This is a genomic window from Sagittula sp. (assembly GCF_052825245.1).
This window is the reverse complement of the sequence record NZ_JBRBWD010000036.1, coordinates 55,089-112,181: the sequence shown is the minus strand read 5'-3', so window position 1 is coordinate 112,181 and position 57,093 is coordinate 55,089. Positions and strand designations below refer to the sequence as shown.

At 67.8% G+C, this 57,093-nt stretch carries 52 protein-coding genes and 1 tRNA gene (2 of these 53 running past the window's edge); 38 read left to right on the top strand and 15 right to left on the bottom strand.

Features of this window, described 5'->3' with window-relative positions; translation table 11 throughout:
• Positions 1-339 carry the 3' portion of a phosphatase PAP2 family protein gene (locus tag ACU0DV_RS16185; protein WP_446242161.1) on the top strand. Its footprint begins 606 nt before the window's first position, so only the last 339 of its 945 coding nucleotides appear in the window; its start codon lies off the left edge, out of view; the stop codon is at positions 337-339.
• Positions 340-435: 96 nt separating this feature from the next.
• Here ACU0DV_RS16185 and ACU0DV_RS16180 read toward each other — a convergent pair whose 3' ends face one another.
• A complete protein-coding gene (locus ACU0DV_RS16180) occupies positions 436-2,505 on the bottom strand; it encodes a S8 family serine peptidase (protein ID WP_446242160.1) in 2,070 nt (689 codons plus the stop codon).
• A gap of 260 nt (positions 2,506-2,765) precedes the next feature.
• Here ACU0DV_RS16180 and ACU0DV_RS16175 point away from each other — a divergent pair, with 260 nt between their 5' ends.
• Positions 2,766-4,271 carry a bromoperoxidase gene (locus ACU0DV_RS16175; RefSeq protein WP_446242159.1) on the top strand — a complete coding sequence of 502 codons (1,506 nt, stop codon included), beginning with the start codon at positions 2,766-2,768 and terminating at the stop codon, positions 4,269-4,271.
• Here ACU0DV_RS16175 and ACU0DV_RS16170 read toward each other — a convergent pair.
• Positions 4,268-4,969, bottom strand: coding sequence for a DUF1194 domain-containing protein (locus tag ACU0DV_RS16170; protein ID WP_446242158.1), 702 nt, complete (start codon positions 4,967-4,969; stop codon positions 4,268-4,270). The genes ACU0DV_RS16175 and ACU0DV_RS16170 overlap by 4 nt on opposite strands.
• 128 nt (positions 4,970-5,097) lie before the next feature.
• Here ACU0DV_RS16170 and ACU0DV_RS16165 point away from each other — a divergent pair, with 128 nt between their 5' ends.
• Positions 5,098-5,496 (top strand): c-type cytochrome, encoded by a 399-nt coding sequence (locus ACU0DV_RS16165; protein WP_446242157.1) that lies wholly within the window; start codon positions 5,098-5,100, stop codon positions 5,494-5,496.
• 1 nt (position 5,497) lies between these two features.
• On the opposite strand, the gene ACU0DV_RS16160 is transcribed toward ACU0DV_RS16165, so the two are convergent.
• The gene (locus ACU0DV_RS16160; RefSeq protein WP_370311378.1) at positions 5,498-6,181 is read right to left on the bottom strand and encodes a hypothetical protein; all 684 of its coding nucleotides are present in this window, start codon (positions 6,179-6,181) and stop codon (positions 5,498-5,500) included.
• A 344-nt stretch (positions 6,182-6,525) separates the two neighbouring features.
• Here ACU0DV_RS16160 and ACU0DV_RS16155 point away from each other — a divergent pair, with 344 nt between their 5' ends.
• Positions 6,526-16,089 (top strand): Ig-like domain-containing protein, encoded by a 9,564-nt coding sequence (locus ACU0DV_RS16155; RefSeq protein WP_446242156.1) that lies wholly within the window; start codon positions 6,526-6,528, stop codon positions 16,087-16,089.
• 398 nt (positions 16,090-16,487) lie between these two features.
• On the opposite strand, the gene ACU0DV_RS16150 is transcribed toward ACU0DV_RS16155, so the two are convergent.
• Positions 16,488-16,563 (bottom strand) — tRNA-Lys (locus ACU0DV_RS16150).
• Positions 16,564-17,029: 466 nt separating this feature from the next.
• On the opposite strand from ACU0DV_RS16150, the gene dapF reads away from it, so the two are divergent.
• The 4 genes from dapF to ACU0DV_RS16130 all read left to right on the top strand — a co-directional run bounded on the left by dapF (position 17,030) and on the right by ACU0DV_RS16130 (position 20,822).
• On the top strand, positions 17,030-17,869 hold the full coding sequence (gene dapF, locus ACU0DV_RS16145) for a diaminopimelate epimerase (RefSeq protein ID WP_446242155.1): 840 nt from the start codon (positions 17,030-17,032) through the stop codon (positions 17,867-17,869).
• Positions 17,866-19,131: a tRNA (N(6)-L-threonylcarbamoyladenosine(37)-C(2))-methylthiotransferase MtaB gene (mtaB, locus tag ACU0DV_RS16140; RefSeq protein ID WP_100928194.1), complete on the top strand. Its 1,266-nt coding sequence runs from the start codon at positions 17,866-17,868 to the stop codon at positions 19,129-19,131. The genes dapF and mtaB overlap by 4 nt, the downstream gene beginning before the upstream one ends.
• Positions 19,132-19,243: 112 nt before the next feature.
• Positions 19,244-19,867 carry an FMN-binding negative transcriptional regulator gene (locus ACU0DV_RS16135; protein ID WP_446242154.1) on the top strand — a complete coding sequence of 208 codons (624 nt, stop codon included), beginning with the start codon at positions 19,244-19,246 and terminating at the stop codon, positions 19,865-19,867.
• 232 nt (positions 19,868-20,099) lie between these two features.
• Entirely contained in the window at positions 20,100-20,822 is a 723-nt protein-coding gene (locus ACU0DV_RS16130) for a CDP-alcohol phosphatidyltransferase family protein (protein ID WP_198521839.1), read from the top strand.
• A 226-nt stretch (positions 20,823-21,048) separates the two neighbouring features.
• Here the strand turns inward: ACU0DV_RS16130 and xylA are convergent, their stop codons facing one another.
• The 3 genes from xylA to ACU0DV_RS16115 all read right to left on the bottom strand — a co-directional run bounded on the left by xylA (position 21,049) and on the right by ACU0DV_RS16115 (position 24,337).
• On the bottom strand, positions 21,049-22,356 hold the full coding sequence (gene xylA, locus ACU0DV_RS16125; RefSeq protein ID WP_446242153.1) for a xylose isomerase: 1,308 nt from the start codon (positions 22,354-22,356) through the stop codon (positions 21,049-21,051).
• A 26-nt stretch (positions 22,357-22,382) separates the two neighbouring features.
• The gene (gene xylB, locus ACU0DV_RS16120) at positions 22,383-23,834 is read right to left on the bottom strand and encodes a xylulokinase (protein ID WP_446242152.1); all 1,452 of its coding nucleotides are present in this window, start codon (positions 23,832-23,834) and stop codon (positions 22,383-22,385) included.
• A 257-nt stretch (positions 23,835-24,091) separates the two neighbouring features.
• A complete protein-coding gene (locus ACU0DV_RS16115; protein WP_283982013.1) occupies positions 24,092-24,337 on the bottom strand; it encodes an accessory factor UbiK family protein in 246 nt (81 codons plus the stop codon).
• Between the two features lie 97 nt (positions 24,338-24,434).
• Here ACU0DV_RS16115 and lgt point away from each other — a divergent pair, with 97 nt between their 5' ends.
• The 5 genes from lgt (at position 24,435) to ACU0DV_RS16090 (ending at position 28,738) form a co-directional block, all read left to right on the top strand.
• A complete protein-coding gene (gene lgt / locus ACU0DV_RS16110) occupies positions 24,435-25,343 on the top strand; it encodes a prolipoprotein diacylglyceryl transferase (RefSeq protein ID WP_283982012.1) in 909 nt (302 codons plus the stop codon).
• Entirely contained in the window at positions 25,340-26,410 is a 1,071-nt protein-coding gene (locus ACU0DV_RS16105) for a class I SAM-dependent methyltransferase (RefSeq protein WP_446242151.1), read from the top strand. The genes lgt and ACU0DV_RS16105 overlap by 4 nt, the downstream gene beginning before the upstream one ends.
• Before the next feature lie 82 nt (positions 26,411-26,492).
• A complete protein-coding gene (pgeF, locus tag ACU0DV_RS16100; RefSeq protein ID WP_446242150.1) occupies positions 26,493-27,248 on the top strand; it encodes a peptidoglycan editing factor PgeF in 756 nt (251 codons plus the stop codon).
• 163 nt (positions 27,249-27,411) lie between these two features.
• Positions 27,412-27,555, top strand: a complete 144-nt coding sequence (locus ACU0DV_RS16095) for a hypothetical protein (protein WP_198521840.1) — start codon at positions 27,412-27,414, stop codon at positions 27,553-27,555.
• A gap of 502 nt (positions 27,556-28,057) precedes the next feature.
• Entirely contained in the window at positions 28,058-28,738 is a 681-nt protein-coding gene (locus ACU0DV_RS16090; protein ID WP_446242149.1) for a Hint domain-containing protein, read from the top strand.
• Positions 28,739-28,846: 108 nt separating this feature from the next.
• On the opposite strand, the gene ACU0DV_RS16085 is transcribed toward ACU0DV_RS16090, so the two are convergent.
• Entirely contained in the window at positions 28,847-29,347 is a 501-nt protein-coding gene (locus ACU0DV_RS16085; RefSeq protein WP_100928203.1) for an Lrp/AsnC family transcriptional regulator, read from the bottom strand.
• 171 nt (positions 29,348-29,518) lie between these two features.
• On the opposite strand from ACU0DV_RS16085, the gene trxB reads away from it, so the two are divergent.
• From trxB to ACU0DV_RS16055, 6 genes are all read left to right on the top strand, one after another.
• Complete coding sequence (gene trxB, locus ACU0DV_RS16080) at positions 29,519-30,532, top strand: thioredoxin-disulfide reductase (protein WP_100928204.1); 1,014 nt, start codon at positions 29,519-29,521, stop codon at positions 30,530-30,532.
• Entirely contained in the window at positions 30,532-30,870 is a 339-nt protein-coding gene (locus tag ACU0DV_RS16075) for a ribonuclease E inhibitor RraB (protein ID WP_100928205.1), read from the top strand. Before trxB ends, ACU0DV_RS16075 begins: the two co-directional genes overlap by 1 nt.
• Before the next feature lie 89 nt (positions 30,871-30,959).
• A complete protein-coding gene (locus ACU0DV_RS16070; RefSeq protein WP_446242148.1) occupies positions 30,960-31,511 on the top strand; it encodes a VOC family protein in 552 nt (183 codons plus the stop codon).
• 145 nt (positions 31,512-31,656) lie between these two features.
• Complete coding sequence (locus tag ACU0DV_RS16065; RefSeq protein WP_446242147.1) at positions 31,657-33,735, top strand: bifunctional sulfate adenylyltransferase/adenylylsulfate kinase; 2,079 nt, start codon at positions 31,657-31,659, stop codon at positions 33,733-33,735.
• 236 nt (positions 33,736-33,971) lie between these two features.
• Positions 33,972-35,234, top strand: a complete 1,263-nt coding sequence (locus tag ACU0DV_RS16060) for an autotransporter domain-containing protein (protein WP_446242146.1) — start codon at positions 33,972-33,974, stop codon at positions 35,232-35,234.
• A 7-nt stretch (positions 35,235-35,241) separates the two neighbouring features.
• Positions 35,242-35,991 (top strand): hypothetical protein, encoded by a 750-nt coding sequence (locus ACU0DV_RS16055; protein WP_446242145.1) that lies wholly within the window; start codon positions 35,242-35,244, stop codon positions 35,989-35,991.
• On the opposite strand, the gene ACU0DV_RS16050 is transcribed toward ACU0DV_RS16055, so the two are convergent.
• The 3 genes from ACU0DV_RS16050 to ACU0DV_RS16040 form a co-directional block, all read right to left on the bottom strand.
• On the bottom strand, positions 35,979-37,199 hold the full coding sequence (locus tag ACU0DV_RS16050; protein ID WP_446242144.1) for a peptidoglycan-binding domain-containing protein: 1,221 nt from the start codon (positions 37,197-37,199) through the stop codon (positions 35,979-35,981). The two genes, ACU0DV_RS16055 and ACU0DV_RS16050, sit on opposite strands and share 13 nt — an antisense overlap.
• A 239-nt stretch (positions 37,200-37,438) precedes the next feature.
• Positions 37,439-37,669, bottom strand: a complete 231-nt coding sequence (locus ACU0DV_RS16045; protein WP_283982004.1) for a DUF1150 domain-containing protein — start codon at positions 37,667-37,669, stop codon at positions 37,439-37,441.
• A 4-nt stretch (positions 37,670-37,673) separates the two neighbouring features.
• Positions 37,674-38,084 (bottom strand): Hsp20 family protein, encoded by a 411-nt coding sequence (locus ACU0DV_RS16040; protein WP_100928212.1) that lies wholly within the window; start codon positions 38,082-38,084, stop codon positions 37,674-37,676.
• Between the two features lie 167 nt (positions 38,085-38,251).
• On the opposite strand from ACU0DV_RS16040, the gene ACU0DV_RS16035 reads away from it, so the two are divergent.
• From ACU0DV_RS16035 to ACU0DV_RS16025, 3 genes are all read left to right on the top strand, one after another.
• Positions 38,252-38,476: a YdcH family protein gene (locus tag ACU0DV_RS16035; RefSeq protein WP_100928213.1), complete on the top strand. Its 225-nt coding sequence runs from the start codon at positions 38,252-38,254 to the stop codon at positions 38,474-38,476.
• Positions 38,477-38,555: 79 nt separating this feature from the next.
• Entirely contained in the window at positions 38,556-39,041 is a 486-nt protein-coding gene (gene purE, locus ACU0DV_RS16030; protein ID WP_100928214.1) for a 5-(carboxyamino)imidazole ribonucleotide mutase, read from the top strand.
• 140 nt (positions 39,042-39,181) lie between these two features.
• Positions 39,182-40,249, top strand: a complete 1,068-nt coding sequence (locus ACU0DV_RS16025; protein ID WP_446242143.1) for a 5-(carboxyamino)imidazole ribonucleotide synthase — start codon at positions 39,182-39,184, stop codon at positions 40,247-40,249.
• Positions 40,250-40,401: 152 nt separating this feature from the next.
• Here ACU0DV_RS16025 and ACU0DV_RS16020 read toward each other — a convergent pair whose 3' ends face one another.
• Positions 40,402-41,100: an HAD family hydrolase gene (locus tag ACU0DV_RS16020; protein WP_100928216.1), complete on the bottom strand. Its 699-nt coding sequence runs from the start codon at positions 41,098-41,100 to the stop codon at positions 40,402-40,404.
• A gap of 120 nt (positions 41,101-41,220) precedes the next feature.
• On the opposite strand from ACU0DV_RS16020, the gene clpS reads away from it, so the two are divergent.
• From clpS to ACU0DV_RS15995, 5 genes are all read left to right on the top strand, one after another.
• Complete coding sequence (gene clpS / locus ACU0DV_RS16015; protein ID WP_157136587.1) at positions 41,221-41,544, top strand: ATP-dependent Clp protease adapter ClpS; 324 nt, start codon at positions 41,221-41,223, stop codon at positions 41,542-41,544.
• Positions 41,545-41,614: 70 nt separating this feature from the next.
• Entirely contained in the window at positions 41,615-42,622 is a 1,008-nt protein-coding gene (locus ACU0DV_RS16010; protein ID WP_446241072.1) for a class I SAM-dependent methyltransferase, read from the top strand.
• 26 nt (positions 42,623-42,648) lie between these two features.
• The gene (locus tag ACU0DV_RS16005) at positions 42,649-43,446 is read left to right on the top strand and encodes an SDR family NAD(P)-dependent oxidoreductase (protein WP_100928218.1); all 798 of its coding nucleotides are present in this window, start codon (positions 42,649-42,651) and stop codon (positions 43,444-43,446) included.
• A gap of 100 nt (positions 43,447-43,546) precedes the next feature.
• Entirely contained in the window at positions 43,547-44,428 is an 882-nt protein-coding gene (gene hemF, locus ACU0DV_RS16000; protein WP_446241073.1) for an oxygen-dependent coproporphyrinogen oxidase, read from the top strand.
• A gap of 171 nt (positions 44,429-44,599) precedes the next feature.
• A complete protein-coding gene (locus tag ACU0DV_RS15995; protein ID WP_157814938.1) occupies positions 44,600-45,067 on the top strand; it encodes an SRPBCC family protein in 468 nt (155 codons plus the stop codon).
• A gap of 93 nt (positions 45,068-45,160) precedes the next feature.
• On the opposite strand, the gene ACU0DV_RS15990 is transcribed toward ACU0DV_RS15995, so the two are convergent.
• Together ACU0DV_RS15990 and ACU0DV_RS15985 are read right to left on the bottom strand one after the other, a co-directional pair.
• Positions 45,161-45,706, bottom strand: coding sequence for a pseudouridine synthase (locus ACU0DV_RS15990; protein WP_283981999.1), 546 nt, complete (start codon positions 45,704-45,706; stop codon positions 45,161-45,163).
• A complete protein-coding gene (locus ACU0DV_RS15985) occupies positions 45,706-46,155 on the bottom strand; it encodes a nucleoside deaminase (RefSeq protein WP_446241074.1) in 450 nt (149 codons plus the stop codon). The genes ACU0DV_RS15990 and ACU0DV_RS15985 overlap by 1 nt, the downstream gene beginning before the upstream one ends.
• Before the next feature lie 74 nt (positions 46,156-46,229).
• Here ACU0DV_RS15985 and ACU0DV_RS15980 point away from each other — a divergent pair, with 74 nt between their 5' ends.
• The 7 genes from ACU0DV_RS15980 (at position 46,230) to ACU0DV_RS15950 (ending at position 53,004) form a co-directional block, all read left to right on the top strand.
• A complete protein-coding gene (locus ACU0DV_RS15980; RefSeq protein WP_446241075.1) occupies positions 46,230-47,300 on the top strand; it encodes a pseudouridine synthase in 1,071 nt (356 codons plus the stop codon).
• 84 nt (positions 47,301-47,384) lie between these two features.
• Positions 47,385-47,582: a hypothetical protein gene (locus tag ACU0DV_RS15975; protein ID WP_100928224.1), complete on the top strand. Its 198-nt coding sequence runs from the start codon at positions 47,385-47,387 to the stop codon at positions 47,580-47,582.
• Positions 47,582-48,421, top strand: coding sequence for a hypothetical protein (locus tag ACU0DV_RS15970; RefSeq protein WP_283981996.1), 840 nt, complete (start codon positions 47,582-47,584; stop codon positions 48,419-48,421). The genes ACU0DV_RS15975 and ACU0DV_RS15970 overlap by 1 nt, the downstream gene beginning before the upstream one ends.
• Positions 48,422-48,668: 247 nt before the next feature.
• The gene (locus ACU0DV_RS15965) at positions 48,669-49,583 is read left to right on the top strand and encodes a 5-bromo-4-chloroindolyl phosphate hydrolysis family protein (RefSeq protein WP_370313242.1); all 915 of its coding nucleotides are present in this window, start codon (positions 48,669-48,671) and stop codon (positions 49,581-49,583) included.
• A gap of 24 nt (positions 49,584-49,607) precedes the next feature.
• A complete protein-coding gene (locus ACU0DV_RS15960) occupies positions 49,608-50,804 on the top strand; it encodes a toxic anion resistance protein (protein WP_100928227.1) in 1,197 nt (398 codons plus the stop codon).
• 2 nt (positions 50,805-50,806) lie between these two features.
• Complete coding sequence (locus tag ACU0DV_RS15955) at positions 50,807-51,835, top strand: DUF2927 domain-containing protein (protein WP_254698365.1); 1,029 nt, start codon at positions 50,807-50,809, stop codon at positions 51,833-51,835.
• A 47-nt stretch (positions 51,836-51,882) separates the two neighbouring features.
• A complete protein-coding gene (locus tag ACU0DV_RS15950; RefSeq protein ID WP_446241076.1) occupies positions 51,883-53,004 on the top strand; it encodes an SPFH domain-containing protein in 1,122 nt (373 codons plus the stop codon).
• Between the two features lie 238 nt (positions 53,005-53,242).
• On the opposite strand, the gene ACU0DV_RS15945 is transcribed toward ACU0DV_RS15950, so the two are convergent.
• Positions 53,243-53,788: a hypothetical protein gene (locus tag ACU0DV_RS15945; protein WP_283981992.1), complete on the bottom strand. Its 546-nt coding sequence runs from the start codon at positions 53,786-53,788 to the stop codon at positions 53,243-53,245.
• Between the two features lie 156 nt (positions 53,789-53,944).
• On the opposite strand from ACU0DV_RS15945, the gene ACU0DV_RS15940 reads away from it, so the two are divergent.
• The 4 genes from ACU0DV_RS15940 to dtd form a co-directional block, all read left to right on the top strand.
• On the top strand, positions 53,945-54,424 hold the full coding sequence (locus tag ACU0DV_RS15940; protein ID WP_283981991.1) for a cytochrome b: 480 nt from the start codon (positions 53,945-53,947) through the stop codon (positions 54,422-54,424).
• Positions 54,425-54,755: 331 nt separating this feature from the next.
• Positions 54,756-55,892, top strand: coding sequence for a primosomal protein N' (replication factor Y) - superfamily II helicase (locus tag ACU0DV_RS15935; protein ID WP_446241077.1), 1,137 nt, complete (start codon positions 54,756-54,758; stop codon positions 55,890-55,892).
• Between the two features lie 258 nt (positions 55,893-56,150).
• Positions 56,151-57,050 (top strand): carbohydrate kinase family protein, encoded by a 900-nt coding sequence (locus tag ACU0DV_RS15930; RefSeq protein WP_446241078.1) that lies wholly within the window; start codon positions 56,151-56,153, stop codon positions 57,048-57,050.
• Positions 57,047-57,093: the start of a D-aminoacyl-tRNA deacylase gene (dtd, locus tag ACU0DV_RS15925; RefSeq protein WP_446241079.1), read on the top strand. The gene runs 397 nt beyond the window's last position; only the first 47 of its 444 coding nucleotides appear in the window; its start codon is at positions 57,047-57,049; its stop codon lies off the right edge, out of view. Before ACU0DV_RS15930 ends, dtd begins: the two co-directional genes overlap by 4 nt.

The window sequence follows — 57,093 nt, the reverse complement described above, 5'->3', positions numbered from 1 at the left end:
GTGCAGCAGATCGCGGACGGCAACGAGCTTTACCGCCATGCCGAACGCATCGCGATGAACCGCACCGTGGCGGGTGTGCACTTCCCCACCGACAGCATGGCCGGCGCCGTCCTTGGCGTGACCCTGGCCGAAGCGCTGGTCCGGCTTCTCGACGGCGAGACCGAGGTCAAGGCGCGCACCTTCCACGGCGATGCCTATGCCGGCGACTTCACCCTGAAGGCGCTGACCGACGCGCTGGCCGGCAACACGATCATCGAGACGACATCCGTCACCTTGACCGCGGACATCATCCCGGCGTGGCTGCGCCGCATGTGGGCCGACGCCAAAGAGGAATGGTAAGGGTTTAACCAGTACCCGGCGCACGCCGGACGTTGTCGGTGGGCCGGGGTGCTGCAAGGCGCCCCGGTGTTTCTTTGTGCGCCAGTCCGCTTTTCGTCAGACCGGCAGATCGGCCCCCGGCCCGCTGCCCTGCGCCACGACGATATAGGCCCCGAGCCGCGACCTGCGGACCTCATCGACCTCGAACAGATCGAGGGCAGCCGGGTCCAGGTCGTCGGTCTGCGTGGTTGCCGGGTTCTGCGCGTTGGCCGCAATCAGCCCGGCCGAAAGCCCCAGCGCCCGCGTCAGGCGACCAGCAGCGGCGCTTGTCCCCCCCAGCCGCCGGGCGGAGCTGGACAGCGTGCCGCTCCCCCGTGTGCCGCCGGAGAAGGCGCCATGATCCACGAGCGTTGAAACCGTTGGGGTCGCCACCGTCCACTCCGACCCTTGAGCACTGTAGAACGCCGGGGCGAAGTTCGCATGGGTCGGCACCGGGTGACGAGGTGTCCAGACCGCCGCACCGCAGGAGAACACCTGACGCGCCGCGGTGGTGACCAGCGCATTGTGACAGCCGGACGGCGTCACCGGACAGTCGTCCTGCGGCTGGGTGTAGGAGGCCGCCGTTTTGCTCCATCCGTAGGCGCCTGTGTGATCGAAATAGGCCTGCCGCCCGCGCATGAGGCTGCCGCCAAGGGCGTCGTCGCGCTGGATCTGGCAGAGAACGCAGACCTCCGCGTCGCCGTCCTGACGCACGTCGATGGTCCATGCGCCGGGCTGGGCCACCTCCTCGCGGGGTTTGCGCTGCTTGGTAGGGGCAAGGGCCAGCGTGTAATGCGCCGCCTCCACCCCGTCCGCCCCGGCAGGGCGCTCCGGCACGTGATACAGCCGCGCGATGGACGTGCCCTTGTCCTCCAGCGACACGATCTCTCCGGGCTGCAACTTGAGAAACCCTGTGGTGGTCCCGTCCGGCGCGGTCACCGACAGGGCGAGATCGCCGGTGGTGGCGTTGCGCGGATGGAATTCAACGAAGCTCGCGGTCATGTCGTCGGGCTGGACGCGGACCACGGCCTGCGCCTCCGCGCCCTGCTGAAGGTCGAAGCCACACAGCAGGCCACCGCGGTAACTGTTGCCGAAGGACCAGACGATGCGCACCGGCTGGCCGGTGACTTCTTCCCAGACGCGCGCCTCACGCGCTAGTTGCCGTTCGACGAAGCGGGTGCCGTTCTTCGGCCCGGCGGTGATGCCCAAGGACAGGTTAACGATGACCGGCGCTGCGGCGTCGATCTCTGCCGCGCGGCGCAGGATCCACCGCAGCCCCTGCACCATGTAGCTTTCGAACCACATGCCAGAGGTGTCGTCGATGGTCTCGGACGGCAGTTGCACCGCGATCAGCGGCCAGTCCCGGACGGGATCGTGCTCATCCAGCGGATCGGCCCCGGCGGCGAGGTCCAGCACATGCGTCCCGTGACTGGTCTGCGCCCCGAGCGCCGGACGCGTCCGCACCCCACCCAGCGCCCTGTTGAGCCGGGCATAGGTCGCGTCCTCCGGCAAGGGCAGCAGGGCGTCGATGTCCGCCGCGTTCAGCACCTGTCCCGACAGGACCCCACCCTCCGTGCTGCGGCTTTCCAGCGCCTGCAGCCAGACCGCGTGAAAGCGGGTGCGGGCGGTGCCGTCCGGCACGAACTTGCGGAACCGGGCGTTCAGGAACCCGACGCCGTCGTCGATGATCGCCACGATCGGGGTGCCCGGGGGGATGGCCTCTGCAGCCGTCGCGGGCGCGGACGCCACCGCGGCGGGCGCCTCCTCCAGCCGGACCGGGACGCCGGTGTCCAGCACATCGAACAAGGAAGCGTGTTCGCTGTCGGGCGTGCCGACCTTGCGGTACAGCGCGTATTCGTCCGGCAGGGTCGCGTGAGTCGCGGGGTCGTCGATGCGGGCCTGCAGGGCTTGCGTCTCGTGCGGGTCCATCAGCAGGACCGTGCTGGCCGCCAGAGCGTCGACCAGCGCCTGGCGCGCGGCCAGCGGATCGGTCCCGGTTTGCAGCGCGACGAAGATCGGCTCGTACTCCGCGCCGCTGTCCGGACGCTCCGGCGGCAGGGCGTCCAGACGTTTGCCCAGCAGGCGCGACCAGTCGAGATAAGCGTCGCGAAAGGTGTGCGGCCGCGGTACGCTCCAGGTAAAACCCATCGAAATTCCCCCCTGTGTGCCTTTGCGTAAATCAAAGGCGGTTTCCGTGGGCCGGTCAAGCAAGCCGCTGGAATGCCAAGGTGAATTGCGCAGAATTCACGCCCTCCGATGCGTGAATTACCGACCCCTGAACCGCAATTAATCACGCATTCACGCGCAAATTGCGGAGCACTCACGGTACGATCACGCACGCTGCGCATGCTTGGGTCAACGCATCGTCAACAGCGCCTATAGAGCGCCGGGACCATCCGGGGGAAGATATGACACGTACCCAGACGCCAGACCAGACAAGGGCCCGAAAGCGCGCCCCGACGCTGGCCACCACGACACTGAAGGTGATCGACGGCGGAGGTGCCCGGATCGGCCCCCGTCACCAAGCCATCGTGCCGGAGGCGCCGCGCCTCTGCGTCTCGGAACTGGCCGCCGACATGGCCGAGATCTTTGCCCTCTCGCTCTTGCGGAAGCGCGGGCTGGCGGACCTGGATGATCCCCATTGCGCGGTCTGGATCGACGGCGCCACGCATTTCACGCTGCACGAACTGCTCTGCGATCTGCGCAGCCTCGCATGGTTCGACCAGACCCGCAGCCTGCCGGAAATCGCAGGCGACGCCGAGGCCGAGCAGCGGCGCGCCCTGCGCTGGAACGCCGACGGGCAGCTTACCCTCAGGACGCTGTTCAACTGCGGTGTCGCGCTGCGCGGCACGCAGACCCGCGTGTCGCGCTTCTGGAGCGGGGACCACGCCGGGACCGTAACCGACCCGGTGCGCCGCCCGCCTGCGCCCGATGCGCCGATGTCGGTGTGGCTCGACTGGTGCGGACGGCACAGCGGCGCAACGCTTCAAACGCCGCCTGAACGCGAAGGCGCCATTGATCCCGGCACGCTCGAGGACATGTCCGGCGGCCTGCACGAGACGCCCGCGGGCCGCCCCTTCTACAACGCCGCGCTCAAGGCGCTGGCCCATCGCGCCGCGCTCGACGGCGGGCTGGCGCTGTCGGAACCGATGTGGCGCGGTCCCCGCCTGCTGGCGCTCATGGCCGAGGCCGAGACCCGCGCCCGCCGTGCCGCGCTGGACCTCCTGATGTCCCGCAGCCGCCTGGCCCGGCCTGCCGTGACTGCCGCACGAATGACCGTCTGGCTGGCGCGCGAGGAGCGAGGGAATGAACCGACGAACGCGCTCTACCGTGCCGCCGCCGACGAACTGGCGGAATGCGCGCCGAACCTTCTTTACTGGGTCAGCCGCGACAACGGCACGCTGCGCGGCTGCCAGAGGTTCGACACCTCGCTTTTCCTGCCGCTGGCGGAACCGGAGCGGCAGGCGGTGCCGCCCTCCGACTGCGCCAGCCATGTCGTCGTGGCCGGTGCCATGGCGACCCTGTTGAAGGCGGTGTTCGACACGTCGCGGCGCGCGCAGATCCAGATGGTCGGCACCACGGGACCGGCGCAGGCGCTGGGGGAAGAGGCGGACCGCATGGCCTCCAACATCGCGCTGGCCCGCATCGTGTCGGGCGGCTGGCATCCTGCCGAGAACATCCAGCAGTTGCGGCTGGGTCAGGCCATCGCGTTGCAGGTGCTGCGCGAGACGCTGGAGACCGACAACCGCAGCGCCACGCTCGACCTTACCGATTTCGACGACCGCCCGCTGCGGATCGAGGCCCACCCCCGGCACTTCGGGCGGGGCTTTGCGCAGTTGCGGGCCAATGGCGCAGCGGTGCCCTGGCCGCAGGAGGCCGCGCCGCCCGCCGCGCACCTGACCGCCGTCGTCTAGCGCGCGGCCAGCTCGCGTGGCGCGGGCACGGTGCCCGAGATCTCGAGGATCAGCTTGCGCTTCACGGCCTCGGCAAAGCTGTCGCGGCTCTCTGCCGTCACCACGAAGGCACCGGGGCCGCCTATGATCCGCTCTTCATAAAGCGCCTCAAGCCCGCCCTGCGCGCGCCCGGGATCATCCGACCGCAGGATCGGCAGGGCGTTGATCGTCACGCCCGCCGCCAGCACGGTATCGCGGGCCTCCTCGATGGAGGGCCCCGACCAGTTGTTCGCGCTGTCGCCCGAGAAGTCGATCACTTGCCGCCAGCCTTCATGTGCGTTGGTGTCCATCAGCCGCAGCGCATCCAGCAGCGCAGCCCCGATGGCGTTGCGGCCGTAGGCCTGGCGCGGCTTGCCGGTCAACTCGTCCGCAAAGGCCTGCGCCGTCTCCGGCCCGTCGATCAGCATCCAGTCGGCCACGACGGCGGTATTCGCCGCCCATTCCACATAGGTGACCGCGATGCTGCCGTAGGCGGTGCCGCCGATGGCCGCCAGCACTTCCGGGTCGGTGATGGCTTGCGCGTAGCCCTGCCGCTGGAAGGCGATCTCGCGCGAGTCGATGCTGCCGGAGGCGTCCGCCAACAACACCAGTTCGAGGTCGGTATCCTGCGCCTGCGCCACGCTGGCGCTGAGCAGAAAGGCCAAAACACGTGCCAGCATCCGAAGTCCCCCACATATGATCCGGAAAAGGCTAGCACGGCGGCCGCACAGCTCCAGCCTTGATGCGTGTCAAGGCACGCAGAGGTGATCCGCGCCATCGTAGCCAGAGGGAGACCAAGGAGACCGCCATGACCCGCCTCGCCATTCTGCTCTGCAGCCTCGCGCTGCCCGCTTTCGCACAGGATGCGGAGGTCGGGCGCGACCTCTTCACCCGACACTGCGCCACCTGCCACGGCCTCGAAGGACAGGGCGACGGGCCGATGGCGGGCGTTATGATGATCAAGCCGGTCAACCTGACCGAACTCGCCGCGCAGAACGGCGGGACCTTTCCGATGGAGAGGGTGGTCAAGCGGATCGACGGGCGCGATCCGCTGGTCAGCCACGGCTCTCCCATGCCGGTCTACGGAGACTTTTTCGAAGGGGTCTTCGACGTACCGATCAAGACCCCGGCCGGACAGCCCGTTCTGACTTCGCGCCCGGTCGTGGACCTCGTGGCCTTCATCACGCAAATCCAGCGGCAGGAATGAGTCAGCGGCAGATGCCCTCGGTCTCCACGTCCTTCCACGGCACCCGCACGCGCGGTGTCGTGATGACGCGGTCCAGCCGGTCGATGGGCATCTCGGCGGCGATCAGGCTGCGCAGGCGGGCGGTGCGCGGCGCCTCCGGGTCCAGCAGACGGCAACAGACGTATTCCTCCACGATGCTGCCCTGCTGTTCGTAGCCGTAGTCGAGAAAGCGCGTCGTGTTGTCCGGATCGAAGAGGTAGGGGTCCTTGGATGCGACGTGCTCGTTCAGGGCCTTCAGCGGCGTGTAGCCGGTGCGCTTCCGGTTCTGCCACTGCCAGACATGGGTCGCCTCGTGAGCGAACAGCATGGCGTCCAGCAGGTCGACCTCCTCTGGCCAGCCCTCCAGAAAATCGGGGCGGTAGATGTCGTCGCGGATCATCACCTTGTTGAAAAGCACCGTGGCCGCGGGCGCGACGGTGACCTCGGTGGTTTCCGAAAGCGGCGGCCAGATGCGTTCCTGGCACGTCGTGCGCGGCCGGACCGGGATCCGGTAGGTCATCGCACCGGCGAAATGACCATCGACCAGCCGGATCTTCGAAGTGTCGAGGTCCGGGCCGTGGATGGCAGCCAGGTACTCGGCCTCCGACGGGGTCAGGGGCCGGCCACAGGCCGCGAGGAGAAGAAGGAACAGCAGGGCAAGGCGCATGGCCGGAGGATGGCGCGACGACGGGCGGATTGGCAAGCGGTGTCGGAACGGCCACGCAAAAAAGAGCCAACCGTCTGGCGGCCGCGAATCCCATTCGATCCATCGACCGTTTCCAATTGGCCTCGCAACGGAAAACAGGGCAATTCACACGGTTCAGATGTGGGGCCGAATTGCCCGCAATCTGTGATTGTCAATCCGTGACGCAATCATCGCATAAAGCCCAATTACCGCATTCATAGACAAGTTCAAAACTTGCGCGAATTGACCGAAATCGGGCAGAACTTTGTGCAATTTATGTCTCAGTGCCCCGTTTTTCCGTGGGCCGTTTTGAGGAAATTTTTCTCTTGCCCACGATTTCCCAGTCGCAGATCGACGAGCTTCGCACCAGCGCGTCGACCGCCCTCTCCGCCCTGAACACAGCCTATGCCACGCAGGCCCTGGCCGAAACGCTCCCCCTGATCGGGACCAGCCTCGGCGGGTCCGTGAACGACGCGACGCAGGTGGTCGGCGACGTCCGCACCGCCCTTCTGAACGCCCTGTCGGCGTTGTCGGGGGCGGCCTCTTACACCGCTGCGGAACTGGAAATCGAGGTCGCCAACGCCCTGTCTTCGCTCGGCCTGTCCGGCGTCGTGGTCAGCGCCAGCGTCGGCACCAACAGCGTCACGCTGACACTGGGCGCCAGCGGCGAGGAAACCGCGCACCTCGGCCTTGCGGGCGACCTCGCCCTGCCCGGCCTGGGCCTGTCGCTTTCGGGCACCGCAGAGGTCGCCGCAGCCGCCGCGCTGAACCTGACGCTCGGGGTGGATGCGGCGGGCTTCTTCATCGAAACCGCCGGCTCGGGAGTGGACCTGTCGCTGGGGACGACCTCGGTCGATTTCGCGGCGACCGCCAATATCGGCGTCCTGAATTACATCGTCGCCGATGCCGGGTCCGATCTCGACCTCGACTTTGCCATCGACCTGATCGACCCGAATGGCGACGGCATGCTGCGCCTGTCGGAGCTGTCGCAGGATTTCCTGAACGTCCTGCTGACCGGCGACGCCGATATCTCCCTTTCGCTCGCCGCCGATTTCGGCACCGGCGCCCTGCCCTCCGTCTCTACCGTACTGGATGTGGACTGGCAGTTCGTCAACGCCACCGTGACGCCGGGCGATCAGAACATCAGCTTCGGCAACCTGCCGACCGTCGTCCTGAGGGACGTGACGCTGGACCTTGGGACCTTCCTCGAAAACGTCATGCTGCCGATCTTCGACGCGATCGAGCCGCTGATCGAGCCCGTGGGCAAGGCGCTTGAGGTCATCACCGCCGACATCCCTTTCCTGAAGTACTTTCCCGACTGGCACGAGACGCTGGACCTGACCGGCGACGGCACGGTCAACCTCCTGGATCTCGTCAAGCTGGCGGCGCCGAACTTCGACCTGCGTCCGCTCGAGGACTTCATCGAGCTGGCGGAAGACGTGGTCAAATGGGCGGAGTACCTGTCCTCCGTCAACCTCGGCGAGGCGGGGCTCAACTTTGGCGATTACGCGCTGGAGACCGGGCAGGACGTGCGCGCGCTTGCGTTCAAGCTGGCGGATTCGGACCTCGACCTGCAGGGGCTGGCGGACAACCTGTCGGACGTGGTCGCCAACGTGTCCGGCAGCGACTGGGGCGCCGCCGGGGCGGATGGCACGACGCCGAAGGACATGCTGCAGGAGATGATCGAGGGCACCAGCTTTGCCCTGCCGATCCTGCAGGATCCGGGCCAGGCGCTGTCCCTGCTGCTGGGCGGCGACGCCGACCTCGTGGAGATCTACTTCCCCACGGTCGACTTCGAGGTGGGCGGCGACAGCCTGGTCAACCTGCCGATCTTCCCGGGCATCACGGTCAACATCGGCGGGTCCATCGGCGCCGCCTTCGACCTCGCCTTCGGCTACAGCACACGCGGACTGGCCGCCCCCGGCGCATCCGTTCTGGATGCACTCAACGGGCTCTACATCATCGACGGCGCCGGGCCGGAGGCCTCCGTCTCTGCCACCATCGACCTCGGCGCCTCGCTCGACGCCTATATCGCCAGCATCTACGGCGGCGGCAACATCACCGGAACGATCAACCTCGACATCGCGGATGGCATCCAGAGCGAACGGGGAAGGCTGTACTACGACGAGTTCCTGACAGCGATCACCTCCAACCCGTTCAGCGCCTTCGACGCCTCCGGGTCGATCACCGCCGGGCTGTCGCTGGCCGCGAAGGTGCTGGGCGGCGACCTTTTCCGGCTGGAGACACCGCAGTTCACCCTGGCGGACTTCAACTTTTCCGGGCGCGCGGCGCTGGCGACCTCCACTTCCACTCTGGGGCTGGGCGCACTGTCGGGTGGCACGCTGACCCTGAACACCGGCGCGCTCGCGGGCAACCGGCTGGTCGGCGACGCCGCGGATGGCGCAGAGGTGGTCTATGTCAGCTCTGCCGGCGGCAGCGACGTCACCGTCTCGATCAACGGCTATGCAGAGACCTACGGCGGCGTCACGCTGCTGCTGGCGGCCGGAGGGGCGGAGAGCGACCAGCTTGTGCTGGCCGAGACGCTGACCGTCGCCGCGCAGCTTTCGGGCGATGCCGGCCAAGACATGCTCGCGGGTGGCGCCGGGGACGACACGCTGGAAGGCGGCGACGGCAACGATACGCTCTTCGGACGCGACGGCGACGACAACCTCTCCGGCGGGATCGGCGACGACCTGTTCTATGGCGGCGACGGCGCCGACACCATCGTCGGCGGCGACGGGGAGGACATGGTGACCTATGTCCTGTCCTCCGCCGGGGTGAACGTGAACCTCGGCACGGGGAACGGCACCGGCGGCAGCGCCGAGGGCGACAGCCTGTCCCAGATCGAGGTGCTTCAGGGCTCCAACCACCGCGACACGCTGACCGGCAGCGCCGGGAACGAAATGCTGATCGGCCTGCTGGGCGACGATTCCGTCGCGGGCGCCGGGGGCGACGACGTGCTTCTGGGATCGGAGGGTGCCGACACGCTGGACGGCGGCACCGGCGCAGACACCATGGTCGGCGCGATGGGCGATGACGTGTACTTCGTCGACGATACCGGCGACGTGGTGGACGAGAACCGCTACGGCGAGATCGGCAACGGGACGGTCAGTGCCGCGGCGGGCGGCGTGGACGAAGTGCGCGCGGCGATCAGCTGGTCCATCGCCACCGGCAGCCAATACCAGATCGAGAACCTGACCCTGATCGGCAGCGCCATCTCCGGCACGGGCAACGACAACGCCAACGTGCTGACCGCGAACCAGTCGGCATTGCCCGGCGGATCGCTCTACGGCGGGGCAGGCGACGACACGCTGAACGGCTCGGCCGCGGGCGAGTGGCTGGACGGCCAGTCCGGTGCCGACAGCATGATCGGTCTCGGCGGCGACGATACCTACGTGGTCGACAATCTGGTCGACGAGATCGTCGAGACCGCCGGGAACGGCGCCGATGCGGTGATCTCCAAGCTCTCGACCTTCGCGCTCGACGCGTGGCACGACATCGAGACGCTCTATGTCGACGCCTCGGTGACCGACGGCGACCTGACCGGCAACGCGCTGGACCAGACGCTGGTTGGCGCGCATGGCGACGACACGCTCGAAGGCAAGGGCGGGGCGGATGCCTACTTCGGCGGCGCCGGACGCGACCGGGCCAGCTATCGCAGCGCGGCCTCGGCGGTGCTGATCGACCTGACAGAGGCCACCCAGTCCGGCGGCGATGCCGAGGGCGACACCTATGTCAGCATCGAAGAGATCGAAGGTTCCGCCCACGGCGACACGCTGATCGGCGACGGCACCGACAACGAACTCTACGGGCTAGGCGGCGGTGACACGCTGCTGGGCGCGGCGGGCGGCGACACGCTCTGGGGCGGCACCGGCAACGACAGCCTCGACGGCGGGGCGGACGCGGACACGCTGGTCGGCGGCGATGGCGACGACACCTACGTGGTGGACCACGCCGCAGAGCAGGTGACCGAGATCGGCACCGGCACCGACCTTGTCGAGGCCTGGGTGGACTGGTCGCTCGACACCTCGAGCCAGCAGAACATCGAGGACCTGACCCTCTTCGGCACAGCCCGCACCGCGACCGGCAACGCGCTCGACAACACCCTTACCGGCACGGCGGGCAACGACCGGCTGAACGGCCTCGCCGGAGAGGACACGATGATCGGCGGCGGCGGAGACGACACCTACGTCGTCGACAACGCACTGGATTCGATCGCGGACAGCGACGGCCACGACCTGATCGAACTGCTCTCTGCCGGGACGGGAAGCTTCGACATGTCGGTGCAGGCCGTGGCCGTCGAGGACCTGACCGTCACCGACAACGCCCGCGCCATGGCGATCACCGGCAACGCGCTGGACAACCGGATCACCGGCAACACCTACGGCGACACCATCAGCGGCGGAGACGGCAACGACACGATCATCGCGGGTGCGGGCGGACGCGCCGTGATGAACGGCGACGACGGCGACGACGATTTGCGGCTGTCGCTCGCCTCGCTGGGGTCGAACTACATCCACGGTGACCTCGGCACCGCCGACATCATGCGGATGGACTGGTCCGACGCGACCGGAACCATCACCTACACGAGCAACTCCGGCGGCACCTATTATCGCACGCACGTCGACAACTTCGGTTACACCTACGTCTACTTCGACGGCATCGAGGCCTTCGACCTGCGGGGCGGCGCCGGAAAGGACACCTTGGTCGGCGGCGACCTCGACGACACGCTGCACGGCAACGGCGGCAACGACCGTCTGTACGGCTATCGCGGCGCGCTGGACGTGTCCGGCGGGGCGGGGCATGACCTCGTCTACGCGAACGTGCGCACGGCAGACGACGTGGACCTCGGGCTCGACTTCACGCTGCGGCTTGCCGATACGCAAGACGGGACGGTCACGGTCAATGCCGGCACCGCGGTCGAAACCCGCTGGGAGGGGATCGAGCAGATCCGCCTGACCACCGGGTCGGGCAACGACCTCTTGGACACGCGCGGCGTCGCCTCCAGCAGCAACCACTTCAACACCTCGAACGCCTTCGATTCCGGCGATGGCGACGACACCTTCGCCACCGACCTGCTGGCGCTCGGGGCCACCGTGTTCACCGCGGGCGCGGGCTATGACAGGTTGATCCTCGACTGGAGCACGGCGAAATACCTAGTGAACCTGACGTCGAACTCGGGCGGCACCTTCTACCGGACCTACGCCGACAACTTCGGCTACGTCTACCAGCACTACTCCGACATCGAAGAGATCGACATCGAGACCGGCGCAGGCAGCGATGAACTCTATGCCGTGGGCGGCCGCGACCGCTTCATCACGCAGGGCGGCAACGACCGCATCCACGGCGCGGACAAGGGCGACACCATCGTTGCGGGCGAAGGTCACGACTGGGCCCACCTCGACCTGCGTTTCGACCCGGCGACAGAGACCGACCCGGCGGAGGACATCTCTCTCGTCCTCGCGGACATCGCCTCTGCGGAGGCGGTGTTCTTTGCCGGCACCGGCGACGAAACCCACGTCCAGGGCCTTGAGCAGTTCACACTCTACACCGGCGCGGGCAACGATACCGTCGACACGCGGGGTGTGGGATCGAATTACAACCTATTCAACAAGAGCAACTACTTCGACGCAGCCGATGGTGACGACCTGTTCGCCACCGACCTCAGCGCGCTCGGTTTCTCGCGGTTCGTGGCCGGTGAGGGCTACGACAAGCTGATCCTCGACTGGAGCGCGACGCTCCACGCCACCACGCTGTTGTCCAATTCGACCGACACCTTTTACCGGACCTACGTCGACAACTACGGGTACACCTACCTCTACTATTCGGACATCGAAGAGATCGACATCAAGACCGGCGCAGGCAGCGACATTCTCTATGCCATCGGCGGCCGGGATCGCTTCATCACGCAGGGCGGCAACGACCGCATCCACGGCACCGACAAGGGCGACACCATCATCGCGGGCGAAGGCCACGACTGGGTGTCGCTCGACCTGCGCTTCGATCCCGCGACCGAGACCGATCCGGCAGAGGACATCACAGTCAACCTGCTCGACCTGCAGTCGAACACCGCGACCTATTACGCGGGCACCGAGGACGAGACGCAGCTGCAGGGGATCGAGCAGATCCATCTCTACACCGGCGCGGGCAACGACACCTTCGACGCGCGGGGCGTGGCGTCCTCCAAGGATTACTTCGCCTACAACAACCACTTCGACGCAGGCGCGGGTGACGACGCCTATCTGACCGATCACCTGTCGCGCGGCACGGCGAACTTCGTGGCCGGTGCAGGCTACGACAGGCTGACGATCGACTGGTCGGCCACCGCCAACGCCGTCGAATTCCAGAACAACTCCAGCAGCACATGGTATCGCGGTTACGTGAACGGCTGGGGTTACATCTACCAGTATTTCTCGGACATCGAAGAGATCGATATCACCTCCGGTTCGGGTGGCGACAATCTGCTCGCCATCGGCGGCCGGGACCGTTTCGTCACCAACGGCGGCAACGACCGTATCCACAGCGCGGATAAAGGCGACACGATCATCGCGGGCGAGGGTCACGACTGGGTGTCGCTCGACCTGCGCTTCGATCCCGCGAGCGAGACCGATCCGGCCGAGGACATCACCGTCAACCTGCTGGATTTGCAGTCGAACACGGCGACCTACTACGCGGGCACCCAGGACGAGACGCAATTGCAGGGGATCGAACAGATCCACCTCTACACCGGTGCGGGCAACGACACCTTCGACGCGCGGGGCGTCTTTTCGACCTACGACCTGTTCGGCTCCAACAACCACTTCGATGCAGGCGCGGGTGACGACGCCTATCTGACCGATCACCTGTCGCGCGGCACGGCGAACTTCGTGGCCGGAGCGGGTTATGACAAGCTGACCATCGACTGGTCGGCCACCGCCAACGCCGTCGAATTCCAGAGCAACTCCAGCAGCACGTGGTATCGCGGCTACCTGAACGGCTGGGGTTACATCTACCAGTACTTCTCGGACCTTGAGGAACTGGACATCACCTCCGGTTCCGGCAACGACAGCCTGCGCGCCATCGGCGGGCGGGACCGTTTCGTCACCAACGGCGGCAACGACCGGATCTACGGCGCGGACAAGGGCGACACCATCGTCGCGGGCGAAGGCCATGACTGGCTGCAGCTCGACATGCGGTTCGACCCCGCGACCGAAATCGACCCGGCAGAGGACATTTCCCTGATCCTCGCCGACGCGCAGAGCGCCGAAGCGGTGTTCTACGCCGGAACGGAGAACGAGACGCGCGTCTCCGGCATCGAACAGATCCACCTCGCGACGGGTGCGGGCAACGACACGCTCGACACGCGGGGCGTTGCCTCGCACGTCAACTGGTTCAACTTGTCGAACTGGTTCAGCAGCGGCGCGGGCGACGACCATTTCGCCACCGATCTGCTCGCCATCGGATCGGGCTACTTCGATGGCGGCACGGGCACCGACCTGTTGACCCTGGACTGGAGCACGGCCACCAACGGCATCACCTACCATCCGCAGTCCGACGGGTCGGTCTATTACCGGGTTTATGTCGACGCCTACGGGTACGTCTACCAGACCTTCGCCAACGTCGAGCAGTTCGACCTAGAAGGCGGATCGGGCCACGACAACCTGCGTGGCGGCGCGCTGGACGACACGCTCACCGGCAATGACGGGCGCGACACGATCGGCGCCGGGGCCGGAGACGACAGCGTATCCGGCGGGGCCGGCAACGACCACATCACCCTTGGCGCAGGCAACGACACGGCCGAGGGCGGCGCAGGCGACGACACCATCCTCGGGTCGACAGGAACAGACGACAACGTGGCCGTGTACCGGACACCGCTGTCCGGCCTCTTCGTCACCGACCTGGGGGGCGGCGTGTACCAGGTCAGCTCGGCCAGCGAGGGCACGGACCGGCTGGAGAACATCCGGACGCTGCGCCTGACGGACGGGGTGACGACTTCGGATCATGCCATTGCGGACCTCGTGAACACCGCCCCTGCCCTGCCCGCCGACACGGCGGTGACCCTCACACAGGGACAGGCCGGGCCGGTCTACACCGCCAGCGCCACCGACGCGCAGGGCCACGCCGTCACCTTCTCGCTTTCGGGCCCAGACGCGGCGCTCTTCACCATCGACCCGGCGACTGGCGAGATCGCCTATGCCGGCAACGTGGCCGAGCTCCTGCCCAATAGCGCGGCGGGAACTTCCGACTACGCGCTGATCGTGACGGCCTCCGACGGCGTCGCAAGTTCGACGCAGACCCTGACGGTCACGGCGGTGAACACCTATCTGCCCACCGCGCAGGACGACAGCGTCACCACCGCGCAGGACAACGCCGTCACCATCGACGTGCTGGACAACGACGCGGACGGCAACGGCGGCGTACCGGCCATCTCCTCCGTCGCGCAGGGCAGCCACGGCACCGTCACCGCGCAGGACGGCCGGATCGTCTACACGCCCACCGCCGGCTACCATGGAGCGGACAGCTTCACCTACGAGATCGCCAACGCGCTCGGCCACCGCACCTCGGCCAGCGTCGATGTCTACGTGAACCGGGTGACGACGCTTTTGGATGGCGAGGCAGAGGACAACCTACGCCCCTGGACAAGCAAGGCGACGACCTTCAACGCGCAGGGGCGGAAATCCCAGGTCCAGGTGACCTTCGACAACGGCCGCGTCGCCGAGACCACCTACGAGAACGGGCGCCGGGCCGCCTATTCCGTGGTGGACAGCGACGATGTCTTTGCCTGGGCGCGGCAGGACCGCACCTACGACGCAAACGGTGCGCCGCTGGAATACGCGATAACCTACGACGACGGGCGCATCCGCACCGGCACCCTGATCGAGCCGGGCCGCTGGGAAACCGTCATGCGCGGCCCCGACGACAGCATCCGCTGGAGCAACGAGACCACCACCACCTTCGACGGCGAAGGCCAGCCCGCCACGCGGCAGACGGTGTTCGACGATGGCCGCACCGCCACCACCACCTATGTCGACGGCACGCGCGCCACCTACACGATCAGCGACGGAGGCGACAGCTTCGGCTGGGCGCAGAAGACCCGCAGCTTCGACGCGGACGGCACGCCGGTCGGTTTCTCGACCACCTACGACGACGGCAGCGTCCGGACCCGCACCTATCTTGGTGACGGGCAGTGGGAAACCGTGCTGCGGGGCCCCGACGATGCGATCCTGAAGGGCAACGTGACCACCACGACCTTCGACGACGACGGCGCGCGGACAGAGCGGGAGACCGTCTTCGACGACGGCCGCATCGCCACGACCACCTTCACCGGCGGCAAGCGCGCGAGCCATTCCATCGTCGACCACGACGACGCCTTCGGCTGGGCCCGCAAGGACCAGACCTTCGACACCAGCGGCGCCCCGGCGGAATACGTGACGACCTACGACAATGGCCGCGTGCGGACCGTGACCTTCCTCGAGGACGGCAGCTGGGAAACGGTATTGACCCGGGCCGACGGCAAGGTCCTGTCAAGCAGCGTGACCACGGACACCTTCGACGCGAACGGCGTGCGTCTGTCCCGGGAAACCGTGTTCGACGATGGCCGCATCGCGACGACCACCTACACCGACGGCATCCGCACCGCCCACAGCGTGACCGACGCCGAGGACGCCTTCGTCTGGGCCCGTCAGGACCGCACCTTCGACACCGCCGGCACCCCGGAAGAGTTCGTGACGACCTACGACGACGGGCGCATCTACACGGAGACCTTCGTCGATGGCCTCCGGACCGAGGGCACGACGGTCGACTCCGACGACGTTTACGACTGGATGCAACGCGTGTTCGAGTACGATGCGAACGGCCAGTTGGCGACCACCACGACAACCTACGACGACGGGCTCATATCCGTGACATGAGGTGGGACGCCGCTTCGTGCGGCGTCTGCCTTTCCTGCCCCGGTCCCACAAACTGCTGTCGCAGCTTTCTAAGGTTGCGCAGCATGCGGCACGTCCCGATCTTTCGGATGCGGCACGTCACGATCTTTCGGATGCGGCACGTCACGATCTTTCGCTGGCCGGGAGTCGTCCCAAACGAAAACTCCCCTTATGCAATCGGCACCAAAAGTACACGATTCGCATACGTTGGCGCTCAACGCACCGCCGCCCGGCAAGACCCGTTTGCTCCAAAGCCCGCCGGACGCCACACGCTCGCCTGGACGCAGCCCTTAAGGCACCAGAACCACGGTCGGTCATGTAAGGAAGGTAACTGAACCCGTTCAGATCGACGATCATGTGTCGTCATTCCGGGAAGTCAGTGGTGAGCCGTGCAGGATTCGAACCTGCGACCCACTGATTAAAAGTCAGTTGCTCTACCAACTGAGCTAACGGCCCACTGTGTGGAGCGCTGTCTAGTCACAACTGCGAATCCCGTCAACCCCGATATCCGGCTTTTTCTCTGCCCAAGGTCAGTATCGTCGAATGGCTTGTGTATAAACGAAAAAGCACAGGTCCGGAACGTCTATAGCGCCGCTGTCACAGGGAATCAGCCGCTGGCGACATGACCGTCCGGTCGTGCTGCCGCTCGTCTTCGTCGGGGTGCTCCACCGGCCGCTCTCTCCCGCGTCGACCAGACCGATGAATCGCGGACACAGACCCAGCCACAATCGCCATGGGCACCCGGGCTTCGCAGGCATCCCGAACGTGTCGGCTGCCCTCCTCTGCCCGACCGCGGCCCGGCCCACCAACGGCCAGGAACCACCAAGCTTCCGCCGATACCACCGAACGGCGTTTCCTCGTCGCGACGGAGTGACCGCCGGCCTTCCCGCCCCCTCTGGCGCGCGTCGGTCTTCGGGCGTATATGCGCGCCATGGATAACGCGCGCGACACAGGCTTGCCCTTCATGAAGATGCACGGGCTCGGCAACGATTTCGTTGTCATCGACGCACGTGCGCGCGCCGTTCAGGTGACACCCGAACTGGCCACGCGGCTGGCGGACCGGCACATGGGCGTGGGTTTCGACCAGCTCGCCCTGATCGAGCCGGGCGGCAACGCGGACGCGCACCTCGTGTTCCTGAACTCCGACGGCTCGACCTCGGCGGCCTGCGGCAACGCCACCCGCTGCATCGCCCGGCACCTGATGACCGAGACCGGCAAGGACCGCCTTGTCCTGACCACCGTCCACGGCGCGCTGCATGCGGTGGATGCCGGAAACGGGCTGACCTCGGTGAACATGGGCGTGCCGGTCCTCGACTGGCAGCGCATTCCGCTGGCGGAGGAGGTGGACACCCTGCACCTGCCCATCGACGGCGATCCGGTGGCGACATCCATGGGCAACCCGCACTGCACCTTCTTCGTGGCGGATGCAGAAGCCGTGGACCTCACGACCTTCGGCCCGGCGATCGAGCATCACCCCCTTTATCCGCAACGCACCAACGTGCAGGTGGCGAGCCTTGTCGGCCCCGACCACCTGCGGATGCGGGTCTGGGAGCGCGGCGCGGGGCTGACGCTGGCTTCCGGTTCCTCGTCCTGCGCCACCGCCGTCGCTGCCGCCCGCCGGGGGCTGACCGGGCGCGCCGTGCGCATCGACCTCGACGGCGGCACGCTGCAGGTTGACTGGCGCGAGGACGGCGTCTGGATGACCGGCCCCACCTCGCATGTCTTCACCGGCACGCTGACCGCCGAATGGCTGGGCCAATGACCGACGCGCCCCGATTCACCACGCTGGGCTGCCGCCTCAACGCCTACGAGACGGAAGCGATGAAGCGCCTCGCCGCCGACGCCGGGCTGACCGACGCGGTGATCGTCAACACCTGCGCCGTCACCTCCGAGGCCGTGGCCAAGGCCCGCAAGGAGATCCGCCGCCTGCGCCGCGACAACCCCGACGCACCGCTGATCGTCACCGGTTGCGCCGCGCAGATCGACCCCGACAGCTTTGCCGCGATGGACGAGGTCACCCACGTCATCGGCAACACCGAGAAAATGGCGCCCGAGACGTGGCGCCGCCTGACCCCCGATTTCATCGGCGACACGCCCCGTGTGCTGGTCAACGACATCATGTCGGTCGAGGAAACCGCCGGCCACCTGATCGACGGCTTCGGCACCCGCTCGCGCGCCTACGTGCAGGTGCAGAACGGCTGCGACCATCGCTGCACCTTCTGCATCATCCCTTACGGCCGCGGCAACTCGCGCTCCGTTCCGGCAGGGGTGGTGGTCGACCAGGTGAAGCGGCTGCGCGACGAGGGCTACAACGAGGTCGTGCTGACCGGCGTCGACCTGACGTCCTGGGGCGCGGACCTGCCCGGGCAGCCACGGCTCGGCGACCTTGTGCTGCGGCTGATGAAGCTGACCGACATTCCGCGCCTGCGGATCTCCTCCATCGACTCGATCGAGGCGGACGACGCGCTGATGCAGGCCATCGCGACCGAGCCGCGCCTGATGCCACACCTGCATCTGTCCCTGCAGCACGGCCACGACCTGATCCTGAAGCGGATGAAGCGGCGCCACCTGCGCGACGACGCCATCCGCTTCTGCGAGGAGGCGCGCGCCCTGCGCCCCGACATGACCTTCGGGGCCGACATCATCGCGGGCTTCCCGACCGAGACGGACGAACACTTCGACGCCTCGCTGCGGCTGGTGGAGGACTGCGGCCTGACGTGGCTGCACGTCTTCCCCTACTCGGCACGGCCCGGCACACCGGCCGCCAAGATCCCCAACCGGGTGGACGGCACCACGATCAAGGACCGCGCCGCCCGCCTGCGCGCCGCCGGCGACGCCGCCGTGATCCGCCATCTCGCAGCGCAGGAGGGGCGCACGGCGCAGGTGTTGATGGAAGCGCCCGACATGGGCCGCACGGAACAGTTCACCGAGGTAACCTTCGCCACGCCGCAACCCACCGGCCAGATTGTCGCCGCGCGCATCACCGGCAGCGAAGGCACCCGGCTGACCGCCACGCCGCTCTGAGCCCTCGGCACCACGCCGCGCCTCTGGCCCGACGCCCGGCACGATCCACGCTTTACCCGGCGCACGCCACATGCGACGAACGCCGCGGCCCCAGACCGGATCCCAAGACCCCATGCACACCAATCCCGCCTTCCGTCAGACCGAAGAGACCGTCGCCCTCGACTTCGCGCGCAGCCGGGCCTTCGGCACGCTCTGCCTCTCGACCAGCGCGGCGCCGCACCTCGCGCATGTACCCTTCCTGCTGGCCGGGGACGGCCGGACGGTCGACCTGCACCTGACGCGCTCCAACCCCATCGCCCGCGCCTGCCGCGAACCGCGCGAAGTGACCCTGGCCGTCACCGGGCCGGATGGCTACGTCTCGCCGGACTGGTACGGCCTCGACGACCAGGTGCCGACCTGGAACTACGTGGCCGTGCACCTTTCAGGCACCCTGCAGCCGCTGCCGCCCGAGGACCTGCCCGACATGCTTGCCCGCCAGACCGCCGCCTTCGAGGAGTTCATCCCCGGCAAGATGCCGTGGACCATGGACAAGATGTCGGAGGAAACGACCGCCCGCTTCCTGCGCATGATCCTGCCTTTCCGGCTGCAGGTCGCGCAGGTCGACAGCACGTTCAAGCTGAACCAGAACAAGCCCGAAGACGCCCGCCGCAGCGCCGCCCGTCACGTGGAAGAAGGCTTCGGCTCCGATCTGGCGCATCTGGCCAACCTCATGCGCATCCCGCCGTCCGGCACCTGAGCCGGGTTTCGCCTCGCGTTCCGCGAGACGACCCGCGCGCCTTCGGCGCGAAGTCAGGTATTTGGACCAAGATGAAGGCAGAAGCGCCGACCCTGCCTTTCATCTTGGTTCAAATACCTCGGGGGAGCGGCCTCTTCAGAGGCCGCGGGGGCGGAGCCCCCATCCAACAGTCGGCTGCGGCACGTCCTTCTGATCGTTTGCTTTCCCACCCGATTTCCTTCATGACGGGTCGATGACCCCGAGCCTGAAGTCCACCGTGACCGTCGAAGCCCGCGCCCTCTGTGTCCACCTGCTGACCGCCACCGGCGCCGTCTTCGCCATGCTCGCCCTGCTGGCGGCCGTGCAGGAGAACTGGCCGGTGATGTTCCTCTGGCTGGTGATCGCCTTTGCGGTCGACGGCGTGGACGGACCTCTGGCCCGGAAATACGACGTCAAGACCAACGCGCCGCGCTTCGACGGGGTGCTGCTGGACCTGATCATCGACTATCTGACCTACGTGTTCATCCCGGCCTTCGCGCTTTTCCAGAGCGGGCTTCTGCCCGGCTGGACCGGCTGGTTCGCGATCATCGTCATCACCTTCGCCAGCGCGATGTACTTCGCCGACAGCCGGATGAAGACGACCGACAATTCATTCCATGGTTTCCCGGGCTGCTGGAACATGCTGATCCTCGTGCTCTTCGCGATCAAGCCGGGGTTCTGGGTGATCCTCATGCTGATCACCGTTCTGGCGGTCGCGATGTTCCTGCCGCTGAAGTTCATCCACCCCGTCCGGACCGAGCGCTGGCGCGCGCTGTCCCTGCCGGTGGCGCTGGCCTGGACGTTCTTCGCGGGGTGGGCTGCATGGGTCGAGTTCCACCCGGAAAGCTGGGCCCACTGGGGTCTGGTCGTGACCTCGGTCTACCTGATCGCCGTGGGCATCGTTCAGCAGATCGTGCCGGCGCGGAACAAATCGTAGGGCGGGGCTTCGCGCCGCCTTGCCGGGTAGGGTTCAGTGCAGCGACAGGTGCCAGATCTCCCGCGGCAACCTGGGCCAGCGACATTTGCCTCCCGCACGAAGAGCCCCGTTCGAACGTCGGGCCCGCAAGGAGAAGCCACGCCCGTTCCGGCAAGGACCTGCAAAGCCGCCCGCCTGACCGACGCGCGCCTCCGCGACCTGTCCACCGCCCCGCCAGCCGCAGCCGTCAGACGAAGCGGTTCACGTAGTTCTCCAGCCGCTCCTGCCGGCCGGAGCGCGGTTCCGGCTCGATCCGCTCGTCCAGCACCCGCTTCTGGATGCTCGCCAGGTCGGAGCCCAGCATCGCCCGCGCCCCCTCGCTCTGCCAGCCGGCGTACCGCTCGTCCAGCGCCTGCTCCAGCCCGCCGTCCTCGATCATCGCCGCGGCCGCCTTCAGCCCCCGCGCGCAGACGTCCATGCCGCCCGCGTGGCCCGCGATCAGGTCGATCGGGTCGATGCTCTGCCGCCGCAGCTTCGCGTCGAAGTTCGTGCCCCCGGTGGTGAAGCCGCCGCCCTTCAGAACGTGGTAGTAGGCCAGCGCCACCTCCGGCACGTTGTTCGGGAACTGGTCGGTGTCCCAACCGGACTGGTAGTCGTTGCGGTTCATGTCGATGGACCCCAGCATCCCCTCCGCCGCGGCAAGCGCCAGCTCATGTTCGAAGGAATGCCCGGCCAGGATCGCGTGGCCCTGCTCGATGTTCAGCTTCACCTCGTTTTCCAGCCCGTACTTGCGCAGGAACCCGATGCAGGTGGCCACGTCGAAGTCGTACTGGTGCTTCGACGGCTCCTGCGGCTTCGGCTCCACGAGGATCGTGCCCTCGAACCCGATCTTGTGCTTGTAGTCGACCACCATCGACAGGAACCGGCCCATGTGGTCCAGCTCCTGCTTCAGGTCGGTGTTCAGCAGAGTCTCGTAGCCCTCGCGCCCGCCCCACAGCACGTAGTTCTGGCCGCCCAGCTTGTGGGTCGCGTCCATGCAGCCCTTCACCGTGGCGGCCGCATAGGCGAACACGTCCGGATCGGGATTGGTGGAGGCCCCGCCCATCCAGCGCCGGTGCGAGAACATGTTCGCCGTGCCCCACAGAAGCTTCGTCTTCGAGGCCGCCTGCTTCTCGCCGATGTAGTCGGTGATCTCTTCCAGCGTGCTCAGGTTCTTCGCGTAGTCGCCCTGTTCGGGGCGGAGGTCCGCGTCATGCCAGCAGTAGAACGGCACGCCCAGCAGGTCGAACATCTCGAAGGCGACATCGGCCTTCATCTTCGCCCGGCCCATGTCGTCCTGCGGATGCCAGGGACGCACGAAGGTCTGCCCGCCGAAGGGATCGCCCCCCTCCCAGGCAAAGGAATGCCACCACGCCACGGCAAAGCGCAGATGGTCCTCCAACCGCTTGCCCAGCACCACCTCGTCCGGGTCGTAATGCCGGAAGCAGAGCTCCGACGCACTGTCGGCCCCCTCGTACCGAAGCGGCGCAATCCCCTCGAAAAATCCGGTCGTCATGTCAAATCCCCTCCCAAGGATACGTGTTACGGCAGGTCCTTCACCGCCGGATAGGTCGCGCGGTAGGCCGCGAAGGCCTCGGCGTAGGCGTCCGCGAGGGCTGCCTCCGGTGCGACGGTCTCGCGCACGGCGGGGGCCACCATGACCTCCTCGACCGTGCCCGCACCGCATCCGACCATGGCCAGCCGCGCCGCCCCCAGCGCCGCGCCGAAATCCCCGGCCTCCGGCAGGTCCAGCGGCACGCCCAGCACCGTGGCGATGGTCTTCACCCAGAAGCGCGAGGCCGCACCGCCGCCGATCGCCAGGAGGCTCTGCAGCCGGACCCCGGTCTGGCCCAGGGCCAGCGCACAGTCGCCAAGCGCAAAGGCCACGCCCTCCATCACCGCCTGCGTCATGGCGCGGCGGTCCGTCGCCTGCTCGATGTTCAGGAAGCCGCCCCGGATGCGGGCGTCGTTGTGCGGCGTCCGCTCGCCCGAGAGATACGGCAGGAAGCGCAGCCGCCCCGGCCCGGCGATCTCGTCGCCCAGTTCACGCGCCAGGTCTGCGGGCGATGTCCCCGTGACCCGCGACAGCCAATTCAGCGAATCCGTCGCGGCGAGGATCACCCCCATCTGGTACCATTGCCCCGGCACCGCATGGCAGAAGGTGTGCACCGCGCTCTCCGGCAACGGCGCATAGCCGTCGCGCCCGGTCAGCAGCACGCCCGAGGTGCCAAGCGACACGAACCCCTGCCCTTCGCGCATCGCGCCAACCCCGCAGGCCGAGGCCGCATTGTCACCCGCGCCGCCCACGACGGCCACGGTGCCGGTCATGCCCCAGCGCTCGGCCAGATCGCGGCGCAACTGCCCGCCCACCTCCGAGCCCTCGACAAGCCGCGGCATCTGCGCCCGCGTCATGCCGCCCGCCTCCAGCAGCCGCCCGGACCAGTCGCGCGCGCCCACGTCCAGCCAGGACGTGCCGGCGCTGTCGGACATGTCCGCGAACAGCTCTCCGGTGAGGTGAAAGTTCATGTAGCCCGCTGGCAGCACCACATGTGCGACGCGCGCGAAGGCCTCGGGCTCATGCGCGGCCATCCACGCGAGTTTCGGCGCGGTGAAGCCGGGGAAGACGATGTTGCCGGACAAGGCGCGCACATCGTCGGCCGCATCCAGCGCCGCCGCCTCGGCAAAGCTGCGGGTGTCGTTCCACAGGATGCAGGGCCGCACCACCGCGCCCCCGGCATCGAGGCAGACCGCCCCGTGCATGTGCCCGGACACGCCGATGCCCCGCACCGCCGCCATGTCCGCCGGACGCTCCGCCGCCATCCGCGTCAGCACGGCATCGACCGCCGCCACCCAGACCGCCGGATCCTGCTCCGACCAGCCGGGATTGGGATGCGCGGTCTGATAGCTTTCCGACACGCTCGCGACCGGCGCGCCGTCCTCGCCGACCAGAAGCGCCCGCAGGCCCGATGTCCCGAGATCCAGACCGAGATACATGGCTCACCTCCCTGTTTGCGCTGACACAAACACCGAAGCGGCCCGCCAAGTCAAACGGTATACCAGAAACCGGGCGCCCGCCCCGTTTCACCTTGTGCAAATACCTCGGGGAGCGCGAGGGGCAGGCCCCTCGCAGCAAGGCGCCCCAGAAGGCGCCCCCGCACATCATGCGCCGGACAGCCCAGAAAACGCAGCGGGCGCGGGGCGTCAGCCCCGCGCCCGCCCCGTGGCGACCTGCGGCAGCAGGGCGCAATCCCTTACTTTGAGGACGCCTCCAGCTTGTCCAGCCGCGCCTTCAGCGCCTCGTTCTCCTCGCGCGCCTTCTGCGCCATGGCGCGGACGGCGTCGAATTCCTCGCGGGTCACGAAGTCGCGGTCCGCCAGCCAGCGGTCCACCATTCCCTTGAAGGCGGTCTCCGCCTCTTCCCTCGCCCCCTGCGCCACGCCCATGGCGTTGGTCATCAGCTGGCTCAGATCGTCGAAAACCTTGTTGCGGGTTTGCATGAAAGTCACTCCGGCTTTGCGTTTCATACCTATATGGACACCAAAGGCCCGACGCTCAAGGTTGACGGCATCCCCGGAGCACAGGCAAGAGGCATCCATGATCGCAGCCATCCCCTTCCCGAACCTCTCGTCCGAGGTCTTCTCCGTCTCCGCCTTCGGCATGGAATTCGCGCTGCGCTGGTACGCGCTGGCCTATATCGCGGGCATCCTGATCGGCTGGCGGCTGGCCGTCAGTGCGCTCAAACGCGCCCCGCTCTGGCCCGCTGACACGCCGCCGATGACGCCACGCCAGGTCGAGGACCTGCTGACCTGGATCATCCTCGGGGTCATCATCGGCGGACGGCTGGGCTTCGTGCTGTTCTACATGCCGGGCTACTACCTGAGCCACCCGCTCGAGATCCCGATGATCTGGCAGGGTGGCATGGCGTTTCACGGCGGCCTCCTCGGAGTCATCGTCGCGACGCTGATCTTCTGCGCCCGCAACCGCATCCCCATGCTGCCCACCGCCGACCTGCTCGCGCTGGCCACGCCGCCGGGGCTGCTGCTCGGGCGGCTCGCCAACTTCGTCAACGCCGAGCTCTGGGGCCGCCCCTCCGACGCGCCCTGGGCGGTGATCTTTCCCGGCGACATGGCCCAGTCCTGCGGCCAGCCCATCGGAGAGCTCTGCGCCCGCCACCCCTCGCAGATCTACGAGGCAACGCTCGAAGGGCTGCTCCTCGGCCTCGTCCTGCTCGTGCTGGTGCGGCGCGGTGCGCTGAAGACCCCGGGCGTCGTCGCCGGGACGTTCTTCGCGGGCTACGGCCTTGCCCGTTTCGTCGTGGAGTTCTTCCGCCAGCCCGACGCGCAGTTCGTCAGCCCCGGCAACCCCACCGGCCTCGCGCTGCACATCGACGGCTTCGGCCTGACCATGGGCCAGCTCCTGACCCTGCCGATGATCCTCGGCGGTCTCGCCCTGATCCTCTGGGCGCGGCGGCGCAGGTCCGGGGCCGGTGCGCGCACCGCATGACCGCGCTCAAGGATATCGTCACCCGCCAGATCTCGCGCACCGGGCCGCTCACGCTCGCCGATTACATGGCGCTGTGCCTCTCGCACCCGGAGCATGGCTATTACGCCACCCGCGATCCGCTGGGGGCCGGGGGCGACTTCACCACCGCGCCCGAAATTTCCCAGATGTTCGGCGAGCTGATCGGCCTCGCGCTGGCGCAAAGCTGGCTGGACCAGGGCGCGCCCGACCCCTTCGTACTGTGCGAGCTTGGCCCGGGGCGCGGCACGCTCATGGCCGACGCCCTGCGCGCCACCGCCCGCGTGCCCGGTTTCCACGATGCCCTGACCCTGCACCTGGTGGAAACCTCGCCCGCCCTGCGTGCCGAACAGGCGGGCCGCCTGCCCGGCGCGGCATGGCACGATTCGGTTGTTTCCCTCCCCGAGGCGCCGCTGTTCCTGATCGCGAACGAGTTCTTCGACGCCCTGCCGATCCGCCAGTTCCAGCGCCACGCGAAAGGCTGGCAGGAACGGGTCGTCGGCCTGAAGGACGGCGCGCCCGTGCTCGGCCTCACCGATCCCGCCCCGCACGAGGCGCTCGACCACCGGCTGGCCGATACCGAGCCCGGCCAGATCGTCGAAACCTGCGCCCCGGCACAGGCCATCGCGCAGGAGATCGGCCGCCGCATCGCGGCCCACGGCGGCGCGGCGCTGATCGTCGACTACGGCGACTGGCGCTCTCGCGGCGACACCTTCCAGGCGATGTACCGGCACAAACCCGCCGAACCTTTCGACAGGCCCGGCGAGGCCGACCTGACCGCGCATGTCGACTTCGAGGCGCTGGCAGGGGCCGCATACCCCGCCGCCCACAGTGCCATGACCCCGCAGGGCGTGTTCCTCGAACATCTCGGGATCACGGCGCGTGCGCAGGCCCTGGCGCGCGGGCTGGGCGGGGCCGCGCTGGAAAGCCATGTTGCCGCACATCGGCGGTTGACGCACCCCGCGGAAATGGGGTCACTGTTCAAGGTGCTGGCGCTCTTCCCGCAGGATGCGCCGCCGCCCCCCGGAACCGGTTTGCCCGATCCGTCCTGATGTCCGCCGCGCCGAAAGCCATGTATCCCGCCCCCGCCGCCCCTTTGCCCGCACGCACGACGACCCCGGATTGACGCCAGCAATGACGCTCGAGATCATCACCGCCGACAGCCTTTCACCCTTCCGCCACGGCTTCTTCACCCGAAGGGGCGGGGCGTCCTCGGGCATCTTCTCGGGGCTGAACTGCGGTCCCGGCTCCTCCGACCAGTCGGAGATGGTGTCGATCAACCGCGCCCGCGTCGCCGACGCCCTGGGCGTGGAGCCAGGCGCGCTTGTGACCGTGCACCAGGTGCATTCCGCCGATGCGGTGACCGTCGACGGACCGCTGGACGAGCCGCGCCCCAAGGCCGACGCGCTGGTCACCGCGACCGAGGGGGTCGCCCTCGCCGTGCTGACCGCCGACTGCCAGCCGGTGCTCTTCGCCGATGCCGACAACGGCGTGATTGCAGCCGCCCACGCGGGCTGGCGCGGGGCGCTGGGGGGCGTGCTGGAGGCGACGATCGAGGCGATGGAGGCACTGGGCGCCGAGCGTGACAGCATCCAGGCCGTCATCGGGCCGTCGATCAGCCAGGGCGCCTACGAGGTCGGCCCGGAATTCCTCGACGATTTCATGGCCGAGGACCCGGCCAACACCCGCTTCTTCGCCAGCGGCACCGGCGACCGGATGCTGTTCGACCTGCCCGCCTACGGGCTGCACCGCCTGCGCAGCGCGGGGGTGGAGGCAGAGTGGACCCGCCACTGCACCTACGCCGACCCGGACCGGTTCTATTCCTACCGCCGCGCGACCCACGCGGGCGAGGCGGACTACGGCCGGTTGATCTCTGCCATCCGGCTCTGATCGCGGGCGCGCGACGGCGGCACCGCTCGGAAACAATGCCGCCCGTGTTCGCGATATTATCCCAACTCGGTCACAAGTCCGCCCCATTTGGCCGCGACATTCGGGGGCAGAGAACAGGCGGACAAGCCGCCCGACAGAGCAGTCAGAGAGAAGAGCCGGGATCATGAAACAGCGTCGCTTCATCAAGTCGATCATCGAAACCGCCAGGGCGAACGAGAGCACCCGTATGCCCTGGGAGCGTGGCGCGCCCCGCGCCGCGATGATCGCGAACCGCAAACCGGCGGCGCAGGTCCTGAAGCGCGCCTGAGCGCATCTGACCGACACGGGCCCTTCCGGCCCGGACCGAAGACCGGATGACAGGCCGGAACAGGGCGGGGATTTCCCCGCCTTTTCCGTTTCCGCCACCCCGGGGCACCGTCGCGCGGCACGCTCCACACCCAAGGAACTGCAGCGGCGAAACCGAGGACGATTCGGGGCCGCGCGGGGCGAACTGTGGCAAAACCGTTCACCCCCCACCGACAATCCCCGCCTCACCCCGAGGATTGAAGACGCAACGACAGGCTGCGCCTCTCCAATTTTGACCTCAGGGAAGAATTGGGGCTTATACAGCATCAGCGAAGACGCGAAATCATACGTCCTTCTGTCGTTGTTGGTGGGGGCCAGCACGGTTGTGACCGACCTTTTTAAGGGGTGCTCACATGTCCAGTCTCCACCGCGGGTTTTCTCCCGCAGCCTACGCAGGCACTGCTTCCATTTCTCCGGCCCGTGACGCTCACACGGACGGGCGGCCTCGGCGTGCAAGTTCTCTCATGCGCAAGTTCGAGGTCGCCACCCTGCGGCCGGACCTGACCGTCGATTTCACCCAGCACGTCGCCCCGGCGACGCCCTTCTTCGAGGAATGCGCCTCGGCCTTCGCGCGCGGCACGCTGATCGACACCCTGCGCGGCCCGGTCGCGATCGAGGACCTGGTGCCCGGCGACTACATCCAGACCGCGCTCGGCTCCGAACCCGTCACCTGGATCGGCTCCACGACCTACGTGCCCGGACGCGCGACAGAGGACACATCGCTCACCCACCTGACCCGCGTGACCGCGGATGCCATGGGTCTCGGCAGCCCGCCGATGGACCTGCTCTTCGGGCCGGCGGCCCGCATGGTCGTGCGCCACGCGCGGCTGAAGGCGCTGCTGGGACAGGCCGCCGTGCTCGCCCGGGTGGAGGAATACACCGACGGCGACCGCTTCCTGCAGATCAGCCCCGCCGGCACGGTGCAGCTGTATCACCTGATGGTGCGGCGCCACACGACGCTCAAGGTCGGCGGCGTGGAGGTGGAGACGTTCCACCCCGGCAATTCCGCCAGCCAACAGCTCGGCGCAAAGACGCGCGAGCTGTTCATGTCGATGTTCCCGAACTTCGAAACGCTGGGCGACTTCGGCGAGACCTGCGCCACGCGCACCTCCCGCGAGGTCATCGAGGGCCTGATCGACGCCTGACGACCGCACCCGGCCCGACCGGGGGAGGCAGGCGGCGCATAGCCCCGCCCTACGACCCGTCGCGACAGATTGTAGGGTGGAGCTTCGCGCCACCCTGCGCAGCATGTGTCAGGCGGTGCGGCTCAGCCGCTCTTCCAGCACGTCGAACGGCACGCCGGGCTCGTCCTTCGCGCCGCGGATCACCAGCGAGGTCTTCACGCTGGCCACGTTCGGCGCCGTCAGCAGGTCGCCGGTCAGGAAACTCTGGAAGGTCGACAGGTCGGGCGCCACGCACTTCAGGATGAAGTCCACCTCGCCGTTCAGCATGTGGCACTCCCGCACCAACGGCCAGCCGCGGCACCGCGCCTCGAAGGCCGACAGGTCGGACTCCGCCTGGCTTTGCAGCCCGACCATGACGAACACCTGCACCTCGAACCCGAGCGCCCGGGCATCCACGTCCGCGTGGTAGCCCTGGATATAGCCCTGCTCTTCCAGAACCCGCACTCTGCGCAGGCAGGGCGGCGCGGAAATGCCCACCCGCCGCGCGAGTTCCACGTTCGTCATGCGCCCATCCGTTTGCAGTTCGGACAGAATCTTGCGATCAATAGGATCTAGCCGATGCGTCGGCATGCCTCTCCCCCTGCCAATTTTCGCGTTTGTTATACCAGCCCCCGGACTGCGCGCAATAATATTTCGCAAAAGCGCAATATTCTTATCCCATGTTCGCTCAATCCTGACGCATTGCACCTGTGGTCCCTGTGACTATATGCAAGGCCCATCCCGAACGTATGGAGCGGCCCCATGGCAGAGACGTCCCAAACCCGCCACACCAAGGTCCTGATCATCGGTTCCGGCCCGGCCGGATACACCGCAGGTGTCTATGCCTCCCGCGCCATGCTGGAGCCGATCCTCGTGCAGGGGCTGGAGCCCGGCGGCCAGCTGACCACCACCACCGAGGTGGAGAACTGGCCCGGCAACACCGAGATCCAGGGCCCCGACCTGATGGTCAACATGGAAGCGCATGCGCGCGCCATGGGCACCGAGATCATCGGCGACATCATCACGAAGATCGACTTCGACGTCCGCCCCTTCGTGGCGCATGGCGACAGCGGCACGACCTACACCGCCGACAGCATCATCCTCGCCACCGGCGCCCGCGCCAAGTGGCTGGGCATGCCCTCCGAGGAGGCCTTCAAGGGCTTCGGCGTCTCGGCCTGCGCGACCTGTGACGGCTTCTTCTACCGCGGGCAGGAAATCGTGGTGATCGGCGGCGGCAACACCGCGGTCGAAGAGGCGCTGTTCCTGACCAACTTCGCCTCCAAGGTCACGCTGATCCACCGCCGCGACGAGCTGCGTGCCGAGAAGATCCTGCAGGACCGCCTGCTGAAGAACCCGAAGATCCACCCGCTCTGGTTCCACCAGCTCGAGGAAGTCATGGGCACCGACATGCCCAAGGGCGTCACCGGCGTGAAGGTGAAGAACGTCAAGACCGGCGAGATTTCCGAGATCCCCTGCGCCGGCGTCTTCGTCGCCATCGGCCACGCGCCCGCCTCCGAACTGGTGAAGGACGTGCTGGAAACCCACATGGGCGGCTACGTGAAGACGAAGCCCGACAGCACCGAGACCTCGATCCCTGGCGTCTTCGCCGCGGGCGACCTGACCGACCACAAGTACCGGCAGGCAGTGACCTCGGCCGGGATGGGCTGCATGGCCGCGCTCGAGGCCGAGCGCTGGCTGTCCGAACAGGACCTCGACGACGGCAAGGACACGGTCGAGCCGCTGGGCTACGGCGTGCCCGTCGAAGCGGGACACTGATGGACCACGACTTCGCCGCCCAGCGGGCCGAGACCCGGGCCACCTATGCCGAACTGCGCGACGGGCCGGGCCTGCCGGAATTCGCCGACGTGGACTATTTCCTCGTCCCCGAGGGCGAGGCCGACTGGCGCCCGCTGGCCGATGCCCTCTCGAAGGAGGGCTTCGACTGCGACTGGGTGGAGGACGACGAGGAAGGCCGCTACCTCGTCGCCACCCTGCCCGACCAGATCATCTCGGCCGACGGCATCTGGCTGGGCGAGGAAGTGGCCACCCGCCTCGCGCTGGACCACGGCTTTGCCCCCGATGGCTGGGGCCTCATGGGCGACGGCGAAGACTGACGGCGCGCGCGTGCCGCGCCGTCGCATGAACGTCATCCGCCCCGGTTAATCACGCCCCGCAAGGCGGGACCGGAAAACGGAGACGGCACATGCGCTGGCGCGGCATCAATCACATCGAACTTTCCGTCCTCGACTACGACACCTCCGTGGCCTTCTACGACCGGCTGTTCGGCTGGCTCGGCTACAAGAGCTTCTGGACGATGGATGTGGGCTACCGCTCCACCTATTACATGGCGCGGTTCCCCGCCCCGCATTCCTACATCGGCATCCAGCCCGCGCGGTCGGGCGGCAAGCTGGACCACGCCGCCCGCGCCACGGGCCTGCACCACATCGCGCTCTGGGCCCGCAACCGGCGCGAGGTCGACGCCTTTCACCGCGATTTCCTTTTGGCGAACGACATCCCCGTGACGGAGGCGCCCGCCGAATACGCGATCTACGCGCCCGGCTACTACGGTGTCTTCTTCGACGACCCGATCAACGGCTTTCACTGGGAACTGGCCCACATCCCGATGGTGCCGGGCCCGGGCATGGTCCGCCGGTTCCGCGCCGCATGGAAGGACGCCGCCCGAGAACACCCGGAATGGCCCGGCGACGGGATGCAGCAGGCGATGAGAAAACTGCCGGGTCGCGACAAAAAGTGACGCTGCGGCAGCGGATCGTGACCTATCGGCCACGGCGATCCGCGTGGATGGGCGAAATTTCTCCTAACCCGGATTTTGGGGTTTGCTGCAGGTGCGAAATGATGCGATGCGTTCAGCACTGAACACACTTTGAGTCGCCGGTTTCATGACTTCGCTTTCTGCCTCTTCGACGCTTCGGGAAGACGATCAGCTCTTCCGCCTGCTGCGTCAGCTTGAAAAGGCACCCGAGGCCTCGCAGCGGGCCACGGCGGAAGCGCTGGGAATATCTCTCGGCACGCTCAACACGCAGCTCAGGGCGGCGCAGAACGCGGGCCTGATCGTGGTCAGCAACCGGCCCGGGCCGGATCGGCGCCAGCGCTTCGCCTATGCGCTGACACCCGAAGGAACGGCAGTCAAGAACCGGCTGATCGACGCCTTCCTTGCACGGAAATTCACCGAATACGCGGCGCTCCATGCCGAGCTCACGGGCTCTGCCAGCGACCTCGTCCCCCTCAAATACAGGAGCAAACTGATGCAATCCAATCTTGCGCCCATCCCGGAGCTGTACGTCTCCTACGACAGCGCCCAGAAGCTGAAGATCGAAGCCGGCGAGCTGACCTCGCACGATCTGACCCCCCGCCAGATCTGCGACCTCGAGCTGCTGATGAACGGCGGCTTCTACCCGCTGAAGGGCTTCCTGGGCGAAGACGACTACAACGGCGTCGTCGAGAACATGCGCCTGGCCGACGGCCAGCTCTGGCCGATGCCGATCACGCTGGACGTGTCCGAGGACTTCGCCGCCAAGATCGAGGAAGGCCAGGACATCGCCCTGCGTGACCAGGAAGGCGTGATCCTCGCCACCATGACGGTCACCGACAAGTACATCCCGAACAAGGCGAAAGAGGCCGAGAAGGTCTTTGGCGCCGACGACCTCGCCCACCCGGCGGTGAACTACCTGCACAACTCCGCAGGCAAGGTCTACCTCGGCGGCCCCGTCACCGGCATCCAGCAGCCGGTGCACTACGACTTCCGCGCCCGCCGCGACACCCCGAACGAGCTGCGCGCCTACTTCCGCAAGCTCGGCTGGCGCAAGATCGTCGCGTTCCAGACCCGCAACCCGCTGCACCGCGCGCACCAGGAACTGACCTTCCGCGCCGCGAAGGAAGCGCAGGCCAACCTGCTGATCCACCCGGTCGTCGGCCTGACGAAGCCGGGCGACGTGGACCACTTCACCCGCGTGCGCTGCTACGAGGCGGTTCTGGACAAGTACCCGGCCTCCACCACCACCATGTCGCTTCTGAACCTCGCCATGCGCATGGCCGGTCCGCGCGAAGCCGTCTGGCACGGCCTGATCCGCAAGAACCACGGCTGCACGCACATGATCGTCGGCCGCGACCACGCGGGCCCGGGCAAGAACTCTGCCGGCGACGATTTCTACGGTCCCTACGACGCGCAGGAACTCTTCCGCGAGCACCAGGCGGAAATCGGCTGTGAAATGGTCGACTTCAAGCACATGGTCTACGTGCAGGAACGCGCCCAGTACGAACCCGCGGACGAGATCGAGGACAAGGACAACGTCACCATCCTCAACATCTCCGGCACCGAACTGCGCCGCCGTCTGGCCGAGGGCCTCGAGATCCCGGAATGGTTCTCCTTCCCCGAGGTCGTGAAGGAACTGCGCCGCACCAAGCCGCCGCGCTCCAAGCAGGGCTTCACCGTGTTCTTCACCGGCTTCTCCGGCTCCGGCAAGTCGACCATCGCCAACGCGCTCATGGTCAAGCTGATGGAGATGGGCGGCCGCCCGGTGACGCTGCTCGACGGCGACGTCGTCCGCAAGCACCTGTCGTCCGAGCTGGGCTTCTCGAAAGAGCACCGCGACATCAACATCAAGCGGATCGGCTACGTCGCATCCGAGATCACCAAGAACGGCGGCATCGCGATCTGCGCGCCCATCGCGCCCTACACCGCGACCCGCCGCGCCGTGCGCGAGATGATCGAGGAATACGGCGCCTTCTGCGAAGTGCACGTCGCGACCACGATCGAGGAATGCGAAAAGCGTGACCGCAAGGGCCTCTACAAGCTGGCACGCGAAGGCAAGATCAAGGAGTTCACCGGCATCTCCGACCCGTACGAAGAGCCGCAGAACCCCGAACTGCGCGTCGAGACCGAGAATGTCGAAGTCGACAACTGCGCGCATCAGGTCATCCTGAAGCTGGAATCGATGGGCCTGATCGCGGGTTCCTGATCCGCCCCATCCAGACCGAACGCGAAAGGCCGGGGCATGTCCCCGGCCTTTTTCATGTCCGCCTTGGCCCGACTGTGCAGAACACCCCGCGCCCGCCGCATCACAAATCGCGGGGAACCATGCGCCGGGCGCAAACCGGATATGCGTTTACATTGCATTTACCGCCCGGAGGGATATTCTTTCTCAAGCCTTGCCGCCACCGGCAGCGCCGGTTCGCACGTGTTCCGGGGATCAGCATGAGACATCTGCGTCGAATATCCGCCTGTGCTGCCGCCTTCCTCTCCATCGGTGCCATGAACGCGGGGGCGGCCCTTGCCGGCTGCAACAACGAATTCTTCTCCGTCGACTACAATTACGGCGGCTCGCAATCCTACGGGTTCCCCGGCGACCTGAAAAGCGGCGAGGACGCGAACTTCACCGCCGCGGGCGACTTCCAGTTCTTCAAGATCGAGCTGAACGGAAAGGTGCTGTGCAACTCCGCCGCCTCCTGCAACGGCTACACCTACACCGCCCCCGCGACCGACAGCTACTACTTCCTCGCCACCGGGCAGAGCGGGCCGGGCACCGGCAAGTCCGGCACCGCCACCTATTCCTGCACCGCCGCGACCACCGGGCCGGGCACCGGCGGCGGGACCGCGAACAGCGCCACCGCCACCGGGGGCGGACTTCCCGCAGCGGCGCAAGGCGCGGGCTCCACCGTCGCGGCGGCCGGATCGACCGCCGCCGTGGGCAACGCGATCAACAACGCCATCACCGGCACCGGGCCGAACCTCTCGACCCAAGGGCTGTTCCTGTCCGGCGGCGGCACGTCCTCCCCGCTGCAGGCCTGGGCCTCGCTCCAGGGCCGCAACTACAGCGGCGACATCGACGGGCGGTCCTTCGAATTCACCCTCGGCGCGGATATGGAGGTGGCCGCAGGCACCCGGCTCGGCCTGTTCCTGTCCTCCGGCCGCGCCGACCTGGACGTTGCGGGCATCGACGTGGAAACGGACGCGCTGTCCTTCGGCCCCTACTTCAAGACCCGCCTCTCCGACACCTACGAGGTCACCGGCTACGCGCTTTTCGCGAGGCCCGATTACGAGGTCGGCGGCACCTCCTACGAGGCCGAGCGCCGCGCCGCGGGCCTGACCGCCAACGCAAACTACATGTGGGGCAACACGGAGATCGAGAGCTTCCTCGGCGTCTCCGGCTTCTCGGAGGATCATCCCTCTGCCGGCGCCCTGTCGTCGCGCACCGTCAGCGCGCTCACCGGCTCCATCGGGACAAAGGCGATCTTCGGCCAGGGCGCCCCGCTCCGGCCCTACGTCAGCATCGGCGCCGACTTCAACCGCTACGACGACGGGGTGAACCGGCGGACGACGCACAACACGCCGCGGCTCGGCACCGGGTTCACATACCACACCGGCAGCGGGTCGCTGTCGATGGACCTGAACGGTGGCCAGATCTTCGAGGACACCCGCGATGTCGAACTGCGGATGAACTACAACTTCAACTTCTGAGGCCCCCTTGCCGATAGTCAGCAGGGCGGGGGCCACGTCCCTCGCCCTTTCCTTTCCCGAAGACCTGAAGGACGCCCGCAGCGTCATCTCCCTCACGTCGATCCCGCCGCGCTTCGCAACGCTCGGCCCGGTGCTTGAGACGCTGACGATGCAGGGCGCCGATGCCGTGGTGCTCGCCCTGCCCCGCACCTTCCGCCGCTTCCCCGGCACGACAGAGGCACCGCCGCTGCCCGGGGGCGTGACCCTCCTGTGGTCCGAAACCGACCCCGGCCCGGCGCTGAAACTGCTGGGTGCGCTGGCCGCCTGCCCCCACGCGCGCATCACCGCCTGCGACGACGACACGCTCTACGGCGACGGCTGGCTACGCGCGCTCGAAGAGGCGGGCACCCATCGCATCGCCACCACCGGCGCGGGCTGGTCCGTCACCCGGCTGAAACGCCGGGGCTGCGCCCCGCCCGCCACCGACATCGCGCAGGGGTTCTCCGGCCTCAGCATCACCCCCACCATGTTCGGGCCCGAGGTCTTCGATATCCCGGAGGTGGCGTGGCCGGTGGACGACATCTGGTTTTCGGGCCACCTCGCGCAGCGCGGTATCCCGATCCACGCCGTCCCCGCCGCCCGCGCGCTCTGCACGCCGCTCGACCGGCCCGCCGCGCTGCAATCCGCGCAGGACCTGCCCGACCGCGCCACCGCCAACGCGGCCACGGCCTTGTGGCTCAACGACCGCTACGGCATCTGGCCGTCTCAGTTGCTCTGAACCTGCGCTGTCTCCGCGGCCGGCGGCAGCGTCTCCTGCCCCGCGATCAGCCCGTCGCCGTCGATGTCGATGTCGATGTCCTGCACGAACTCCAGCCCGTACGCCCGGCTCTCCAGCATCCCGGCATAGAGCGCCTCGAACTCCTCCACGCTCATGCCATAGACCTGCGCAAAGGCCTCGTACCAGTTGTCGGTCTCGCCCACGGCGCGCCAGAAGCCGATCAGGCTCTGGTCGCCGAAACGCCCGGCCAGCAGGGCGGCGGCATAGTGCGACACCGCGTAGGCCCCGGCGGTCCGCACCTCGTCATCGGTGCGCACGCTGGCCAGCGACTTCTGCGCCGCGACGGCCCGCGCCCTCAGCAGGAACAGCGCATCCCCCGCCACATGCGCGTCCCGGGTCCAGTAGCGCGACTCCAGCACCTCCGCCGTGCCCTCCACCATCCAGGCCGGCCCAAGGCGGCGGCGCACCGTCTCGCCCTTGCGCACCCAGCGCTCCACCTTGTCGTAGGCCATCTCGCGCTGCAGGTGGTGGACGTACTCATGCACCATGACCGAGGTCAGCGTATCCCGAGCCAGCCGGAGCTGCGCGGCATCCTCCACCCCCATCGCCAGCCCGCAGAAGGTCATCACGTCGCGGTACATGCTGCCGCCCAGCCCCCGCGTGCCAAGGCAGTTCCGCTCGGCGGAGGCGCGCAAGGTGGTGCCGGGGATCTGCTGCCCCTCCTCCGTCGTGCGCACCAGTTCGCGGAAGGCCTCGGGGGTGACGGCGGCGGCGATCTCCACCCGGCTGGCCAGCCGCACGCCGTACTGCTCCGCCATGTAGGTGCGCGCCTGCGCATGCGCCGCCAGCAGGGCGCGGCGCATCTGCGGGCTGACCTCGTCGGAGACATGCACCTCCGGCATCCTGTAGGACGGCATGAACGGCAGGGCATCGAGGTGAAAGCGACCGATCTCGCGGCACCAGCCGACGGCCGCCCGGCGCGAGAACTCCGGCAGCCGCCCGTAGGCCTCCCGCGCCTCGGGCGCGCTCTCCGCCACCAGCGCCGCCACGGCGGCCCTTGTGCGCGGACCCGACTGGCCGTCCACCGGCCCCGGATCTTGCCCCAGCGCGGAAAGCTGGTTCTGCACGCAGGCGACATGCGCGTCGCCCGCAAGGGCCGGGCCGGACAGGCCGCACAACAGGAAAAGGATCGCTGCGACGAAGCGCATGGCACCTCTCTGGACAGAACGCACCCGCGGGCACGCCGGACGAGCCAAGCGCATGTGCCCCGACCTGTCAAATCAAAGCGGGGTTAGCCGCCGGGGTCATCCGGCAGGGCAAGCGGTTCTCGGCTGTGGGAAGGAAAGCGCCCGGGACATCGGGCCATCGCCCGCTTCGGGCACACCGGAAAACGGCGCGCCGCGCGGGGACACCGGGCCGGGCGCCACCGGGCGCCCGCCGGCTGGTCTCAGTGCACCGTCACGGGTGCCAGGTCGTTCTGACGGGCCAGCGCGAAGGCCAGGCTCCGGTTCTTCACAAGCGCCAGACGCTCGCCATCGGCGCGGTGCACGGCATAGATCGTCTCGCGGCCGTCCATCTGGTCCTGCATCTCTTCCGGCAGCTCGTCGCGCTGCACGGGACGCACGTAGACCGTCCGGCCTTCGTCCATCAGCTTGGAAATGTCGTACTTGGTATGCATCCAGTTACCCCTTCCTGATCTTGATCGTCTGAACCACGGTCTCCGGCTGGTTCTGCGTCAGGTCGACGTGCAACAGCCCGTTTTCCATCACCGCTTCACCCACCTCGACGCCGTCCGCCAGTACGAAACTGCGCTGAAACTGCCGCGCGGCAATGCCGCGGTGCAGGAAAATGCGCTCGGCCGAGTCGTCGCGCGACCGTCCGCGGATCACCAGTTGCCGGTCCTCGACCGTGATCGAGAGGTCCTCCTCGCGGAAACCCGCGACAGCCAGCGTGATGCGGAAAGAGTGTTCGGACGTCTGTTCGATATTGAACGGCGGATAGCCTTCCGACGTCTTCGCGGTCCTCTCCAGCAGCCGTTCCAGCTGCTCGAACCCCAGCATGTGCGGGTAGGACCCCAGTGTGAGTTTGCTCATGGACGCATTCCTTTCAGTCCTTGATACAAGCGACCGTTTCGCGCGTGTCCCTGTCGGCAACCCGCACACCCGGAATATGGGAACAGCCGATGGACCGCGCAAGGGTCTTTGCGCAGAGCCTTCTCTTCGCTATGTTGATGTTTCACGGAGCTTTCAGGAGTCGGCAGATGAACGCCCCAACGGACATCTCCATGAAGAACGACGAGGTCCTGCGCGTCGAACTCGAGGTCTTTCGCAGGGAACACCGCGACCTGGACGAATCCATCCGTGCGCTGCAGACCACCGGCACCGCCGACCAGATCACGCTGCAGCGCCTGAAGAAGAAGAAGCTGCTTCTCAAGGACCGCATCGCGCTGATCGAGGACAGGCTGACCCCCGACATCATCGCCTGAGGAAGGCCGCGGCGCCCGTTGCACCCGGCGCCCGGCCCCCTATAAAGAGGCTTTCCCGCACAGGATCAGGGGCAGCGGCATGACAATCGAGATCGGCATCATCATGGGCAGCCAATCGGACTGGCCCACCATGAAGGAGGCCGCCGAGGTGCTCGACGAACTCGGCGTCCCGCACGAGATCAGGATCGTCTCCGCGCACCGCACCCCGGACCGGCTGTGGGAGTACGGCAAGACCGCGGCCGAGCGCGGGCTGAAGGTCATCATCGCGGGCGCCGGCGGCGCGGCCCACCTGCCCGGCATGATGGCGTCGAAGACCCGCGTGCCGGTGATCGGCGTCCCGGTCGAGACCAAGGCGCTCTCAGGCGTCGATTCGCTCTATTCCATCCTGCAGATGCCGCGCGGCTTCCCCGTCGCCACCATGGCGATCGGCGGCGCGGGCGCGAAGAACGCGGGCCTGATGGCCGCGGCCATCCTCGCCAACACCGACCCCCACCTCGCCCGCCGCCTCGACGACTGGCGCACGGCCCTCGCCGCCTCCATCCCCGAGGAACCCGTCCGCGACTGACCCGGCCCGCGAAGGTCCCGCGCCCGCCCTTCATCTTGGCAAAAATACCGCGGGGGAGTCACCGCAGGTGACGGGGGCAGAGCCCCCGCTTGCAACGCCGGCCATCCCGCGCCAGACAGCCGAAAACACGGAGATCAGCCATGTCCCCTCTCCCCACCGGCGCCACCATCGGCATCCTCGGCGGCGGCCAGCTTGGCCGCATGCTCTCGGTCGCGGCCTCGCGCCTCGGCTTCAGGACGGTGATCTTCGAACCGGGCGGCGACTGCCCGGCCTCGCACGTGGCGAACTACCACCTGCAGGCCTCCTACGAGGATGAGGACGCGCTGCGCCGCTTCGCCGAAAGCGTCGACGTCATCACCTACGAGTTCGAGAACATCCCGACCTCGGCGCTCGACCTGCTGGAAAGCCTGAAGCCCATCCACCCCAACCGCGAGGCGCTGCGCGTCAGCCAGGACCGGCTGACCGAAAAGACCTTTCTCACCGGCCTGGGCCTCGCCACCGCCCCCTTTGCCGACGTGCCCGATGCGGCGGCGCTCGACGCGGCGCTGGAAACCATCGGCGCGCCCGCGATCCTCAAGACCCGGCGCTTCGGCTATGACGGCAAGGGGCAGGCCCGGCTGAAGAGCGCGGACGACGCCGCAGAGGCGCTGGCCGACATGAACGGCGCCCCGGCGATCCTCGAGGGCTTCGTGGACTTCTCGAAGGAGATCTCGGTGATCGCCGCGCGCAGCCAGGACGGCCAGGTCTCGGCCTTCGATCCCGGCGAGAACGTGCACGAGGGCGGCATCCTGCGCACCACCACCGTCCCCGCCGAGGTCCCCTCGCGCCTCATGACCGATGCCGTGCTGCTGGCCGGCCGCATCCTCAACGCGCTCGATTACGTCGGCGTGATGGGAGTCGAGCTGTTCGTCACGCCCAAAGGCCTGATCGTGAACGAGATCGCGCCGCGGGTGCACAACTCCGGCCACTGGACGCAGAACGGCTGCCTCGTCGACCAGTTCGAACAGCACATCCGCGCCGTGGCGGGCTGGCCGCTGGCCAACGGCGAGCGTCACTCCGACATCGTGATGGAGAACCTGATCGGCGACGACATGGACCGCCTGCCCGGGCTGATGGCCGACCCGGCGGTGGCGCTGCACCTCTACGGCAAGGCGGAGGTGAAGCCGGGCCGCAAGATGGGCCACGTCAACCGGCTGGTGAAGGGCTGAGCCTCCTGTAGCCGGGTTTCGCTGCCTCCGGCAGCGACCCGCCGGGGGTTTCACCCCCGGACCCCCAAGGTATTTCGGCCAAGATGAAGGGGTCCGAACCTTTCCGGAGAGGCCGGGTGTTTCTTTGGACGGGCGGTTCCGGGGCCGGTGCTTCAGCCGATCTCCCGCACCAGTTCCGGCAGGCCCGACAGGTCCGCGATCTCGCGGAACCGCGCGGCGTCGGGTGCTTCGGCGTGTTCCAGCGCCCAGGCGAGGTCATGCGGCACATGGACGCCCCAGGCCCCGGCCGCGATGGCGGGCACCACGTCGGACTTCATCGAGTTGCCGACCATCATCGCCGCCTCCGCCCCGCCCGGCATCGCCCCGAAGATCCGCGCGTAGGTGGCGGGCCGCTTGTCCGACACGATCTCCACCGCGTCGAACAGATCGCCGAGGCCCGAGGCCGCCAGTTTGCGCTCCTGGTGCAGGAGATCGCCCTTGGTGATCAGCACCAGCCTGTGGCCCGGCGCCAGAGCGTGCACCGCCTCCTCGGCATGGGGCAGAAGTTCGACGGGATGGGCCAGCATCTCGCGCCCGGCCTCCAGCAGTTCGCCGATGACGGAGGCGGGCACGCGGCCGTCGGTGACCTCGATCGCGGTCTCGATCATCGACAGGGTGAAGCCCTTCACGCCGAATCCGTAATGGCCGATGTTGCGCCGCTCCGCCGCGACCAGCCGCTCCTCGAGGTGCGCGCGCTCTGCATGATCCTTGAGCAGGTCCGCGAATTTCTCCTGCGTGCCCACGAAGAACCGCTCGTTGTGCCACAGCGTGTCGTCCGCGTCGAAACCGATTGTTAGCAGATTTTGCGCCATTTTGTGTTCATCCTCCGTGCCCCCCTTTTCGCCGGGGGCCTCGCGGCTATATAAAGTGGCCGTATACCGGAACGCAAAGCGCGACAGGCACATATGACAGACGCCCCGCAGAAGTGGACGATGGCCGCAGACGAGCCGGATGATGGTCAGGGTGAAACCGGCGTCGTCACCAAGACGAAGCCGAAGACCAAGCGCCCGCCGCTCTACAAGGTCCTGCTGCTGAACGACGACTATACGCCGATGGAATTCGTCGTGCACGTTCTCGAACGGTTCTTCGGCATGACCCACGCACAGGCGTTCGAGGTCATGCTGACCGTGCACAAGAAGGGGGTCGCCGTGGTCGGCGTCTTCAGCCACGAGATCGCGGAAACCAAGGTCGGGCAGGTCATGGATTTCGCCCGCCGCCACCAGCACCCCTTGCAGTGCACCATGGAAAAGGAATAGGCCCCCGGTTTCACGGGACGGGGCCACGCATGCCTTGTCCCCCAGAGACAAGGGAACGGTCTTTCCGCTCATGACATCCGAACGCCTCCGCTTCGCCATCGAGACCGGCGGCCTCGTCCTTCCGGACGACGGGCCCTTGGCCCTGATCGGTGCGCCCGCCGATGCCCCCGTCGACATGCTGGACACGACCCGCGTGACGGTGATCCAGACCGATGCCGCCGCGCATGACGGCTGGGCCGCGCGCGGCCTGCCGACCGCCACCGCGCCCGAGGGCCGCTATGCCGCCGCCATCGTCTCCCTCCCCCGCGCCCGCGACGCCGCCGAGGCGCGGCTTGCCCTCGCTGCGCAGCACGCCGACATGGTGGTGGTCGACGGCGCCAAGACCGACGGGGTGGAGGCGATCCTGAAGGCGCTGAAGCAGCGCGTGACGCTCGACGGACAGGTGTCCAAGGCGCACGGGCGCTGCGCATGGTTTCATCCGGGCGAGGCGCTGGCGGACTGGGTTCGCCCCGCGCAGGCGCAGAACGCCCATGGCGACTGGGTCGCGCCGGGCGTCTTTTCCGCCGATGCGCCGGACGAGGCCTCCGTCGCGCTCGCCGGGGCGCTGCCGCAGCTCAAGGGCGACGTGGCAGACCTCGGCGCCGGCTGGGGCTGGCTCTCGCGCGAGATCCTGCGCCACCGAGGGGTGAAGACCCTGCACCTCGTCGAGACGGAGAAGACCGCCCTCGACTGCGCCCGCCTGAACGTCACCGACCCGCGCGCCGTCTTCCACTGGGCCGACGCGACCACATGGACCCCGCCGCAGCCGCCGGGCACACACGCGCCCCGCAGGCTCGACGCGGTGGTCATGAACCCGCCGTTCCACGCCGGCCGCCGCGCCGATCCCGCGCTTGGCCGCGCCTTCATCGAGGCCGCCGCCCGGGTGCTTGCGCCGCATGGCCAGCTTTGGATGGTCGCCAACCGTCACCTCCCCTACGAGACCGCCCTCACCGCGCTTTTCCGCGATGTGGCCGAGATCGGGGGCGACTCACGCTTCAAACTGTTGCACGCTGCCCGGGTCATCCGGACGCGGCGCTGACCGCCGAACGAGGAAAGGCGCGAACCATGAGTTTCTCCATCGAGGGCAAGACCGCCATCGTAACCGGCGCCGCGAACGGCGTCGGGCTCGCCATCGCCAAGCACTTCGCCAACAACGGCGCCAACGTCATGCTCGCCGACATGGACGAGGTGCGGCTGGCCAAGGAATGCGAGAAGGGCGACGAGGACAGCATCAAGTTCTTCGCGGGCGACCTGCGGGAAAAGCTGACACTGGCCAACCTGCTGTCGGCGACGCTGGATGCCTACGACCGCGTCGACATCCTGGTGAACGGGTCGCGGCAGATGTTGCCGACCGACCCGCTCGACCTAGAGGACAACACCCTCGACAAGCTGCTCGACCAGAACCTGATGACCGCCTACCGGATGAGCCAGCTGGTGGCGCGCCGGATGATCAAGCAGGCGGAGGGCCAGACCGAAGGTCAGGTCGGTGCCATCGTCAACCTGTCGTCGATCGCGGCCCGCCGCACCCATCCGGAGCTTCTGGCCTATTCCGTGTCCTGTGCCGCGCTGGACCAGATGACCCGTTCGATGGCGGTGGCGCTGGCGCCCAGCCGCATCCGGGTGAACGCTCTGGCCTTCGGCTCGGTGATGTCTGCCAGCCTGAAGGACACGCTGAAGGAACACCGCGACTACCGCTCCGACATCGAGAACCACACCCCCCTTGGTCGCATCGCCCCCCCGCGCGAGCTGGCCGAGGCGGTGCAGTTCCTCTCCAGCGACGGCTCGGGCTTCATGACCGGGCAGGTCATGACGGTGGACGGCGGGCGCACCCTGCTGGACCCGGTGGCCGCGCCCGCGCACTGACCGCAGGCCCCCGGCTGTCTGCACCCCCGGCCCCCTCGCGCCGCGTTGCCCCTGCCCCGGCCCGCCGCTAATGTCCGCCCGAATGCGAGGAGACACCGCCATGATGACCGCCGAAAAAGACCGCGCCAGCACGTGGTTCCGTGACCTTCGCGACCAGATCGTCGCGGCCTTCGAGGCGCTCGAGGACAGCCATGACGCAGGTCCCTTCGCCGAAGGCAACGCCGGCCGGTTCGACGTGACCCGGACCAGCCGCCAGTCCGACGACGGCTCCGACGCGGGCGGCGGGCTGATGAGCGTGATGCGCGGCGGGCGGGTGTTCGAGAAGGTCGGCGTCAACGTCTCCACCGTCTACGGCACCCTGGGCGTGCCCGCGCAGCAGGCCATGGCGGCGCGCGGCGTCCCGGGCATCGCCGACGACCCGCGCTTCTGGGCGTCCGGCATCTCGCTCGTGGCGCACATGCAGAACCCGCATTGCCCCGCCGTCCACATGAACACCCGGATGTTCTGGACGCCCGGCGCGTGGTGGTTCGGCGGCGGCTCCGACCTCAACCCGTGTATCGAGTACGACGAGGACACCGCCCATTTCCACGCCACCCAGAAGACCCACCTCGACCCTCACGGGGCCGAGCATTACCCGGCGCTGAAGACCTGGGCGGACGAGTATTTCTACATCCCCCACCGCAAGCGCGCGCGGGGCGTCGGCGGCATCTTCATGGACGACCGCAACTCCGGCGACTGGGAGGCGGACTTCGCCCTGACGCAGGACATCGGCCGCGCCTTCCTGCCCGCCTACCTGCCGCTGATCGAGAAGCGCCGCACCCAGCCCTTCACCGATGCGGACAAGGACGTGCAGCTCGTGCACCGCGGGCTTTATGCCGAATACAACCTGGTTTACGACCGCGGGACGAAGTTCGGACTGGCCACCGGACACGACGCGAATGCCGTCCTGATGAGCCTTCCTCCGCTGGCGAAATGGGTCTGAAACATTCGTGAACACCCGCCTTTGAGGGGGCTTGCAAGACACCTTGCAAAATCATAAATCACCCGCCGTGACCAAAGGGAAATTCCCGGTCATGGCCGGAGATTCTGGCGCCTCCGAACGCTGCCAATCGTTCGCGCCCCGTGGCCCCGGCCCCATCTCATGGGGCTTATCTTGACCTATCACGACATCGACGCGTCCGCTCCGGTTGCTGCCCGCGCGGACATCCTTATCGAGGCACCGGCTTCGGCCGTATGGGCCGTGCTTTCTGACGTCCCGAGCTGGCCCGCGTGGTTCAGAAACGTGGAGTGGATCAGCGCCCACATCCCGCTGGTGCCCGGCACCGCCTTCGAGATGCGCGCCAACAGGCAGACCGTCCGCGCACGCCTGCAGGTGGTCGACCCGAAGCACCAGCTCGGCTGGACCAGCGCCGCGCTCTTCGTCTCGGCGGGGCACCTGATCACGCTGGAGGACCACGGCAAGACGACCCACGTCCATGCCACCGCCTCCTACCGCGGCGCCTGGCCGATGGCCCTGCCGAAACAGGCGAAACGCCACGCCAAGGCGGTCCTGATCGAGGGGCTCGCCGATCTCAAGGCCGCCAGCGAGGGCAAGAAGCCGACGCTGCACCGCGCCGCCTGAAACATCCATGAACCAGATGGCCGGGCGGCGGGACACCGCCCCCGGCCAGACACTCCGGCCAGACACTCCGGCCACACGCCCCGGCACCGCCGCTCAGGCGTCCCGCCACTCCCCCGGCGCCAGCCCTTCGACCGACCAGTCGCCCACCGACCAGCGCACCAGCCTGAGACAGGGCAGGCCCACATGCGCCGTCATCCGCCGCACCTGCCGGTTGCGCCCTTCCGAGATCGTCAGCGACAGCCACGCATCGGGCACCGACTTGCGGAACCGCACCGGCGGATTGCGCGGCCAGAGGTCGGGCGGGTCGATCGCCACGCACTCCGCCCGCCGGGTCGGCCCGTCGTTCAGCTCCACACCCTCGCGCAGCGCCCGGATCTGGTCCTCGGTGGGCGTGCCCTCCACCTGCACGAGGTAGGTCTTCGGGCGCTTGAACTTCGGCGAGGCGATGCGCGCCTGCAGCCGCCCGTCGTCCGTCAGCACCAAGAGCCCCTCTGAATCGCGGTCGAGCCGCCCCGCCGGGTAGACGCCTTTCACCTCGACGAACTCCGACAGGGTCGAACGCGGGCTGTCCGCGTTGCCCTTGTCGGTGAACTGCGACAGCACGCCCATCGGCTTGTTGAACAGGATCACCCGCGCCATCACCGCCGCTCCCTGAAGAAACCCGTCAGCAGGGCCGAGGCCGCCTCTGCCCCGATCCCGTCGTAGACCTCCGGCACGTGGTGGCACTGGGGGTGCGAGAAGACCCGCGGCCCCTGCGCCACGCCGCCCGACTTCGGGTCCGCCGCGCCGTAATACAGCCGCGCCACCCGCGCGAAGGAGATCGCCGCCGCGCACATCGGGCAGGGCTCCAGCGTCACGTAAAGGTCATGGCCCGGCAGCCGGTCCGACCCCGCCGCCACGCAGGCCGCGCGCAGGGCCAGCACCTCCGCATGGGCCGTGGGGTCCGACAGCTCCCGCGTGCGGTTGCCCGCGCGGGCCACCACCTCGCCCGAAGGCGCCACGACGACCGCGCCCACGGGCACCTCGCCCCGGGTTGCCGCCGCGCGCGCCTCTGCCAGCGCCGCGTCCATGTGCGAACGAAAGACCATGTCCCCCCTTAGCGCGCAGGCGGGAGGCAGGAAAGCCGCTTCCCCCGGCCCCCGCCGACACGGTAAGAGGCCCCATGGACAACAAGACCCCTCCCGGAGACCGAATCGCCAAGGTCATCGCCCGCGCCGGCCGCGCCAGCCGCCGCGAGGCAGAGCGCATGATCGCCGAAGGCCGCGTTGCGGTGAACGGCACGGTCATCGACAGCCCGGCCCTGAATGTCACCGACAAGGACCGCGTCACCGTCGACGACGTGGCCCTCGACGGGCCGGAGGAGGCGCGGCTCTGGCTGTACCACAAGCCCACCGGCCTTGTGACGACCACCAAGGACGAACAGGGGCGGCCGACGATCTACGACGACCTGCCCGACGACCTGCCGCGCGTGATGTCCGTGGGCCGGCTCGACCTCAACTCCGAGGGACTTCTGCTGCTGACCAACGACGGCGGACTGAAGCGGCGGCTGGAGCTGCCCTCCACCGGCTGGCTGCGGCGCTACCGGGTGCGGATCAACGGGCGCCCGACCGACCCGATGCTGCAACCGCTGCGCGACGGCCTGACCGTCGATGGCCAGACCTTCCAGCCGATGATCGTCAGCCTCGACCGCCAGCAGGGCGCCAACGCCTGGCTGACCGTGGGCCTGCGCGAAGGCAAGAACCGCGAGATCCGCCGCGCCATGGCCGACCTCGGCCTGTCGGTGAACCGGCTGATCCGCATTTCCTACGGGCCGTTCCAGCTTGGCCAGATGAAGCCGGGCGAGGTGCAGGAAGTGCGCCGCAAGATCCTGCGCGACCAGCTCGGTCTCGGACTGGACGCCGAACCCGATCCGGAGGCAAAGCCCAAGCCGCGCCTCCAGCCCCGCGCCCGCAAAGCGGCCGACCCCACCGGGGCAAGGCCCGTTCCGGCACGCTCCGGCGGCGGCAAGCCCTCTGCTAACGCGGACGGTCCGTCCCGGCACGCTGGCAAGCCGGGGGCGAAACCCGCAGGCAAGCCCGCCGGTAAATTCGCGGGTAAATTCGCCGGCAAGTCCGGCCCCAAACCGGGCACCCGGACAGATGCGAAGGCCGGTCCGTCGAAGGGCAAGCCCGCACGCTCCGGCCCGTCGCGGCCGGGGAACGGACCCAAGTCGCCAAGGCCGCGCCGGGACTAGACGCCTTAACTATCTGTTCACCATTTCAAGGTTTTTCCCGGACAGCGCCGCGTTTTCGCCCGGATTCGGCACGAGGTTGAGGTCATGATGACATCGACTCTCGCCCTTCTCATCCTGTTCGGCTCTGCGCTTCTGGTGCTGAGCTACCTGCGCGTCGTCGTGCAGGACACCTGCTCGATGCTGGCCCGATGCGCCGGGCGCGCGCGGGACAGCGGGCAGATGATCTCGCGCGGGGCCTTTGTCACGCTCTGGCTTCTGATCTTCTTCCTGAGCTTCTACTGATGCGCAGACTCCTCGCCATGCAGCGCCCGGCGGAGGCGCCCCCGGAATGCCCGAACCAGGACACGGGGCTCAACTTCCTGTTCCTGGCGGCCTTTCCGCTGTTCGCCTGGATGTTCTACGGCGGGTTCTCCGCCATGGCCACGGCCCTCGTCGAACTCTGGATCCTCTCCGTCGCGCTGCGGCTGATCGCGCACGGCACGCGCCTGCACGCCATCTACCGTGTCACCCCCGGCGCAAAGGCCCCGCGCATTCCCCGCAAGCTCCTCGGCTCGCTGCTGATCGGCACGATGATCGTCGTGCTGGCCAGTCACCGCTTCGAGGACATCGTCCTGCCGCTGCTGATCGGCGTCTGCGGCTTCGGCCTCGGCATTGCCGCCTTCGGGCTCGACCCGATGCGCGACAAGACCGACGTGCGTGCCGACAATGGCCGGCAGGAGGCCGACATCCTGCTGGAACAGACGGATCACCGGCTGGCGATGATCGCCGACCGCATCGCCATGCTGGAAGACGCGGAGATCACCCGCCGCACCGAAGCCGCCCGCACGCTGATTCTACGCCTGATGCGCGGCTTCGCCCGCGACCCCCGGTCGCTGGCCCGGCTGGCGCGCCCGGTCGACAAGTTCGTCAGCCTGCTCGACGCGGAATCGAACCGGCTCTGCGACGCGCGCTCCGGCGAGGGTGCCCAGTTCGCCCGTCGCCGCTACATCGCCAAGCTGGACGTCATGACCGAAAGCTTCGAGACGAGCGCCCGCAGGACCCGTGTGCGCGGCGACAAGGACGATTTCGAGATGGAGGCCGACCTCCTGCTCGACCGGATGCCCACCAACAGCGCCGCCTGACGACCGCCCCGCGGCCCTTTCCTTCCCCGCCTCCCGGCAGGTCAACGGACAGGTCGTCCGTGGGCAAGGTGACGCTGACTGTGGATAGTTCCCCCTAGCAAGTGCAGCATTTAGCCCCTAAGTTTCGGTCACACGCAGACCATCGGGGGCCTGGATGTCCGGAAACGCCTTGCAGAAGATCAGCTATATCCTGCTGATCGTCCTCCTCTTCGGAGTGTCCACGGGCTGGCTCGGGGGCCTTTGAGCGATGGCAAAGCGCTACGGCGGAAAATACAGCCCCGACGGGGACATGGCGGGCAAACCGACGCTTCGTGAGGACCGTGCCGAGGTGCGCGCCTACAAGGGCGCAAAGGTCGCGCCGGCCGGTGCCCGGTCCAACGTGCTGTTCATTCCCGGGCTGCTCCTCGCCTTCTTCTCGATCAACGAAGCGCCGGCCGACATGGCCGTGGGCCTTCTGGGCGCCGGATCATTGATCCTTGGCGCGTGGCTCCTGCGCGACGGGCTGCAGGCCGAATCCGCCTACCACGAACGCAAGATCGCCCGCCGCCCGTCGATCCCGCGCAAGCTGTTCGCGGCCGGCCTCTGCGGCATCGGTGCCGCGCTGGCCGCCTGGACGTCGCAGCACGGTGTCGCGGCCCCGGCGATCTACGGCGTCGTCGCCGCCGCGCTGCACATCGGCGCCTTCGGCATCGACCCGATGAAGGACAAGGGCATGGAGGGCATCGACACCTTCCAGCAGGACCGTGTGGCCCGCGTGGTCGACGAGGCGGAACGCCACCTCGCCGCCATGAACGAGGCCGTGAAGCGCGCCGACGACGCCCAGTCCGAGGCCCGCGTCGAACGCTTCACCGTCAAGGCCCGCGAGATGATCCGCACGGTGGAGGAAGACCCCCGCGACCTGACCGCCGCCCGCCAGTTCCTCGGCGTCTACCTGATGGGGGCGAAGGACGCCGCCATCAAGTTCGCGGATATCTATTCGCGCACCCGCGACCGCGGGGCCAAAACCGATTTCATGATGTTGCTCACCGATCTCGAAGAGAGCTTCGACAAGAAGATCGAAAAACTGCTTGAGGACGACAACGCCGACCTCAACATCGAGATAGAGGTCCTGCGCGAGCGCCTGCAGCGCGAAGGCGTGCATCTCGACCGGAAGTTGGGCTGAAATTTTAAACGGGGGATCCCTTAGATGTCTGAAAACGTTCGCCAGGAAGCTCAGAAGACGCTCACGATGGTCGATGAGGTCAACGCCACCATCCTGCCGGAACCGGCCGATGCCAATGCCATCGTCCCGCTGAAGGAAGCCCCGGCCGAGACCAGCGAGGAAATCCGCGCCCGGATGGACGAGATCGACATGAGCGACACGAACTCCATCGTGTCCTTCGGCTCCGCCGCGCAGGCCGAACTCCAGACGATTTCCCAGGCGATGCTGACGGACGTGCGCAACAAGGACGTGGGCCCGGCGGGCGACAGCCTGCGCGGCATCGTCACCACGATCCGCGGCTTCTCCGTGTCCGAGCTCGACGTGCGCCGCGAACGTTCGTGGTGGGAAAAGCTCCTGGGCCGCGCCGCCCCCTTCGCCAAGTTCACCGCCCGGTACGAGACGGTGCAGGCGCAGATCGACAAGGTCACCGACGACCTCCTGAAGCACGAGCACCGGCTCCTGAAGGACATCAAGTCGCTCGACCTGCTCTATGAAAAGACCCTGCAGTTCTACGACGAGCTGGCGCTCTACATCGCCGCCGGCGAGGAAAAGCTGGAGGAACTGGACGGCATCGCGATCCCCGCGAAGGAGAACGAGGTCCAGAACGCCGACGAGGGCGACCAGGTGATGAAGGCGCAGGAACTGCGCGACCTGCGCGGCGCCCGCGACGATCTGGAACGCCGGGTGCACGACCTGAAGCTGACGCGCCAGGTCACCATGCAGTCGCTGCCCTCGATCCGTCTGGTGCAGGAAAACGACAAGTCCCTCGTGACCAAGATCAACTCGACGCTGGTCAACACCGTGCCGCTCTGGGAAACCCAGCTTGCGCAGGCGGTCACCATCCAGCGCTCGAAGCAGGCCGCCGCCGCCGTGCGCGACGCCAACGACCTGACCAACGAGCTTCTGACCTCCAACGCCGCCAACCTGCGCGACAGCAACAAGATCATCCGCGAGGAAATGGAGCGCGGCGTCTTCGACATCGAGGCGGTCAAGCAGGCCAACGCCGACCTGATCGGAACCATCGAGGACTCGCTGCGGATCGCGGACGAGGGCAAGGCGCGCCGCGCCAAGGCCGAAGAGGAGCTGAAGAAGATGGAACACGAACTGCGCGACACGCTGGCCTCCGCGAAGGCCCGCAAGACCGGGACCGGCGACGTCGCCGCAACCGCGGTGCCGTCCTGATCATGGGCGCAGCGCGCGACATTTCCCGGTCCGCACGGGCCAGGCTCCGGGCCAATGTCCCGGCCTGGGTCCCGGCGCTCCTCTGCGTCGCGGCCCTCTCGGCCTGTGACGAGGCGGCGCTTGCGCCCAGCCAGACCGTCGTCACGCCCGAAGCCCGCCCTGCCCCCGTGGCCGCCCCTCCGCCGGTCACCGAAGCGGAGCCGACACCGCCCTCCGCCGCCTCACGCGAGATCGCGGCCTATTACTCGCGCGTGCAGGCCGACAACCTCGCCCGCGGCCTCCTGCGCACCGACGGCGGCGGCCCCGACACGCCGTTCACCGACACCATGCTGGTGCGCAACTTCATGGCCATCGCGCTGGAAGAGGAATACATCCGCGGCGAGGGCCTGCGCCCGGCCGGCCCCGGCGCCTCCTCGGCGGTCAAGAAATGGACCCAGCCGGTGCGCGTCACCACGGAATTCGGCCCCGGCGTCCCGCGCGAGCAGATCGACTGGGACCGCGCCGAGGTGGCGAAATACGCCGCCCGCCTTGGCCGCATCACCGGCCACCCTGTGTCGATGAGCAACGACAACCCGAACTTCTACGTCCTCTTCATGTCGGAGGACGACCAGCCGCAGATCGCCAACCGCATCCGCCAGCTCGTGCCGGACGTGAACCCCAACGCGCTGCGCATCTTCCGCAACCTGCCGCGCGGCATCCACTGCCTCGTGATGGCCTTCGCCACCGACTACGGCGGCTACGACTACGGCACGGCGATCGCGGTGATCCGCTCCGAACACCCGGACCTGATGCGCCGGTCCTGCGTGCACGAGGAAATGGCACAGGGCTTCGGCCTGACCAACGACAGCCCCTCCGCGCGCCCGACGATCTTCAACGACGACGACGAATTCGCGCTGCTGACCCGGCACGACGAGCTGCTGCTCAAGATCCTCTACGATCCGCGCCTGCGCCCGGGCATGTCCGCCGAAGAGGCGCTGCCCATCGTGCGCGAAAAGGCCGCCGATCTCGTCGGATCCGGCAATTCAAGCTGACCGCGCCCCGCCGCCGTCCGACCGTTTTGAGATAAGGAGAGATTTCAATGCCGATCTGGGATTTCCTCAAGGGACAGTTCATCGACGTCATCCACTGGACGGACGACACCCGCGACACGCTCGTCTGGCGGTTCGAGCGCGAGGGCCACGAGATCAAGTACGGCGCCAAGCTGACGGTGCGCGAAGGGCAGGCGGCGGTCTTCGTCCACGAGGGCCAGCTTGCAGACGTCTTCACCCCCGGCATGTACATGCTGGAAACCAACAACATGCCGATCATGACGTCGCTCCAGCACTGGGACCACGGCTTCCAGAGCCCCTTCAAGTCAGAGATCTACTTCGTCTCGACCGCCCGCTTCACCAACCTGAAGTGGGGCACGAAGAACCCGATCATGCTGCGCGACCCGGAGTTCGGCCCGACCCGCATCCGCGCCTTCGGCACCTACGCGATCAAGGTCGCCGACCCCGCGCTCTTCATGCAGGAAATCGTCGGCACCGACGGCGAGTTCACCACCGACGAGGTCGCCTTCCAGATCCGCAACATCATCGTGCAGGAATTCAGCCAGGCCATCGCCCGCTCCGGCATCCCGGTGCTCGACATGGCGGCCAACACCGGCGAGGTCGGCGGGCTGATCGCCAAGGCCATCGACCCGACCATCGCCGCCTACGGCCTGACGCTGCCCGAACTCTACATCGAGAACATCTCCCTCCCCCCCGAGGTCGAGAAGGCGCTCGACGCCCGCACCTCGCGCGGGCTGGCCGGGAACCTCGACGACCACATGAAGTGGAAGGCGGCCGAGGCGATGGGCAAGGGCGGCGCCATGGACCAGTCGATGGGCATGGGCTTCGGCGCGGGCATGGGCATGAACATGGCCCAGCAGATGACCCAGCCCTCCGGCGGCCAGCCCGGGCCCTGGGGCGGCCAGCAGCAACCGGCCGCCGCCGCGCCGCCGCCTCCCCCGCCGCCGGTGGAACACGTCTGGCACATCGCAAAGGCCGGGCAGACCACCGGCCCGTTCTCGAAGGCCGACCTCGGCAAGATGGTCACCACCGGGGAGTTCGACCGCGAAACCCACGTCTGGACCCAAGGCCAGGACGGCTGGAAGAAGGCAGGCGAGGTGTCCGAACTGGCACAGCTCTTCACCGTGATGCCCCCGCCGCCGCCGATGTAACCCCTTCGCGGCCCCCGCCCGGACACCCGGGGGGCCGCTCCCCCCGTCACCGCGCACAACGCCGCGCTCCGACGCAAAAGACGCGCCCCCCTTCTTGCCGGCCATGACACCTCCGCGCGCCACAGGCCGCCGGGGCCACTCTCCGCTGCCGACGCCCCCCGACACACCAAAACGCCCCCACCTTCATCTTGGTCAAAATACCTCGGGGGGGGCCGCAGGCGGGGGCAGAGCCCCCTCCTCACCCGCCCGACAGCGCCCGCGGCAGGGCGCTCATCAGCGCCGGGGCGTTGCAGGCGTAGGGCGGAAAGGCGTGCTCCGTCACGCGCTCCACCGGGAAGGGCCGGAACGGATCGACCTGACTTTCATACAGCAGCGCGCCATCGAGGCAGAGATCCTGCGCCGCGCTGCCGATGTTGAAGCCGAAGCCGCCCGCACCGCAGCTCGTGCCGAAACCGTCCATGTTCCACGCCTGCGGCATGTCCACGCCCATGCCCTCGACCAGCAGTTCCGGCCCCTCGGGGTCGAGGAAGAGCCGCCAGTCGGTCTCCTCGTTCAGCATCCGCAGGCCCCAGTGGCCGATGGCTTCGCCGTCCTTCGTTCCGTCGACGTGAAAGCAGATCAGGTCGCTGTCCCGCACCAATGGCCCGGACACGTCCCGCGTGTCGTATTGCAGCGCGCCCGACACCGCGTAGCCGCCAGACCCCTCCCAGCGGAAGGCCATGGTCACCGTCTCCGCCCGGAGCGGCGCCGCCAGCAGGATCATCAGGGTCGTTCGCAGGTACACGCAGCAGTCCTCCATGGTTTGCCCCGAACCTAACCGCCTGATCCCCTGCGGCAAGAGGTCGTCTCCGGCGCGCTTGCCTTGAATCGCGCCGCCCGTAATCTGAACCCGGCAATTCACCGGTGCCGTGCGGCACTGCAGCTTCGGGGATTTCACGGCATGGCCCGCCAAGAGGGATATTCCGGCCTCCAGATCGGCCTTCACTGGACCGTCGCGGTGCTGATCGCCGCCGCTTTCCTGACCCACGAGGACATGGGCCGCGCCCTGCGCAACCGCCTCGAATCGGGGGAGGACACCACGCCGCTGCACGTCTGGCTGGGGATCGGCGCGCTGGTCTTCATCGCCATCCGCATCGTCGTGCGCGCCTTCCATGGTGCCCCGCCGCCACCCGCCGGTCAGCCCCGCTGGGCCGACCTCGCCGCGCTCTGGGGGCACCGCGCGCTTTACCTCCTGATGATCGCGGCGCCGCTCCTGGGCATCGGCGCCTGGTACGGCGGGCTGCGCACGTCAGGCGAGGTGCACGAGGTCGTGGGCGAGGCGCTGGTGATCCTCGCCGCCGCCCATGCGGTCGTGGCGATCCTCCACGCGGTCGTGAAACGCGACGGCGTGCTGACCCGGATGTTCCGCCCGCAGGTCTGAGGGCCCGCGCGGGGGCGCGTTAACAAACATGACGCAACGTCACGACGATCCGCGGCGGACCGCGGACGCAAAGGTTAACAACCGGCCGGTTCGGACCCCCGGACCGGCCGGTTCACCCCTTACAGCGCGTTCACGTTTCCGAACGAATGCTTCCGCCCTTGTGGTGCCGCGCCCGGAAACCCCAACAGGTGCCCAGCGCACGGCGGCTTAACCCCACCGCACGCCCCGGTGACAAAGGCCAAATGTGAACGCGCGCCGCCCTGCCCCCTTCCCCTCCGCGCCAATCCTCCTAGGATGACCGCAACCGCCATTGATCCAAGACGATTTTGCCATGAGTGACACGCCCCCGCCCTTCGACTCCGCGCCGCCCGAGACCGGCCCCAAGGAAGAGCACCGCTTCCCCTGCGACCAGTGCGGCGCCGACTATCGCTTTGATCCTGAACGCAATATGCTGATCTGCGACTTCTGCGGATCGACCCGTGAGGTGATCGAGCAGCGCAGCCCGTGGGAAGGCGGCCTGAAAGAGCTCGACTTCCGGGCAGCGATCGACAACCTCCTCCCGCTCCAGGAGATGGAGGAGACCCGCGTCACCACCTGTCCGAACTGCGCCGCGCAGCTCGAATTCGACCCGGCGGTGCATGCCACGGAATGCCCCTTCTGCGCCACGCCCGTGGTCGCCGACACAGGCACCCACAGGCACATCAAGCCACGGGGATTGCTGCCTTTTGCGCTGGACGAGGCCGCCGCGCGCGACGCCATGACAAAGTGGCTGGGCAAGCTCTGGTTCGCGCCCGGCGGGCTTCAGGACTATGCCCGCAAGGGCCGCAAGATGAGCGGCATCTACGTGCCCTACTGGACCTACGACGCCAACACGGCCTCGCGCTACTCGGGCGAACGAGGCACGGTCTACTACGTGACAGAAACCGTGGTGCGCGACGGCAAGCGCCAGCAGGTGCAGGTCCAGAAGATCCGCTGGTCGCCCGCCTCGGGCCATGTCTCGCGCTTCTTCGACGACGTTCTCGTGCTGGCCTCAAGGGCGCTGCCGAAGCGGTTCACCGACGCGCTGGAGCCCTGGGACCTGGCCGTTCTGGAACCCTACCGCCCTGAATTCCTTGCCGGTTTCCGGGCCGAAGGCTATCAGGTCGACCTCGACGAAGGCTTTGTCGAGGCGCGCGCCCACATGGACCGGCAGATCGAGCGGGACGTGAAGTTCGACATCGGCGGCGACCGCCAGCGCATCCACCGCATCGACACGAACGTCTCGGACGTGACCTTCAAACACATCCTGCTGCCGGTCTGGCTGGCGGCCTACAAGTACCGCGGCAAGACCTACCGCTTCGTGGTCAACGGCCGCACGGGCCGGGTGCAGGGCGAACGGCCCTGGTCGGCGTGGAAGATCGCCGTCGCGGTGATTCTCGGCCTGATCGTCGCCGCAGGTGTGGGCTATGTCTTCGCCCAGAACCAGTGAGGGGAGGCGGCGCAAAGCCCCGCCCTACTTCCCGCTGCGCCCCGTGGATTAACGGGTTCGTAACCCGTTACGGGCAAGGTGTGACCACCCCGCGAGCTGTCCCGCCGGTGACGACCGGAACGTTAACGGCCCGGTGCGCCCCGATGCACCGGGCATGTTTCTCCGGCCCCGGAACCGCAACATGGGCTTGACCCCTTCCGCATTCGCGTCTCTTCCTGATAGATAGCGCAAACACGAATGCCAGAAGGGACCCGACCCATGATCCTCTGCTGCGGCGAAGCTCTCATCGACATGCTGCCCCGCGAAACGACGGCGGGTGAGGCGGGCTTTGCCCCCTACGCCGGCGGCGCGGTCTTCAACACCGCCATCGCGCTTGGCCGCCTTGGCGCCCCGGCGGGCTACTTCGGCGGGCTGTCGAACGACCTCTTCGGCCAGCTTCTGGCGTCCACCCTGACCGCCTCCAACGTCGATCACACCCCGGCGGCACGCAGTGACCGCCCGACGACGCTGGCCTTCGTCACGCTGGTGGACGGCCACGCCAAATACGCCTTCTACGACGAGAACACCGCCGGGCGGATGCTGTCCTCGGACCAGCTTCCGGCGCTGGACGACACCTGCAAGGCCCTGTTCTTCGGCGGTATTTCCCTTGTCGGCGAACCGGCGGCCGACACCTATGCCGATCTGTGCGAACGCGCGGGCGACCGTGTGGTCATGATCGACCCGAACATCCGCCCCGGCTTCATCACCGACGAACCGCGCTACCGCGCGCGCCTGAGCGCCATGCTGAACCGCGCCGACGTCGTGAAGATCTCCGACGAGGACATGGAGTGGCTGGGCACGGCGCCCGAAACGCTGCTGAAGCAAGGTGTGGCACTGGTGCTGGTGACGCGCGGCGCGGAAGGCGTGGACATGGTCAGCCGCGAGGGGACGAAGCGCATCGCCGCGCAGAAGGTCTCTGTCGTCGACACCGTGGGCGCGGGCGACACGTTCAACGCGGGTTTCCTCGCCGGGCTCGACCGGGCCGGGCTGCTGACCCGGGAAAAGCTCGCCTCAGCATGGCTCGACGATCTGGCGCCTGCCGCCGACCTCGGCGCCCGGGCCGCCGCGATCACTGTCAGCCGCGCGGGCGCCAACCCGCCGTGGGACAACGAGCTGTGAGGGCCCTGATCCAGCGCGTCACCAACGCCCGGGTCGAGATCGG

Bases quoted from the DNA above. Each gene is read 5' to 3' on its own strand.
- ACU0DV_RS16040 (WP_100928212.1), bottom strand. From the start codon at position 38,084: ATGAGCAAACTCACACTGGGGTCCTACCCGCACATGCTGGGGTTCGAG.
- ACU0DV_RS16020 (WP_100928216.1), bottom strand. From the start codon at position 41,100: ATGGCGCAAAATCTGCTAACAATCGGTTTCGACGCGGACGACACGCTG.
- ACU0DV_RS15930 (WP_446241078.1), top strand. From the start codon at position 56,151: ATGATCCTCTGCTGCGGCGAAGCTCTCATCGACATGCTGCCCCGCGAA.
- clpS (WP_157136587.1), top strand. From the start codon at position 41,221: ATGGCCGCAGACGAGCCGGATGATGGTCAGGGTGAAACCGGCGTCGTC.
- mtaB (WP_100928194.1), top strand. From the start codon at position 17,866: ATGACCGACGCGCCCCGATTCACCACGCTGGGCTGCCGCCTCAACGCC.
- lgt (WP_283982012.1), top strand. From the start codon at position 24,435: ATGATCGCAGCCATCCCCTTCCCGAACCTCTCGTCCGAGGTCTTCTCC.
- ACU0DV_RS16045 (WP_283982004.1), bottom strand. From the start codon at position 37,669: ATGCATACCAAGTACGACATTTCCAAGCTGATGGACGAAGGCCGGACG.
- ACU0DV_RS15940 (WP_283981991.1), top strand. From the start codon at position 53,945: ATGGCCCGCCAAGAGGGATATTCCGGCCTCCAGATCGGCCTTCACTGG.
- ACU0DV_RS15950 (WP_446241076.1), top strand. From the start codon at position 51,883: ATGCCGATCTGGGATTTCCTCAAGGGACAGTTCATCGACGTCATCCAC.
- hemF (WP_446241073.1), top strand. From the start codon at position 43,547: ATGATGACCGCCGAAAAAGACCGCGCCAGCACGTGGTTCCGTGACCTT.
- dapF (WP_446242155.1), top strand. From the start codon at position 17,030: ATGCGCGCCATGGATAACGCGCGCGACACAGGCTTGCCCTTCATGAAG.
- xylB (WP_446242152.1), bottom strand. From the start codon at position 23,834: ATGTATCTCGGTCTGGATCTCGGGACATCGGGCCTGCGGGCGCTTCTG.
- ACU0DV_RS15980 (WP_446241075.1), top strand. From the start codon at position 46,230: ATGGACAACAAGACCCCTCCCGGAGACCGAATCGCCAAGGTCATCGCC.
- ACU0DV_RS16180 (WP_446242160.1), bottom strand. From the start codon at position 2,505: ATGGGTTTTACCTGGAGCGTACCGCGGCCGCACACCTTTCGCGACGCT.
- ACU0DV_RS16085 (WP_100928203.1), bottom strand. From the start codon at position 29,347: ATGCCGACGCATCGGCTAGATCCTATTGATCGCAAGATTCTGTCCGAA.
- ACU0DV_RS15970 (WP_283981996.1), top strand. From the start codon at position 47,582: ATGCGCAGACTCCTCGCCATGCAGCGCCCGGCGGAGGCGCCCCCGGAA.
- ACU0DV_RS16095 (WP_198521840.1), top strand. From the start codon at position 27,412: ATGAAACAGCGTCGCTTCATCAAGTCGATCATCGAAACCGCCAGGGCG.
- ACU0DV_RS16065 (WP_446242147.1), top strand. From the start codon at position 31,657: ATGACTTCGCTTTCTGCCTCTTCGACGCTTCGGGAAGACGATCAGCTC.
- pgeF (WP_446242150.1), top strand. From the start codon at position 26,493: ATGACGCTCGAGATCATCACCGCCGACAGCCTTTCACCCTTCCGCCAC.
- purE (WP_100928214.1), top strand. From the start codon at position 38,556: ATGACAATCGAGATCGGCATCATCATGGGCAGCCAATCGGACTGGCCC.
- ACU0DV_RS16175 (WP_446242159.1), top strand. From the start codon at position 2,766: ATGACACGTACCCAGACGCCAGACCAGACAAGGGCCCGAAAGCGCGCC.
- ACU0DV_RS15955 (WP_254698365.1), top strand. From the start codon at position 50,807: ATGGGCGCAGCGCGCGACATTTCCCGGTCCGCACGGGCCAGGCTCCGG.
- ACU0DV_RS15935 (WP_446241077.1), top strand. From the start codon at position 54,756: ATGAGTGACACGCCCCCGCCCTTCGACTCCGCGCCGCCCGAGACCGGC.
- ACU0DV_RS15965 (WP_370313242.1), top strand. From the start codon at position 48,669: ATGGCAAAGCGCTACGGCGGAAAATACAGCCCCGACGGGGACATGGCG.
- ACU0DV_RS16075 (WP_100928205.1), top strand. From the start codon at position 30,532: ATGGACCACGACTTCGCCGCCCAGCGGGCCGAGACCCGGGCCACCTAT.
- ACU0DV_RS16005 (WP_100928218.1), top strand. From the start codon at position 42,649: ATGAGTTTCTCCATCGAGGGCAAGACCGCCATCGTAACCGGCGCCGCG.
- ACU0DV_RS15985 (WP_446241074.1), bottom strand. From the start codon at position 46,155: ATGGTCTTTCGTTCGCACATGGACGCGGCGCTGGCAGAGGCGCGCGCG.
- ACU0DV_RS16165 (WP_446242157.1), top strand. From the start codon at position 5,098: ATGACCCGCCTCGCCATTCTGCTCTGCAGCCTCGCGCTGCCCGCTTTC.
- ACU0DV_RS15975 (WP_100928224.1), top strand. From the start codon at position 47,385: ATGATGACATCGACTCTCGCCCTTCTCATCCTGTTCGGCTCTGCGCTT.
- ACU0DV_RS16035 (WP_100928213.1), top strand. From the start codon at position 38,252: ATGAACGCCCCAACGGACATCTCCATGAAGAACGACGAGGTCCTGCGC.
- ACU0DV_RS16010 (WP_446241072.1), top strand. From the start codon at position 41,615: ATGACATCCGAACGCCTCCGCTTCGCCATCGAGACCGGCGGCCTCGTC.
- ACU0DV_RS15990 (WP_283981999.1), bottom strand. From the start codon at position 45,706: ATGGCGCGGGTGATCCTGTTCAACAAGCCGATGGGCGTGCTGTCGCAG.
- ACU0DV_RS16170 (WP_446242158.1), bottom strand. From the start codon at position 4,969: ATGCTGGCACGTGTTTTGGCCTTTCTGCTCAGCGCCAGCGTGGCGCAG.
- ACU0DV_RS15960 (WP_100928227.1), top strand. From the start codon at position 49,608: ATGTCTGAAAACGTTCGCCAGGAAGCTCAGAAGACGCTCACGATGGTC.
- ACU0DV_RS16050 (WP_446242144.1), bottom strand. From the start codon at position 37,199: ATGCGCTTCGTCGCAGCGATCCTTTTCCTGTTGTGCGGCCTGTCCGGC.
- xylA (WP_446242153.1), bottom strand. From the start codon at position 22,356: ATGACGACCGGATTTTTCGAGGGGATTGCGCCGCTTCGGTACGAGGGG.
- ACU0DV_RS16070 (WP_446242148.1), top strand. From the start codon at position 30,960: ATGCGCTGGCGCGGCATCAATCACATCGAACTTTCCGTCCTCGACTAC.
- ACU0DV_RS16060 (WP_446242146.1), top strand. From the start codon at position 33,972: ATGAGACATCTGCGTCGAATATCCGCCTGTGCTGCCGCCTTCCTCTCC.
- ACU0DV_RS16025 (WP_446242143.1), top strand. From the start codon at position 39,182: ATGTCCCCTCTCCCCACCGGCGCCACCATCGGCATCCTCGGCGGCGGC.
- trxB (WP_100928204.1), top strand. From the start codon at position 29,519: ATGGCAGAGACGTCCCAAACCCGCCACACCAAGGTCCTGATCATCGGT.
- ACU0DV_RS16105 (WP_446242151.1), top strand. From the start codon at position 25,340: ATGACCGCGCTCAAGGATATCGTCACCCGCCAGATCTCGCGCACCGGG.
- ACU0DV_RS16135 (WP_446242154.1), top strand. From the start codon at position 19,244: ATGCACACCAATCCCGCCTTCCGTCAGACCGAAGAGACCGTCGCCCTC.
- ACU0DV_RS16115 (WP_283982013.1), bottom strand. From the start codon at position 24,337: ATGCAAACCCGCAACAAGGTTTTCGACGATCTGAGCCAGCTGATGACC.
- ACU0DV_RS16090 (WP_446242149.1), top strand. From the start codon at position 28,058: ATGCGCAAGTTCGAGGTCGCCACCCTGCGGCCGGACCTGACCGTCGAT.
- ACU0DV_RS16130 (WP_198521839.1), top strand. From the start codon at position 20,100: ATGACCCCGAGCCTGAAGTCCACCGTGACCGTCGAAGCCCGCGCCCTC.
- ACU0DV_RS16160 (WP_370311378.1), bottom strand. From the start codon at position 6,181: ATGCGCCTTGCCCTGCTGTTCCTTCTTCTCCTCGCGGCCTGTGGCCGG.